The sequence below is a fragment of the Polaromonas sp. C04 genome (assembly GCF_002002705.1).
In the GTDB taxonomy this organism is placed as follows: Bacteria; Pseudomonadota; Gammaproteobacteria; order Burkholderiales; family Burkholderiaceae_C; genus Rhodoferax_A.
The window spans coordinates 55599-112310 of record NZ_MUNS01000029.1 but is presented as its reverse complement, the minus strand read 5'-3'; the positions used below and the strand labels follow the sequence as shown (position 1 = coordinate 112310).

Genomic DNA, 56712 nt, shown 5'->3' with positions numbered 1-56712 from the left:
ACCACGCTGCGCATTCGCGCCAGCGAGTTCGTCTCGGTGGTGGGACCCACCGGCTGCGGCAAATCCACGCTGCTCAACGTGGGCGCGGGCCTGCTGGCGCCGTCCTCGGGCACGGTGCAGGTGTTTGGGGAGCCGCTGGCGGGCATCAATACCCGCGCGGGCTACATGTTCCAGTCCGAGGCGCTGATGCCCTGGCGCAGCGCCATCGACAACGTCATGGTGGGCCTGCAATACCGCGGCGTGCCGGACGCCGAGGCCAGACGCCAGGCACAGGCGTGGCTGCAGCGCGTGGGGCTGGGCGAGTTCGGCGAGCGCTACCCGCACCAGCTCTCGGGCGGCATGCGCAAGCGCACGGCGCTGGCCCAGGTGCTGGCGCTCGACCCCGACATCATCCTGATGGACGAGCCGTTCAGCGCGCTCGACATCCAGACGCGCCAGCTCATGGAAAACGAAGTGCTCGAGCTCTGGGCGGCGAAGAAGAAGGCGGTGCTCTTCATCACGCACGATCTGGACGAGGCCATCGCCATGAGCGACCGCGTGGTGGTCCTGTCGGCGGGGCCGGCCACGCATCCGATGGGCGAGTTCGAGATCGATCTGCCTCGCCCGCGCGATGTGGCCGAGGTGCGCACGCAGCCGCGCTTCATCGAACTGCACAGCCAGATCTGGGGCGTGCTGCGCGACGAAGTGCTCAAGGGCTACGCGCAGCAGCTCAGGAAGGCGGCCTGAAGCATGAAAAGTCTGGTGCAGATGCTCAAACCCGGCGAGCACAATCTGCGTGCCTGGCAGGTCGGCGCGCTGCTCGTCATGCTGGCCGCGTGGCAGCTGGCCTCGCGCAACCCGCAGCTGGCCTTTTTCCTGGGCGACCCGGTGCAGGTGGCTGGAAAGATATGGTCGTGGTTCATGCCGTTCGGCTTTGGCGCCAGCGCGCTGTTCCCCGACGGCGTGCCCGGCAATGCCGACATCTACCGCCACTTGTACACCACGCTGATCGAGACCGTTCTGGCCTTTGGCATCGGCACCGGCATGGGCCTGGCCTGCGGCCTGTGGCTGGCGTTGGCGCCCACCGCGAGCGCCATCCTGGACCCCTACATCAAGGCCGCCAATTCGATGCCGCGCGTGATTCTGGCGCCGATCTTTGCGATGTGGTTTGGTCTGGGGATCTGGAGCAAGGTGGCGCTGGCCGTGACCTTGGTGTTTTTCATCGTGTTCTTCAACGTGTTCCAGGGCGTCAAGGAGGTCAGCCCGGTGGTGCTGGCCAACGCCCGCATGCTGGGCGCCAACCAGCGCCAGCTGCTGCGCACGGTGTACCTGCCCAGCGCCACGAGCTGGGTGTTCTCCAGCCTGCACACGTCCGTGGGACTGGCCTTCGTCGGCGCCGTGGTGGGGGAGTACCTGGGCTCGGCGCGCGGCGTCGGCTACCTGATCCTGCAGGCCGAGGGCACGTTCGACGTCAACACCGTGTTTGCCGGCATCGTGGTGCTCACGGTGTTTGCGCTGGTGCTCGACGGCATTGTGGGCCGGGTCGAGCGCAAACTCATGAAGTGGCAGCCCAGCCCGGGCGAGACCGAGAAGTTATAGCGCCACTATCAAAAAAATAGCGGAGCGTGCCCGTCCCTCAAGGGCTGGCCCCCGTTTCTTTTAACGGGTCCGGCTCGCCACCACGGTATCGCGCGACGCCCGCTGAGGGGCCGATTTGGCAACCCGCTGGGCCGATTTGGCGGGTGCGCGCGCCGCCATTTTGACACCCGAAGGCCGGCTGTGTGCGCTTGCCACCACCTTGGCCTCGGGGCGCGCGCGCGTGCTGGCCACGGCCACGGACGTCCTGCCGCCGGAGCGCGTGCGCGCATGGGCCGTCAGGGTGCCCGCGGGCCGCGCCTTCATCGGCAAATACACCACCAGGTGTTGCCCGGCCTTGAGCGGCGCAAAGGCGCTCATCCGGTTCCAGCCGGCAACGCTCGCCGCGCTCTGGCCATAACGCCCCGCGAGCGATGCCAGGGTGTCGCCCCGGCGTGCCTTGACCAGGGTGCGGTGCAGCGTGATGGGCGGCGGCTCCGGCGCCAGGGCCAGCTGGCCATTGTCGGCAACGTGTTCCGTCACGTCGTTCTCGACGCGCTCCGAGCGCGGCACCAGCAGCGTGGAGCCGACCTTGATCATCATCTTGGGCGGGATGTGGTTGATGCTGCGGAACTCACTCTCGTCCATGCCGGCGCGCCTGGCCGCCTCCGACGCCTTCATGGTGGTGGAGGTGGTCCAGGCGGTCCAGCTCGCCAGCTGACCGGAGCTGTAGGCCTGCAGGTTGCGTTTGAAGATGGCGGCGTTGTCCCAGGGCAGCAAAATCTGCGGCGTGCCCGCGGCCAGAATGACGGGCCGGTTGGCAGAAGGATTCAGCGCCTTGAAGTCTTCGACCCGGACCTCGGCCAGCCTGGCGGCGAGCGTCACGTCGATATCGCGCGCGATGTCGACCTTCTGGAAGTACGGGTGGTTGCCGATATCGGGCAGCGATGTATTGAACTTTTGCGGATCGGCCACGATGTCCTTGAGTGCCTGCAGTTTGGGCACGTACAGGCGCGTCTCCATCGGCATGCTGAGGTCCGAGTAGCTGGTGCCCAGGCCGGCATTCTGGTTTTTGGCGATGGCGCGCGCCACGTTGCCTTCGCCCCAGTTATAGGCCGCCAGCGCGAGTTGCCAGTCACCGAACATGTCGTGCAGCTTTTGCAGGTAGTCCAGCGCTGCCCGGGTCGACGCCAGCACGTCGCGGCGATCGTCGCGGAACACGTTTTGCTTGAGCTCGAAGTGCTTGCCCGTGGCGGGCATGAATTGCCACATGCCGGCAGCCTTGGCACTGGAGACCGCCTGCGGGTTGAAGGCGCTCTCGACGAAGGGCAGCAGCGCCAGTTCGGACGGCATGTTGCGCCGCTCGAGTTCTTCGACGATGTGGAACATGTACTTGCGCGAGCGCTCGGTCATGCGCAGGATGTAGTCGGGCCGCGCGGCGTAGTACTGCTCGCGCTCATGCACCATGTCATTGTCGAGGTTGGGCATCGCAAAACCGCGCCGGATGCGCTCCCACAAGTCAGCCGGCGGCTGCAGTTGCGCGACCGCCCGGGAGGCGGCCTGTGCCGCCGTGATGGGCTGCAAAGCGCCAGCATCGCGAGATGCTGCACTGGAAGTGGATAAGCCGGTGGCGGGGTTGATGGAGGATGAGGAGGATGTGGTGGTGGTGCTGGCACAACCGGTGAGCCAGAGCAGGCCGGTGATGCACAGGATTTGAATGAGTTTCATCGGAGCGGGGTTTCCCATGGTCGAGGAGCGGCAAACACGGGCACCGGGTAGCCCGTGATGGCGCGAGGCACGCCCGGTCGCGGCCGGGGTGATGATGGGTGACTAGAATCGCAACCAGCCGCAAGCGGTCTCGCTGCACGATGCCGGACACAAGCCGCATAGTCGGTGCGCCGCCGCGGGCCGACAACCGTTGCCCGATCCCGATCAGGCATCATTGGCAGGGCAGTATCGATGGCGGCAGGCAGCGGCGTTAACTTCATGAGTGGGCACATTATAAGTTTGCACGAGTGGTTTGAAACCCCCCCCGGCCGTTATTTGCTGGCGTGGGAGCGCGCGCAATTCGACCGCACGGTGGCCGACATCTTTGGCTATCACGCGCTGCAGCTGGGGCTGCCCGAGCTCGATGCGCTGCAGGCCAACCGCATGCCGCACCGCTGGCTGGCCACCGGCGAGCCTGTGGCGGCGGCCGGCGGCGCTGCCCCGGCGCCGCATCGGGCGGCCCTGATCACCGACTTTGCGGCCCTGCCGTTTGCGGAAAACAGCCTGGACCTGGTGGTGCTGCCGCATGCGCTGGAGCTGGGCGCCGACCCGCACGCCACGCTGCGCGAAGTCGGGCGCGTGCTGGTACCCGAAGGCCGGGTCGTGATCAGTGGCCTGAACCCGGCCAGCCTGTGGGGCCTGCGCCAGCGCCGTGCGCAGGTGTATCAGCGGCTGGGTTGGGGGGCGCCGTTTTTGCCCACGGCCGGCGAGTTCATCGGCTACTGGCGTCTGCGCGACTGGCTGCGCCTGCTGAACTTCGAGGTCGAGGCCGGCGACTTCGGCTGCTATCGGCCGGCCGTGCGCAGCGAGAAATGGCTGGGCCGGTTCGAGTGGATGGACTGGGCCGGCGACCACTGGTGGCCTATATTCGGGGCGGTTTATTTTCTGGTGGCGGTCAAGCGGGTGCATGGGATGAGGCTGCTGAGTCCCGCCTGGAAGGCCCCCCGAAGCGTTGCCGCTGCTCCTGTTTCAATAGCTAACCGCGCAGGTAAGACAAGGGCCGAGAGCCACAATAACCAATAATCGAGCGTCGTATTGAATCACGTTGAAATTTATACCGATGGCGCCTGCAAAGGCAATCCGGGCCCCGGCGGCTGGGGCGTGTGGCTGAAATCGGGCAGCACCGAGAAAGAGCTGTTCGACGGCGAGCTGGACACCACCAACAACCGCATGGAACTGACAGCGGTGATCGAGGCGCTGGCCGCGCTCAAGCGGCCCTGCCGTGTCACGCTGTACCTGGACAGCGAATACGTGCGCAAGGGCATCACAGAGTGGATTGCGGGCTGGAAGGCGCGCGGCTGGCGCACCGCCGCCAGGCAGCCCGTAAAAAACGTCGATCTGTGGCAGCGGCTGGACGCGCTGGTGTCGGGCGCGGGCCATGCGATCGAGTGGCGCTGGGTGAAGGGCCATGCGGGCGATCCCGGCAACGAGCGCGCCGATGCGCTGGCGAACCGCGGCGTGGAGCGCGCACTCGGTCGGCGTTAAGCCGGTGTTAGTGTCGGTGCCAGGTCGCGGTCCGGTGCATCGGCTGCATCATGCGGGCTTGTCCGCCCGCCAGCGCGCGTAGCCGTTTTTCCGTAGTTCGCAGGCGGGGCAGGTGCCGCAGCCATAGCCCCAGGCGTGGAGCGTGTCGCGCACCCCCTGGTAGCAGGTGTGCGACTCGTTCAGCACGATGTCGACCAGCGCCTGGCCGCCGAGTTCATGGGCCAGCGCCCAGGTCCGGGCCTTGTCGAGCCACATGAGGGGCGTCTCGAACGTGAAGCGCCGCCCCATGCCCAGCGATACCGCGATCTGCTGCGCCTTGATGGTGTCGTCGCGGCAGTCGGGGTAGCCGGAAAAGTCGGTTTCGCACATCCCGCCGACGACCACATCGAGGTTGCGCCGGTACCCGAGCGCCGCGGCCAGCGTGAGAAAGAGCAGGTTGCGGCCGGGCACGAAGGTGTTGGGCAGGCCGGACTCGGTCAGCTCGAATTCGATGTCCTTGGTCAGCGAGGTGTCGCTGATCTGGCCCAGGATGTCGAGGCTCAGAACATGGTCCTCGCCAAGCCGGCCTGACCACTGGGGATACTGGGTTCTCAGCGCTGCCAGAACATGCAGCCGCGCATCGAGTTCGATGCGATGGCGCTGCCCGTAGTCGAAGCCGACCGTTTCCACATGCGCATAGCGGTCCAGTGCCCAGGCCAGGCAGGTCGTCGAATCCTGTCCGCCCGAAAAGAGGACCAAAGCCCTGCCGGGTAATTTCATGGCGTTGAATCTACATGGCGCCGTCGAACATCATCACGTCGACGGCATCGCCCGCGGCCACGTTGCCCTGCGCGTGGTGCAGCACGATCAGGCCGTTGGCCTGCACCATGGAGCTCAGCACGCCCGAGCCCTGGTTGCCGGTGGTGCGGACCTGCAGCGAGCCGTCGGGCGCGGTGCTCACGATGCCGCGCTGGTATTCGGTGCGCCCGGGTTTCTTGCGGATCGCCTCCGCGCTGCGCGCCTTGAGCAGCGGCGGTGCATTCGCCGTGCAGCCCATCATGCGCAGCAGGGCGGGGCGCACGAAAGCGAGAAAAGTCACCATCACGGCCACCGGGTTGCCTGGTAAGCCAAACAGCACCGATGCACCGATGCGCCCGACCGCCATGGGCCGACCCGGCCGCATGGCGATGCGCCAGAAAGCCACGTCGCCGAGCTTTTTCATCATCGCGCGGGTGTAGTCGGCCTCGCCCACGCTGACGCCTCCGCTGGTGATGATGGCGTCGGCCTGCCGCGCCGCCTGCGTGAACGCGGCCTCCAGCAAGGCCGGATCGTCGCGCACCACGCCCAGGTCGATTACCTCGCAGCCCAGGCGCGAGAGCAGGCCGAACACCGTGTAGCGGTTGCTGTCGTACACCGCGCCTTCGCGCGGCGCCTCGCCCAGGCTCAAAATCTCGTCGCCGGTGGAGAAATAGGCCACGCGCAGCCGCCGGTAGACCGGCACGGTTTTGATGCCCAAACTGGCCACCAGACCAAGCGCAGCGGGCGCAAGCAGCTCGCCTTTTTGTAGCGCCGGCTGGCCCTGCAGCAGGTCTTCGCCCTTGAAGCGGCGGTTGTCACCGGGCGCCAGCAGCCTGGGCGGGATGGTGATGCGGTCTCCTTCGATCTGCGCAAATTCCTGCGGCACCACCGTATCGAGCCCGGTCGGCAAGATGGCGCCGGTCATGATCTTCAGACACTCGCCGGCCTTCACGCTGCCCTGCCAGGCCTTGCCGGCCAGTGCCGTGCCTACAACGGTCAACACCAGTGGCGTGTCGGCCGACAACTGGGCACCGTCGAAGGCATAGCCGTCCATCGCCGAGTTGTCGTGCGGCGGCACGCTGACGGGCGAGATCACGTCGCGCGCGAGCACCCGGCCCAGTGCATCAAAAATGCCGACTTCCTCAAGCTCCGCGACGGGCAGGGCCAGGCGCGCGAGAAACTGGTTGACGTCGGCAGAGGTCAAGGCCTGCGGGTCATAGCCCTGCAGCTCGGCGGCGATCTGCGCCAGCGTTTTCATGATTTTTCTAATGAATGCAGCTCGGCCAATGTGTTGGCGTTGAAGAAGGCCCGCGCATCGTCATCGGGCCTATCGAACGGCACGACCACGGTCTTGTGCTGCGCGGTCCAGGCGTCGATCTTTCGTCCGCCGCCATGGGTGAACCGCACCAGGCTCTCCAGCAGCGTCACGCGCAGCAGGCAAAAGACGGGCTGGGTGCGAACCGCGGCAGGTGGGGCGCCGTCGCGGCCGGCCGCCATCGCAATCTCGGCATCCTCGCGCTCCAGGCTTTCAGCCAGCCGCGCGACAAGGTCCAGCGGAAACAGGGGCGTGTCGCAGGGCACCGTGACCAGGTAGGGTGTTTCGCAGCGCTCCAGGCCGGTCAAAAACCCGGCCAGCGGCCCGGGGTAGTCCGCCAGCCCGTCGGGCCACACGGGCGCGCCGAATGATTCGTAGGCGGCGAGGTTGCGGTTGGCGTTGATCATCATGTGGCCGGTCTGCATTTGCAGCCGCATCAGGGTGTGCAGCGCCAGCGGCATGCCGTTGAAGTTTTGCAGGCCCTTGTCCACGCCGCCCATGCGCGAGCCGCGGCCGCCCGCCAGAACCAGACCGGTGATGTCCGAGGGGGCGATCATTCCCTTAGCCACCGATATAGCTCATCTCGACGTGCCGCGCGCCGCCCGCGGCATCCGGCGTCATGGTGCTGCGCAGCTCGGAGTAGCGGTCGCTGCGGCCCTGCCAGATGTGCCCGATGGTGGCGGCGATCGCTTCGTCCGTCGCGTCGCCGCGCAGCAGGCTGCGCAGATCGTAGCCCCGGGAGGCGAACAGGCACAGGAACAGCTTGCCCTCGGTGGACAGGCGCGCGCGGTTGCAACTGCCGCAAAAGGCGTGCGTGACGCTGCTGATGACGCCGACCTCGCCCAGCTGCGGGTCGTGCCGGCCGCTGGCGTCGGCGTAGCCCCAGCGCTCGGCGGTCTCACCCGGCGCGGTCGGATCGAGCGGGACCAGCGGCAGTTCGGTGCGAAGGAGCTCGACCACCGCGCTGGAGGGCAGTACCTCGTCCATGCGCCAGCCGTTGGTGGCGCCCACGTCCATGTATTCGATGAAGCGCAGCACGATGCCGGTGCCCCTGAAGTGGCGCGCCATCGGCAGGATTTCCTGCTCGTTGGTGCCGCGCTTGACCACCATGTTGACCTTGATCGGGCCCAGGCCGGCCGCGCGCGCCGCCTCGATGCCGGCGAGTACATCGGCCACCGGAAAGTCCACGTCGTTCATGCTGCGAAATACTGCGTCGTCCATGCCGTCCAGGCTGACCGTGACACGCTGCAGGCCGGCGGCCTTCAGGGCCTTGGCCTTGCGCGCCAGGATCGAGCCATTGGTGGTAAGCGTCAGGTCCAGCGGTTTGCCGTCCAGGGTGCGCAGCGCCGCGAGTTGCTCGATCAGGACCTCGATGTTCTTGCGCAGCAGCGGCTCGCCGCCCGTGAGGCGGATTTTTTGCACTCCGTGCATGATGAACAGCCGGGCGATGCGGGTGATTTCCTCGAACGTCAAGAGCGAGGCATGCGGCAGGAAGGGGTGGTCCTTGCCGAAGATCTCCTTGGGCATGCAATAGGTGCAGCGGAAGTTGCAGCGATCGGTCACGCTGATGCGCAGGTCGCGCAGCGGGCGCCCCAGCCGGTCCGACACCCGGCCGTGGACGGCCGCGGGCGTGCGCGGGTCGATTGCGCCAGAGGGCGGCGCCAGCGCGGCGGTGCGATGGTCCAGCAGGGGGATGACTCGTTCAGACATGCTCGGATTCTGCCCCAGTGCGCCGCGCCGCCCGCACGCCAGCGCCTGAGGCCCTGATCGACACGGTGTTAAACGCAGCGCGCGCCATCGACCTCGATGCACACGCCGCTGATGAAGGCGGCCTCGTCGCTGGCCAGGTACAGCGCGGCGTTGGCCACGTCCAGCGCCGTGGAAAAGCGCCCGAGCGGAATGGTGGCGCGGAACTTGGCCTTGCGCTCTTCGGTGAGCGGCCCGCCCGCGAATTCTGCGGCCAGCCCGGTGTCGGGGTTGAACACCGGGTTGATGCAGTTCACGCGGATGTTCTCGGGGCCGAACTCGGCGGCCAGCGATTTGCTGGTTGTGATGACCGCACCCTTGGAGCCGTTGTACCAGGTCAGGCCCGGGCGCGGACGCACGCCGGCGGTCGACGCGATGTTGATGAAGCTGCCGCCCTTGTTGGCGCGAAACGCCGGCACGGCATGCACGGTGGCGAGGTAGATGCTCTTCACGTTGACGGCGTAACACTTGTCGAACTCGTCTTCGCTGACTTCGAGCGCCGGGCGGTTGCGGTGCGTCCAGCCCGCGTTGTTGACCATCACGTCGAGCCGGCCGTGGCGCTGCACGGCCGCATCGACCAGCGCCTTCACATCGGCGGACTTCGTGACGTCCGCCGCGAAGAACGAGGCCTTGCCGCCGGCGCGCAGGATGGCGTCCACCACCTGTTCGCCGAGCGCGGTGTTGATGTCGTTGACGATGACGCGCGCGCCTTCCCCGGCCAGCCGCTTCGCGATGCCCTCGCCAATGCCGCCGCCGGCGCCCGTGACGATGATGGATTTATCTTTGACGCGCATGCTGTGAATCTCCTATTACTATTGATTTGATAGCTGCTGGCGCTTGTATTGCAAGGGTTACAGCGTGTTTTGACTAAAATATACGGTCAACCGTGGCGGATCGCCACGGTCTTCAGCGTGGTAAACCCATACAACGCCTCGAAACCTTTCTCGCGCCCGTAGCCGGAGGACTTCACGCCGCCGAACGGCAGTTCGACACCGCCGCCGGCGCCGTAGTTGTTGATGAACACCTGGCCGCTCCTGACGCGTTTGGCCATGCGGAACTGGCGCGCACCGTCGCGCGTCCAGATGCCCGCGACCAGCCCGAAGCGGGTCGCGTTGGCCAGTTCCACGGCGTGGTCCTCGTCCTTGAAGCTCATGGCAGCGAGCACCGGGCCGAACACTTCCTCTTGCGCCAGACGGTGCATCACCGGCACGTCGCGCAACAGCGTGGGCGCCTGGTAGTAGCCGGTCTCGGGCGCTTCCTCGACGATCTGGCCCTGCGCCACCATAGCGATGCTGGCCACCTGGGCGTCACTGAGGAAATCCCAGACGCGCTGCAGCTGGCTCTGGCGGATCAGTGGGCCGACGTCCAGGTCCATGCTGGCCGGGCCGACGCGCAGGTTGGCAAACGCCCGGCCCAGGCGCTCCAGCAGCGGCTCGTAGATGGCCTGGTCTACCAGCAGGCGCGAGCCGGCGGAGCAGGTCTGCCCCGCGTTCTGCACGATGGCGTTGATGACTACGGGCAGGGCCACATCGAGGTCGGCGTCGGCAAAGACGATCTGCGGGCTTTTGCCGCCGAGCTCCAGCGTGACCGGGCAGTGCCGCTCCGCCGCCACCTGCTGGATCAGCGTGCCGACCGTGGGGCTGCCGGTGAAGCTGATGTGGTCGATACCGTCGTGGCGCGCCAGCGCGTCGCCCACTTCGTGGCCGTAGCCGGTGACGATGTTGATGGCGCCGGCCGGAAAGCCGACCTCGGCCGCGAGCTGCGCCACGCGGATCAGCGACAGGCAGGCGTCCTCGGACGGCTTGACCACGCAGACGTTACCCGCCGCCAGCGCGCCGCCCACGCTGCGGCCAAAAATCTGCATCGGGTAGTTCCACGGGATGATGTGGCCGGTCACGCCGTGCGGCTCGCGCCAGGTGAGGACGCTGTAGCCTTCCTGGTAGGGCAGGGTCTCGCCGTGCAGCTTGTCGCAGGCGCCTGCGTAAAACTCGAAGTAGCGCACCAGCGCCAGCGCGTCGGCCCGGGCCTGTCTGGTGGGCTTGCCGCAGTCGCGCTGCTCGATCAGTGTCAGCTCGTCGGCGTGTTCGGCCACCTTGGCGGAAAGTTTCATCAGCAGACGGCCGCGCTCGGCCGCGCTGAGCTTGCTCCAGACCGCGTCCAGACACTGGCGCGCCGCCTGCACGGCGCCGTCGATGTCCTGCGCGTTGCTGCGCTGGAGTTCGTCGAAGGGCTGCCCGTCGGACGGGTCGATCACGGAAATCAGGCGGCCGGACGAGGAGGGGACGCCGGCGTTGGCGATGTAGTTGAGTTGCATGACCGCAATTCTGCCCCAATGAGGCGGGCTTGCCGTCAGGGCGGATCAGTTGGCACGTGCGCCGGCAACGGTGTATTGGGCGCTGTTGGCCTGGAGCCAGCGCTGCGACAAGTCGCTTTGCTGCTGGTCGGGATGGAAGTCGGGCTTGAAGTAGGCGCGCCAGGGCTTGAAGGTCTGGCGTACCAGCCCGGCCGGGCCGAACAGGAAGCTGGCCGCATCCTTCCACGTGCGCCAGCGCCACAGCGTGCCGTCGCGGCGCAGGTTGTTGAGCGTCTGGCGCAGGGTGTCGGTCAGGAAGAAGAAGGTGACGCGGCGCATCCATTTGACACGCCATTCCTGGGTGCCGCCGAGCGCCTGGTACAGCTCGAAGGCCGTGCTTTTGTGCTCGGATTCTTCGGCGCTGTGCCACAGCCACAGGGTTTTCAGGCGCGGCTCGGCGTCGCCGAACAAGGCGGGGTGGCGCAGCAGCCATTCGGCCAGGATGGCGGTGAAATGCTCGTTGGCCGCGGTGATCCCCAGCGGGTGGCGCGGGTCGAGGCCTTCCAGCAATTTCATGCGCGACTCGGCGCGCGACGCCCAGGCATTGACCAGACCCTGCTTTTCAAGGTGCGCATTGAACAGCGCGTGAATGCGCCGGTGCGTTGCCTCCTGGCCGATGAAGCCCTGTACCTCGCCCTGGCGCCGGGCCTGTTCGTGCGCCGGCAGGGCCTTGTGGCCGTTGCGCACCGAGTCGATGAAAAACTGCTCCCCCACCGGGAAACTCATCGACAGTGCATTGAAGAACGCCGTGCGAAAGGTGCCGCCCCCGCACCAGTGGCGCGGGGGCGGGGTTTGCAGGTCGATGAGCAGCCGGCGGACAACAAGGTCGGTCATGCGGAAATCCTATCCAATGGAAGAAGTTTGGGTACGGGTGCGTACCGGGTCTTTTCAATCATGCGCGTGCGGTAGTGCAGGGGGAGAGTGCGCGGCGCGCCCGCGCCAAAGCCTGAGTACCGGGTCGGTCAAGGCTTGCTGGCAGTTGGCAACTCGCGCACCGCGGCCAGCATTTTTTCCACATGCTTGTCGGGGTTCAGGCTCAGGTAGAACGACGCGATCTTGTCATTGGGCGCGATGACGTAGGAGATCCGGTTGGCGTAGTCCGGCCGGGTCTGCATGACCGCATCGAATGACTTCATGATGGATTGCGAGGGGTCGGAGGCGACCGGAAAGCGGCTCTGGCAGGCCTGCTGCGAGAATTTGGACAAGGTGGTGATGTCGTCGCCCGAGACGCCGATGACCGTGGCGCCCAGCGCCGCAAATTTTTCCATGGATTCGGCAAAGGCATGGGCCTCGATCGAGCAGTCCACAGAAAACGCCGCCGGGAAGAAGTACAGCACCACGGGGCCCTTGGCCAGGGCGTCCGCCAGCGAGTAGTTGAAAACCTTGCCGTCGAACGCGGCCTGCGTGGTGAACTTGGGCGCTGCGTCGCCGATGTCGAGCGCGGCGACGGCGGAGCTGCACAGGCCAAGCGTCATGAGCGCCGCGGGCACCCATTGGCATTTCAGACGCTGCATGCTCACTCCTTTCAGATGTGCGTTTCATTCTAGTCGGCATCCCCGACTCCTGCTATGACGCTCCTGTCTTTGCCGTCTTTGGCCTCGCTGCGCTACCATTCCAGCAATTCACTGCAGGCGCGACAAAATGAACACCGGCATGCGAACTCCCAGGCCATTTTTCCCCGGCCGCGCGGCCTGTTTCCCTTCCTTTGGCGGCGTAGGCAAGCTGTGTCTGCTGGTGCTGCTGGCCCTGCTGGGGGGGTGCGGCACGCTGCCTCCTTTGGCGCCGCGCACGCCCACCACGGCCCTGGCGCCGGACCCTGACGGTGTCTTGTCCAAAACCGTCGCCGCATCGACGCCGCCCGGAGAAGACTCGGGCTTTCGGCTCTTGCCGATGGGGGTGTATTCGCTCGACGCGCGTATCCAGCTCGTGCAGCGCGCCCAGCGCTCGCTCGATCTGCAGTATTACGTGTTCGACAATGACGCGACCGGCCGGCTGCTGCTGCGCGATCTTAAAAAGGCGGCCCTGCGCGGCGTGCGTGTGCGCCTGCTGGTCGATGACCTGTACACGGCCGGCAGCCAGCAGCTGTTGCTCGCGCTGGCGGCTACGCCGAACATCGAGGTGCGGCTGTTCAACCCGTTTTGCTGCGCCAGAGAGCAACTCCTGGGCCGCTTCACGGCTTCGCTGTTCGACATCTCCCGGCTCGACCACCGCATGCACAACAAGCTGTTCATTGCCGATGGCGTGATGGCCATTGCCGGGGGGCGCAACATTGCGGACAACTACTTCACGCTCGACCCGCTGCAGAATTTCGTGGACATGGACGCCCTGATGGTGGGACGGGTGGTGCCGCAGCTGGCGTCGATCTTCGACACCTACTGGAATAGCGAGCAGGTGCGGTCGATCGAATCCATCGTGCAAGCCCCGGGCGATCGCAAGCTGATGCAGCAGGACTTCGATGAATGGGTCGACATGGCCGCGCCGCCCCCCGTGCTGACGCTGCCGCCGACCGACGTGCTGGGCTATGGCCCGATCGGCGAGGAACTGGATGCGGGCCGCATGGGCCTGCTGTGGGGCACTGCCCGTGCCTTTGCCGACCCGCCCGACAAGCTGCTCAAACGCACGGATGCCGACGCCCTCGCCACCAGCGTGACGCTGGACGTGCTCAAGGCCATGCGCCAGGCCACCAGCGAAATCTATGTGGTCTCGCCCTACCTGATCCCCGGCCCGCGCGGCATGAAAGCCATTAAAGACCTGACCGGGCGCGGCGTGAAGCTGACGATCCTGACCAACTCGCTGGCGGCCAACGACGTGCCGGCGGTCTACACGGGCTATGCGCATTACCGCCCGGGCATGCTCAAGGCGGGGGTGGACCTGTACGAGCTCAGCCCGCAGCGCACCACCCGCAATGTGCGGCTGGGCATGTTCGGCTCCTCCTTCGGGCGGCTGCACGCCAAGATCGCGGTGATCGACCGCAAGACCGTTTTTATCGGTTCCATGAATCTGGACCCGCGCTCCGCCACCAAAAACACGGAGCTGGGCGTCCTGGTTGACAGTCCGCAGCTGGCGCGCGAGATGCTGCGCGTGATCAACATCAGCAAGCTGCAGAGCGCCTACCGGGTGCGGCTGGCGCCGTCGGGCTCGGGCAGCGTCCAGTGGCTGTCCACGGATGGCGAGAAGGAGATCATCCTCGATTCCGAACCCGAGTCTTCGGCGTGGCTGCGGTTGTACAACTTCCTGGTCGGGCCTTTCGTGCCCGATTCGCTGCTCTGAGGCGCCGCGGTGACCCGTAAAAAAGCCCGCTACTGCGGGCTTTTCAACGCGGGTGTGCGTGCCAGTTACTGCCGCGTCACTTGAGCGCGGCCGAATTGGCCGGCGCTGGCGTGGCCGCGTCCGACTTGGCCGCGGCGGCATCCGCGACGGTGCCCGTGGCCGCCGGCGCCGTGATCGCGACGGGTGCCGGCAGGGCGGCTTGCGGCACCTCGCCGCCATGCAGCCGCATCATCAGCGGCACGATCAGGAGTGCCACGATGTTGATGATCTTGATGAGCGGGTTCACCGCCGGGCCGGCCGTGTCCTTGTAGGGGTCGCCCACGGTGTCGCCGGTCACGGCGGCCTTGTGCGCCTCGGAGCCTTTGCCGCCGAAGTTGCCGTCCTCGATGTATTTCTTCGCGTTATCCCAGGCACCGCCGCCGGTGCACATGGAAATGGCCACGAACAGGCCGGTCACGATGGTGCCCATCAGCAGGCCGCCGAGCGCCTTCGGGCCGAGCAGCAGGCCGACCAGGATCGGCACCACCACGGGCAGCAGGCTCGGGATCATCATTTCCTTGATGGCGGCCGAAGTCAGCATGTCCACCGCGCGGCCGTATTCAGGCTTGCCCGAACCGTCCATGATGCCCTTGATGTCGCGGAACTGGCGCCGCACCTCGACCACCACGGCGCCCGCCGCGCGCCCCACGGCCTCCATCGCCATGGCACCGAACAGGTAGGGAATCAGGCCGCCGATGAACAGGCCGATGATCACCATCGGATCGGACAAATCGAAGCTGATGGCGTGGCCATAGCTCTCCAGTTTGTGCGTGTAGTCGGCAAACAGCACCAGCGCCGCCAGGCCGGCCGAGCCGATCGCGTAGCCCTTGGTCACGGCCTTGGTGGTGTTGCCCACCGCGTCCAGCGGGTCGGTGATGTCGCGCACGCTCTTGGGCATTTCCGACATTTCGGCAATGCCGCCGGCGTTGTCGGTGATCGGGCCGTAGGCGTCCAGCGCCACCACGATGCCGGCCATGCTCAGCATCGACGTCGCGGCGACGGCGATCCCGTACAGGCCGGCCAGCTGGTAGGCCACGCCGATGGCGATGCAGACACACAGCACCGGCCAGGCGGTCGAGCGCATCGAAACCCCCAGGCCGGCGATGATGTTGGTGCCGTGGCCGGTGGTGGAGGCTTGCGCGATGTGGCGCACCGGCGCGTACTGGGTACCCGTGTAGTACTCGGTGATCCACACCAGTGCGGCAGTCAGCACCAGGCCGACGGCACAGGCGCCAAACAGCTTCATCTGGCTGCCGGTGGCGCTGATGGCGTTGTCGGGCATCAGCCACGTCGTGACAAAGTAGAAAGCGATCAGCGACAGCACACCGGCCACGGCCAGACCCTTGTACAGGGCGGGCATCACGTTCTTCATGCCGGGCGAGGCCTTGACGAAGAAGCAGCCGATGATGGAGGCGATGATGGACACGGCGCCCAGCGCCAGCGGATACACCGCGGCATGGGTGCCGGCGCCGGCCACCAGCAGGGAGCCGAGCACCATGGTGGCGATCAGCGTCACCGCGTAGGTTTCGAACAGGTCGGCCGCCATGCCGGCGCAGTCGCCCACGTTGTCGCCCACGTTGTCGGCAATCACCGCCGGGTTGCGCGGGTCATCTTCGGGGATGCCGGCCTCGACCTTGCCCACCAGGTCGGCGCCGACGTCGGCGCCCTTGGTGAAGATGCCGCCGCCGAGCCGCGCAAAGATGGAGATCAGCGAGGCGCCGAACGCGAAACCGATCAGCGGGTTCAGCAGCGTGGACAACTGGCGGTCCGGTGTCAGGTTGCCGTTGCCGGCCAGGAACCAGTAGAACGCCGTGACGCCCAACAGACCCAGGCCCACCACCAGCATGCCGGTGATTGCGCCGCCGCGAAACGCGACGTCGAGCGCCGGGCCGATGCCGCGCGTGGCCGCCTGCGCGGTGCGCACATTGGCGCGCACCGACACGTTCATGCCGATGAAGCCGCAAGCCCCGGACAGCAGCGCGCCGGCCACGAAGCCGATGGCCGTCTTGCCGTCCAGAAAGAAGCCGATCAGGATCGCCAGCACCACGCCGACGATGGCGATGGTGCGGTACTGCCGCGCCAGATAGGCGGCGGCACCGGTCTGGATGGCGGCTGCAATTTCCTGCATCCGCGCATTGCCTGCGTCCTGGGAAAGAATCCAGCTGCGCGCCCAAAAGCCGTAAGCCACGGCAATGAGTCCGCAGACGAGCGCCAAAATCAGCGCTGAGTTGCCTGTCATAGTTTCTCCTACTCGTTGTTTTCGCTGGGAGGGGGCAGCACGCGAGCGGTGCCCCCGCTGCGTTGCTTCCTCGGTGCCCCAGCCCGGCAAACGCGCGGTGGAGACGATTGGCCAACAGCGGAAATATAAGCCCAAAAGTGTGTCGGAGCCGTGACACGGGGGATTCAGCAAGGGGTGTGTCAGTAAAATCAGGGTTAATCCCGAGCAGATTCCGATTAATTTTCAACCTGAAAGACAGCCATGGCCCTAGACCGAGTAACCCCCGGCAAGAACGTCCCTGAAGCCTTCAACGTGATCATCGAGATCCCGATGAACGCCGATCCGGTCAAGTATGAAGTGGACAAGGAGACGGACGCGATCTTTGTCGACCGCTTCATGAGCACCTCCATGCATTACCCCACCAACTATGGTTACGTGCCGCGCACCATCAGCGGCGATGGCGACCCGGTGGATGTGCTGGTGATCACGCCGGTGCCGCTGATCCCCGGCGTGGTGGTGACGTGCCGCCCGATCGGCATCCTGAAAATGCAGGACGAAGCGGGCGAAGACGGCAAGGTGCTGGCGGTGCCGATCGACAAGATCCTGTCGATCTACACGCAGTGGCAAAAGCCCGAGGACCTGAATCCGGCACGCCTGAACACCATCGCCCACTTCTTCGAGCACTACAAGGATCTGGAGCCCGGCAAGTGGGTCAAGATCGTCGGCTGGGAAGGCGTCGATTCCGCCAAGAAGGAAATCATGGACGGCATCGCCAACTACCAGAAGGAGAAGGCCAAGGCCTGAGTTTTTAAAGAAAACTGGCTTTAGTCCATACCGGACAAGCACAACCAGCTATCAAAACAAGAGCGCCTGCGGTGTTGCCACCGGCAGGCGCTGTTGTTTCTGGCGCAACGGCGCTCAGCGCTGCGGATCGGGAAAGATCAGCCCGTGCAGGCCGCGCTTGCGCTCAAACGGCCTCCATTGGCCCTCAAGCTGCGCCAGCCGGTCGGCCACCGCCCACCAGGCGCTGGGGTTCAGGCCCAGGCCGACGTGGCTGGCGATCACCTCGACGTTTTCGGTGTGCGGGTTCGCGGGGCTGGGCGCCTGGATGCTGCCCTGCCAGGCCACGATGCCGTCGCTGCGCGAATACACCGAGGTGGTGGGCACCGGCGGCGCCACGGGCAGGTCGTAGTTGCGCGACTGAAGTTCAATGTTGTGGCCGCTGGCCAACTCGTAGATGCGCCAGGCGTTGGTGCTTTTGGGCGGACCGGCGAACGGCGTGCCCAGCGTGATCACGCCGCGCACCATGTCGGGCATCAGCTTGGCGATCTCGCGCGCGTACACGCCGCCCAGGCTCCAGCCGATCAGGCTGACTTTTTTACCCGTGGCATGACAGGTTTCTTCGACCTGCCGTTTGGCGCCGTCCAGCACGCCGGCGCGCGGACCGAAGTTGAAGCCCTGGTTCCAGCCGTCGGCGGCATAGCCCAGGCTGCCCAGGTAGCGGCGCAGCGGCACGGTCGTGCCGTCGCCGGCGCTCAGGCCCGGAAACACGATCACCGCATGGCCATCGCCCGCCGGGGCGCGCTGCAGCACGGGCCAGGCCGGCAGCACGGCCCCGAACTCCCAGAACGCGCGAAATTCCATGGCCAAAAGCCAGGCGCTGGGCGGGGCGAGGTCTTCAAGGTCTTGCTGGGGGACTTGTCGCGAGTCTCTTGCCATGAGTGTTGCGGTCATCTGGTGTGGGTTCAGGCACGCTATGCCGTCTCCCTGGCTATTCGTGTACAGGTTACGTTAGCAGTTTTAACGCGCGGGGTGCACGGTTTGAGGGCCGTTTTAGAGGAGGCTGCCTTCGTTTTCGTCTCCTTGGCGACGCGCGGCTTAGTGGTTTCTACCAAGACAAGACGCTGGCCGTTATCAAGATGGCGCGTCAGCGTGTTTGAACGGGTTGCGGCGTTCCAGTTCGTCCATGTAGTGCTCAATGCCTTCACCCTCGCGCGCCAGAAAGCGCTCCACCGCATCGGCAAAGGCCGGATGCGCCAGCCAGTGGGCGCTGGTGGTCTTGACCGGCAAGAGCGCGCGCGCCATCTTGTGTTCGCCCTGGGCGCCACCCTCGAAGCGCTGAAAGCCATGCTCTATGCACCACTGCAGCGGCTGGTAATAGCAGGCCTCGAAGTGCAGGCAGTCGACGCGCTCCAGCGCCCCCCAGTAGCGGCCGTAGGCGGTGCGCTCGACGACTGGCCCGGCAGCTTCCTGGGTATTGTTTAAGCTAAATTGGCCTGTAGCCCATACGGGGCCATCACTGACAGCTATCAAACTGGTAGCGATGGGTTTGCCGCCACGCTCTGCCACGAACAGCAGCCAGTTTTCCGGCATGGTGCCCGCCATGCGCCGGAAGAAGTCGCGGCTGAGATACGGCGCGTTGCCGTGCTCGTAGTAGGTGCGCTCGTAGCAGCGGTAGAAAAAGTCCCAGTCGCGCGGCGCGATGTCCCGGCCCAGTGACCAGCGAAAACTGACGCCGGCATCCGCCACCTTGCGGCGCTCCTGGCGGATTTTCTTGCGTTTGTCGTGGCTCAGGCTGGCCAGAAAATCCTCAAAGCTACCGAACGGGCCCGCGGCTCCAAGCCCGCCTGCGCGGGCTTGGACGGGCCGAAGGGTCGTCGCGTCTGGCGGCGACTCGTCCAGCGCAGTACGCAAAGCGACAAGCGTGGGGGCCACATTTTTCCAATGAAACTGCACGGTATGGCGCAGCATCAGCCCGGCCTGCGCGCAGGCGGCGACGTCGTCCTCGCCGGCAAACAGCAGGTGCAGCGACGACAGTTTCTGCTCGCCGCACCAGTCCACCAGCGCCTTTACCAGCGCCTGGCGCGCCGGCGCATCGCGCGCCAGCAGCCGCACGCCGGGCACAGGGGTGAAGGGCGACGCCACCACGGCCTTCGGGTAATAAGCCAGGCCATGCTGCTCGTAGGCGTTGGCCCAGGCCCAGTCGAACACATATTCACCGTAGGAATGGTCCTTGAGGTACAGCGCGCAGGCCGCGACCATTGCGGGCCCCCGCCAGAGCGTGACAAAGCGCGGCGTCCAGCCCGTGGCCGGCGTGGCGCTGCCGCTCTGGTGCAGGGCAGCCAGGTATTCGTGCCGCATGAAGGGGTTGGCTTCACCCTGCCCCGCCAGCAGGGCGTTCCAGTCATTCGCAGGGATTTCCAGCGGCGAGGAAAACACCCGGATGACATAATCGTTTGAATCGCTTTTCACTGTTCCTATGACTCTCAAAATCTGTGTGGCCCAGCTCAATTTTGTCGTGGGCGACCTGTCCGGCAACGCGCAAAAAATCATCGACGCCGCGCACCTGGCCTACGCCGGCGGTGCGCGGCTGCTGTTGACCCCGGAGCTGTCGATTTGCGGCTACGCGGCCGAAGACCTGTTCCTGCGTCCCGCCTTCATCGCTGCCTGCGATGATGCCGTGAAAACGGTGGCCCGCGAACTCTCCGGGTTAAAAGGCCTGGTGGTGGTGGTCGGCCACCCCACGGGCGGCGACGTGCGCAGCAAGTCGGTGGCGGTGCAGCGCCGCCACAACGCGGCCAGCGTGCTCAGCGAGGGCCGCGTGCTGGAGACCTACGCCAAGCGCGAGCTGCCCAACTACCAGGTGTTCGACGAGCGCCGCTACTTCACGCCGGGTCGGGGCGTGTGCGTGTTCCAGGTGGGCGAGGGGGCTGATCGGCTCAGCGTCGGCCTGCTGATCTGCGAGGACGCCTGGTTCGAGGAGCCGGCGCGTCTTGCCCAGGAGGCCGGCGCCGAGCTGCTGGCGGTCATCAACGCCTCGCCATTCCACATCGGCAAGGGCGACGAGCGCGAGCAGATGATGCGCCAGCGCGCCCAGGCCTGCGGGCTGCCGCTGGTCTATGCGCACCTGGTGGGCGGGCAGGACGAGGTGGTGTTCGAGGGCCATTCGTTTGCCCTGAATGCCGACGGCTCGGTGGCCGGCCGCGCTCCGAGTTTTGAGGAAAAACTGTTTGAAGTCCAGGTGGAGCGGGCGCAGTCAGCTATCAAACTGGTAGCAGAGGTGGCGCCGGAGCGCACGCCGGACGCTGACCTGTGGGACGCGCTGGTGCTGGGCGTGCGCGACTACATCGGCAAAAATGGCTTTCCGGGCGCGATCCTCGGGCTGTCGGGCGGCATCGACTCGGCGCTGGTGCTGGCGATAGCGGTCGACGCCATCGGACCCGACAAGGTGCGCACCGTGATGATGCCCTCGCCCTACACGGCCGACATCAGCTGGATCGATGCGCGCGAAATGGCCGCCCGCGTGGGTGTGCGCTACGACGAGATTTCCATCCTGCCGATGTTCGAAGCCTTCAAAACCAGCCTGGCGGGTGAATTCCGGGGATTGAGGGAAGACACGACCGAGGAGAACATCCAGGCTCGCATCCGTGGCACGCTGTTGATGGCGCTTTCAAATAAGTTCGGCGCCATCGTGCTGACCACCGGCAACAAGAGCGAGCTGGCCACCGGCTATTGCACGCTGTACGGCGACATGGCGGGCGGTTTCGCCGCTATCAAGGACCTGGCCAAGACGACGGTGTTCCGGCTGGCGCGCTGGCGCAACGCGCACGACCCCTACGGCACCGGCGCCAATCCGATCCCCGAGCGCATCATCACGCGAGCGCCCAGCGCCGAGCTGCGCCCCGACCAGACCGACCAGGATTCGCTGCCGCCCTACGAGGTGCTGGACGCGATTCTGGAGCGCTACATGGAGAACGACCAGGGCCTCGAGGAGATCGTTGCCGCCGGCTTTGCGCGCGCCGATGTGGAGCGCGTCACGCGGCTGATCAAGATCAACGAATACAAGCGGCGCCAGGCGCCGGTCGGCATTCGCGTGACGCACCGCAGCTTTGGCAAGGATTGGCGTTATCCTATTACCAGCAAATTTCGCGCGTAGAATTTTCCCCTCAAGCCTCCCGCGCCCACCCAACTTTACCTGACCACCATGAAACAAATCACCGCCGTCGTCAAACCTTTCAAGCTGGAAGAGGTCCGGGAAGCGCTGGCCGAATGCGGCGTGACCGGCCTGACCGTCACCGAAGTCAAGGGCTTTGGTCGCCAGAAAGGCCACACCGAACTGTACCGCGGTGCTGAATATGTGGTGGACTTTTTGCCCAAGGTGAAGATCGAGGTGGTCGTCAAGACCGACGACGTGGAGCGCTGCATGGAGGCCATCGTCAAGGCGGCGCGCACCGGCAAGATTGGCGACGGCAAGATTTTTGTCACCAATGTCGAGCAGGTGGTGCGCATCCGCACCGGGGAACAGGACGAAGCGGCGGTCTAGATTGCGTCCAGCCGGGGCTGCGGGCTCAGGCCGGCGCTCTCGACCAGTTCGCGCAGCAGGGCGGCGGGCTCGGCGCCTTCGCGCATCAGCGTCATTTGCCAGTCGCCCATGAACTGTTGCTCGACGCTGGCGCGCAGAAATTCAAGCAGTTTGTCGTAGTAGCCGGCAATATTGAGCAGGCCGACCGGCTTGTCGTGGTAGCCGAGCTGGCGCCAGGTCCAGGCCTCGAAAAACTCTTCGAACGTGCCAATGCCCCCGGGCAGGGCCAGAAAGGCGTCGGCGCGCTCGGCCATCATGCGTTTGCGCTCGTGCATGGTGTCCACGATGTGCAGTTCGGTGCAGTCGTGATCGGCCAACTCCTTTTCCACCAGCGCCTTCGGGATGATGCCAACGACCTGGCCGCCGGCCTGCAGGGTGGCATGTGCCACGATGCCCATCAAGCCGCTTCGGCCGCCGCCATACACCAGTTGGCCGCCATGGCTGCCAATCCAGCTGCCCACGGCCGTGGCGGCGGCGGAGAATTCTGTCCGGCTGCCTGCGCGCGAGCCGCAGTACACGCAGATGGAAAAGGCGGGGCTTACTGGAGTACCTTCGTGCTGCGCACTGCGGTGCGAGCTTGCTTGGGGGTAGCTTGGTGCGGCGCTCATGCGAAAAACCTCTGGCAGAGCGCTGCGGCCCAGATGCCGGCGCACAGCAGCAAGCTCAGAAGCACCGCAGCGCTGCCCATGTCCTTGGCCCGTTTGGACAGGTCGTGCCACTCCGGGCCGATGCGGTCAATGGCCGTTTCCAGCCCGGTATTGAGCAGTTCCACGATGAGCACGATCAGCATTGCGCCCGCAAGCAGGGCCGCCTCCACCCAGCTGCGGCCCAGCCAGAAAGCGGCGGGAATCAGGACCACGGCCACGACGGCTTCCTGCCGGAACGCGGTCTCCTGCCAGCCGGCGCGCAAGCCTTCCAGGGAGTAGCGGGTGGCGTGCCAGATGCGGCTCAGGCCGGTACGCGATTTTTGGGGGTTGACGCTCGGGTGGGTTCCAGCGCCGGGTTCTTGTGGTTGCGACATGCCGGAATTGTCGCCGAGGAATGTGACCCGGCCCGGCGCCAAAGGCGCAGGCTGGTGGATTAGCGACTCAGCGGCATGGACGGCACCAGCCGCGTGCCCGCCCATGCGTCATGCCAGAACTGCCGCTGCGGCTGAAAGCGGCTCAAAAGGGCCCAGATCACCACCCAGCCCATGGTGATCACGGCGGATTCGCCGCCCGACAGCGTGAACGGTGCCTGCGCCGCCAGCGCCGGCAGAAACCACAGCCAGCTCAGGACATAGCGCAAAAGCGCGCGCGCCTGCGTCAGGGGCCGCCCGAACCGGTCCACCACGCGAATGTTCCAGGTCTTCATGGCCAGTGTTTGCCCCTTGGCCCAAAACCAGGTGAAGTAAATCCCAAACACCACAAACAGGAAGGCCTGCAGGGCGTGGCGGTTGTCCATGGCGTTGCGCGTCTGGCTCAGCGTGCTGAACAGGTAGCCGGCGATGAACACCACGCCGAACATCAGCATGCCTTCGTACAGCCAGCACGCCATGCGCCTGGGCAGCGGCGGTGCCCGCAAGTCAATGACTATCATATTGATAGCTGAGTGCGCATGATGGGTAAGGGCTGAAGCGCCATTTGACTCATATTCCGTGGTGACCAGAGAGGGCGAGCTCAACGAGCAGGAGCGATGGCGGGAGCCGGCTCAGGCGAGAGCGCCTCCTGCGGTGCGCTGGGCAGCAGGGTGTTGCGGTCGATCTGATGCAGCTCCGGCGTGGTTTTTGCCGGATTGGACGGGCCCGGGTTCCGGCTTGGCGCCGGGTTCGGCCTGGCGGGTCGCAGGCTGGCCATCTTTTGATGCGGCGCCGGCTTCACGACTGTTGCCGCACCCCTGATCTTGGGCGGTGCCTTGGCTTCCAGCGCCTGTCTTTCTTCAGGGCTCAGGGCCTGATACGCCTGCCATTTGGCGCGTTTTTCTTCTGCGGAAAGCTGTTTGGTCTCGGCAAAGTTCAGCCGGGCCTGCGTGCGCTGCTGCGCGCTCAGGGAGACCCATTCGGTCATGCGGCTGTACAGCTTGGCCTGTTCTTCGAGGGGCATAGACGGGAAATTCCTCGAAAGAGCCAGCCATTTCCGTCTTTGGCCGGGACTCATCGTGCTCCAGTTGGCGGCCAGCGGCTGCAGCGCCTCTTGCTGGGCCGGGGTGAGTTCGCTCCAGGCACTTCTTGGCGCGCTGCGAGGCCCGTTTTTGCCCGCCGCCCTGCTCACGCGTGCCGCGGGTTTGGCTGCGGCGATCGCATGGGATGCGGCCGGGATCGGCGCGCTGGCCGTGGCGTGGGCGGGAACGGCAACAGGGGCAGGGGCCGCAGGCGCGGTATTTCTCCAATCCCCCGGGACAAAGCGCAGGATTCCGAGCAAAAGGAGAAAAGCGGCGACAAAAATAGCCGCGCCCGTCGCGAGCGGGTTAAGCTTCCGTACGGGCGCTTGCTGCATGGTTCCCATCCGGATTTACTGGGCCGTATCCTTGCTGGAGTTGAGAAACTGCAAAAAGCCCGGGTCCGTGTAAGCCGCAGGCGGCAAGTCGTCGGTCAGCAGGGCGGCATCGACTTCGGCCACTTCGACCGCACGGCTGTTGTTCTGCACGACGTTGATGGCAATCAGGCCGACGACCAGGGCAACGAGCGGCAGGGCCGAGGCAATGCGGCTCCACCAGCTCAGGCCCTCATCGCCAAATGTCAGCGCGGCGCTAGCGCCCGAGGCCACCACGGTGGCGGCACTGTGCGTGCGGACAATTTTGCGATGCGCCAGCGCCCGCACGCGGGACGCGCGCAGACGCTCGGAAATATCGTGCGGCAGATCGGTCACGCCTTCCGACAGGCGTGCGGCGACCTTCAGGCCGAAACGGTCCTGGAGAATCTCGGCTTGATGCTGGAGTGAATTGGTCATAGTTGTATCCCCTTTGCCTTGAGCGCTTTGCTCAAAGCCTGGACTGCGCGTGAACAATGTGTTTTGACACTGCCTTCCGAACAACCCATGGCCGCTGCGGTTTCGGCAACGTCCATCTCCTCCCAGTAACGCAACAGGAAGGCTTCCCGTTGACGCGGCGGCAGTTCTTGTATCTCGGCTTCGATCTCGCCGAACACCTGGACCCGTCCCATGGCGTCTTCGGCGCTCTCTGTGCGCTGTGAGTCCTCGGCCAGCTGCAAAGTTTCCAGCAGATCGAAATTTCCGTCGTCTCCCGCGACTTCGAAGTCGCTCATGTTCGAAAACAGGGCATTGCGCGTCTTTTGACGGCGGAACCAGTCCAGCGTGCAGTTGGACAGGATGCGCTGGAACAGCATCGGCAGTTCGTCCGCAGGCTTGTCGCCGTAATGCTCGGCCAGCTTCATCATGCTGTCCTGCACGATGTCGAGCGCCGATTCTTCGTTGCGAACGTGATACACCGAGCGTTTGAAGGCCCGCTTTTCGACGCTTTTCAGGAAGTCAGAAAGTTCTTGTTCAGTGGCCAAGAGGGGTCAAGCCGGTGCGGCTGTGCGATGAATATTGCCTCACGCGGAGTGCGTTTTGTACTTTTTTGGTGCGCTTGCGGGGCGGATTATGGCATTGCGCGACAGATTTTTTGCTCTGGCCGGCAGATTTTCCATTGCTGCGGTGCAATAATGCACGCTGCAAATCAAAAAAGGCAAACGGGTCACGGTCCGGCGACGCAAGCAGCTCGCCCATGGCTTTGGCCTCAAGTCCCGACTCGGCTTCACAAGAGCTCGCGCTAGGGGCACCCAAGGTTTTTCGTTAGAGAAAATCACAAAGGTTGATCATGGAAATCTCCAAAGCTGAAATTGCTTCCGCCGCCGCAGCGACGGCTGCTGCCCACAACGCGTCCGCCGCGGCACATGGCGGTAAGTCAGAGTTGATGGGCGCCGAAATCCTCGTGAAGGCGCTGCAGGCCGAAAACGTCAAGTACGTCTGGGGCTATCCGGGCGGCGCGGTTCTGTACATCTACGACGCTTTCTACAAGCAAGACACGATCCAACACGTGCTGGTGCGCCACGAGCAGGCCGCCGTTCATGCGGCCGACGGCTATGCGCGGGCCACCGGCGATGTGGGCGTGGCACTGGTCACCTCCGGCCCCGGTGTGACCAATGCGGTCACCGGCATCGCCACGGCCTACATGGACAGCATCCCGATGGTGATCATCACCGGGCAGGTGCCGACGCACGCCATCGGTCTCGATGCTTTCCAGGAATGCGACACCGTGGGCATCACCCGCCCCATCGTCAAGCACAACTTCCTGGTCAAGGACGTGCGCGATCTGGCCAGGACCCTGAAGCAGGCGTTCCACATCGCGCGCACCGGCCGCCCCGGCCCGGTGGTGGTGGACATTCCGAAGGACGTGTCCTTCAAGAAGACAGCGTACGCGGGCTACCCCGAGACCGTGGAGATGCGTTCCTACAACCCGGTGCGCAAGGGCCATGGCGGCCAGATCCGCAAGGCGCTGCAGTTGCTGCTGGCGGCCAAGCGGCCCTACATCTACACCGGCGGCGGCGTGGTGATCGGCAACGCCTCGCAGGAGCTGCGCACCCTGGTGGACATGCTGGGCTACCCGGTGACCAACACCCTGATGGGCCTGGGCGCCTATCCGGCCAGCGACCGCAAGTTCCTGGGCATGCTGGGCATGCACGGCACCATCGAGGCCAACAACGCGATGCAGAACTGCGACGTGCTGCTGGCGGTGGGCGCGCGTTTCGATGACCGCGTGATTGGCAATACCAAGCATTTTGCGCAGAACGAACGCAAGATCATCCACATCGACATCGATCCATCGAGCATTTCCAAGCGCGTGAAGGTCGACATCCCCATCGTCGGCGACGTGAAAGACGTGCTCACCGAGTTGATCGGCATGATCAAGGAGTCTGCCGTCAAGCCCGACGCCAAGGCCCTGGCCGGCTGGTGGAACACGATTGAAGGCTGGCGTGAACGTCACTGCCTCACGTACAGCAGCGGCACGGGGGATGTGATCAAACCCCAGTACGTGGTCGAGACGCTGTGGAACATGACCAAGGACGCCGACACCTACATCACCTCCGACGTGGGACAGCACCAGATGTGGGCCGCGCAGTATTACCGTTTCGACGAGCCGCGCCGCTGGATCAATTCGGGCGGCCTGGGCACCATGGGCGTGGGCATTCCCTACGCCATGGGCGTCAAGATGGGCAAGCCGGACAGCGAGGTGTTTTGCATCACCGGTGAGGGCTCGGTGCAGATGTGCATTCAGGAGCTTTCCACCTGCCTGCAGTACAACACGCCGATCAAGATCGTCTCGCTGAACAACCGTTACCTGGGCATGGTGCGCCAGTGGCAGGAAGTGGAATATGCGGGCCGCTACAGCAGCAGCTACATGGACGCGCTGCCGAACTTTGTGAAGCTGGCAGAGGCGTACGGGCACGTCGGCCTGTTGATCGAAAGCCCCCAGGATGTGGAGCCCGCGCTGCGCGAGGCGCGCAAGCTCAAGGACCGCACCGTGTTCATGGACTTCCGCACCGACCCGACCGAGAACGTATTTCCCATGGTGCAGTCGGGCAAGGGCATTACCGAAATGCTGCTCGGGTCGGAAGATTTATGAGGCTTGGCGGGACAGGCCGCAGCAGTCCTGGCGACAAGTTTCGCCCTCAACCCATTTAGCTTTCCCATCGACGAATCTATTGTCTGCCGAGCCTGCACATTACCGTGCGCAGGGGAGGGCAGCGAAAAGAGGAATCTTCATATGAAACACATCATTGCAGTTTTGCTCGAAAACGAGCCTGGCGCCCTGTCCCGCGTGGTGGGCCTGTTCTCGGCCCGGGGTTACAACATTGAGTCGCTGACCGTGGCGCCCACCGAGGATGCGACGCTGTCGCGCATGACGATCCAGACCTCGGGGTCCGACGACGTGATCGAGCAGATCACCAAGCACCTGAACCGCCTGATCGAGGTGGTCAAGGTAGTGGACCTGACCGAGGGATCCTACACCGAGCGCGAGCTCATGATGGTGAAGGTGCGTGCGGTCGGCAAGGAGCGCGAGGAGATGAAGCGCATGGCCGACATTTTTCGCGGCCGCATCATCGACGTGACCGAGAAGAGCTACACCATCGAACTCACCGGGGATCAGTCAAAGAACGATGCCTTCCTGGAAGCGCTTGAGCACAGCGCGATTCTGGAGACGGTACGCACAGGTTCCAGTGGCATCGGCCGGGGTGAGAGAATCCTGCGGGTTTGACGGCGTGCCCATTCATTGATTAACTGATTTAACTGAAGGAAGAGAAAATGAAAGTTTTTTACGACAAGGACTGTGACCTGAGCCTGATCAAGGGCAAGACGGTGGCCATCATCGGCTATGGCAGCCAGGGCCATGCCCATGCCCAGAACCTGAATGACAGCGGCGTGAAGGTCGTGGTCGGCCTGCGCAAGGGCGGCGCGTCCTGGTCGAAAGTCGAGAAGGCCGGCCTCAAGGTGACCGAAGTGGCGGACGCGGTCAAGGCCGCCGACGTGGTCATGATTTTGCTGCCTGACGAGCAGATCGGCACGGTCTACAAAAACGACATCGAACCCAACATCAAGCAGGGCGCGTCGCTGGTGTTCGCGCACGGCTTCAACGTGCACTACGGTGCCGTGGTTCCGCGCGCCGACCTCGATGTCTGGATGGTCGCGCCCAAGGCGCCGGGCCACACGGTGCGCAGCACCTACACGCAAGGCGGCGGCGTGCCGCAACTGATCGCGGTGCACCAGGACAAGAGCGGCAAGGCGCGCGACCTGGCGCTGTCCTATGCCATGGCCAATGGCGGCGGCAAGGCCGGCATCATCGAGACCAACTTCCGTGAAGAAACCGAAACCGACCTGTTCGGCGAGCAGGCAGTTCTGTGCGGCGGCACGGTGGAGCTCATCAAGGCAGGTTTCGAGACGCTGGTCGAAGCCGGCTACGCGCCCGAGATGGCCTACTTCGAATGCCTGCACGAACTCAAGCTGATCGTGGACCTGATCTATGAGGGCGGCATCGCCAACATGAACTACTCGATCTCGAACAACGCCGAGTACGGCGAGTACGTGACCGGCCCGAAAATCGTCACGGCCGCAACCAAAGACGCCATGCGCCAGTGCCTGAAAGACATCCAGACCGGCGAGTACGCCAAGAGCTTCATCGTGGAAAACAAGGCCGGCGCGCCGACGCTGCTGAGCCGCCGCCGCCTGATGGCCGAGCATCAGATCGAGACCGTGGGCGAATCGCTGCGCGCGATGATGCCCTGGATCAAGAAAAACAAGCTGGTGGACCAAACCCGCAACTGATCTTTCCGCTGCGCGCTCTCTCAAGGCCACCTTCGGGTGGCCTTTGTTCTGGCGCTCACGGCGCACGGTGACTGTCTTACACTTCCCCCTAGCGCTGTTGCACGCCATGCCGGATCAAGCGGCTCGCGGCAAACACCGAAATACTATTAATTTGATAGCTACCACCCTACTGCCCACAAGGGTTACAGGCTTTATTTATGCATGATGGTTCAGACTCCCACACATCGCCCATCGAGGCCGTGATGGTGCGCAAGCGCCGCAAGGGCATCTACATCCTGCCCAACCTGTTCACGCTGGCGGCGCTGTTCGGTGGTTTCTATGCCGTGGTGATGGCCATGAATGGCCGCTTTAACATGGCCGCCATCGGCGTGTTCTTCGCCATGGTGCTCGACAGCCTGGATGGCCGCGTGGCGCGCATGACGAATACGCAAAGCGCATTTGGCGAGCAGATGGATTCGCTCTCCGACATGGTGTCGTTTGGTGCTGCGCCGGCGCTGATCGCCTACGAATGGGGCCTGAAAGGGCTGGGCCGCTGGGGCTGGATCGCCGCCTTTGTCTATTGCGCCTGCGCGGCCCTTCGGCTGGCGCGCTTCAACGTCAACACCAGTGTGGTCGACAAGCGTTACTTCCAGGGACTGCCATCGCCGGCCGCCGCGGCGCTGATCACCGGGTTCATCTGGATCATGACCGACCTGGGCATCCCGGGCCCCTCGGTGGCGTGGCCCATGTTTGCGCTGGCGCTCTACGCAGGGCTGACGATGGTGACGAATGTCCCGTTCTACAGCTTCAAGGACGTGCACATGAAAAAAAGCGTGCCGTTCGGGGTCATCGTGCTGATCGCGCTGGGGATTGCCGTGATCAACATCCATCCGCCGACGGTCCTGTTCAGCCTGTTCGTGATCTATGGCTTGAGCGGCTACGTGGTTTACGGCTGGCGCCGAGCCAAAGGCATCCAGACCAGTGTGATCAGCACCTCGACGGACGAGCCGGACGAGCGGGGCTTGCACAAGTGACGGGCCCGATATCGGCGATGCACCCGAACGCCGCTAATGCCTGTGCTATAGTTCGCGGCATGAAACAAATTTCGCTGGCACTACTGCTATCTCCCCACGGGCGGAGACGGTAGCGCACGCGCAAACCTTCACAACGGCCCGTATGCACCAGCAACGGGCCGTTTTGTTTTGGGTTGCTGGTTTTTGATCAAAGAGAGACCACACCATGTTGAAACAGCCCGCCAGCAAATACCCGTCCTTCAAGCCTGTTCGCCTGAGCGACCGCACCTGGCCCGATGCCGTGCTGACCCAGGCACCCATCTGGCTCAGCACCGATCTGCGCGATGGCAACCAGGCGCTGATCAAACCCATGGACGTCGAACGCAAACTGCGCATGTTCCACACGCTGGTGAAGATCGGCTTCAAGGAAATCGAGGTTGGTTTCCCTTCGGCCTCGCAGGTCGAATTCGATTTCGTGCGGCAGCTGATCGACGGCAACCTGATTCCCGACGACGTGACGATCCAGGTGCTGACGCAGGCGCGCGAGCCGCTGATTCGCCGCACCTTCGAGTCGCTGCAAGGTGCGAAGCGGGCCATCGTGCACCTGTACAACGCCACGGCGCCGGTGATGCGCCGTGTGGTGCTGGGCATGGACGAGGACGGGATCGTCGAGCTGGCGGTGGCCAACGCGAGATTATTCAGGGAGCTTGCCGCGCAGCAGCCCGAGACGCGATGGACGTTCCAGTATTCGCCCGAGATGTTTTCGGGCACCGAGCTCGAATTCTCCAGGCGCGTGGTGGACGCGGTGACCGAGGTCTGGCAGCCCACGCCGCAGCACAAGTGCATCGTCAATCTGCCCTCGACCGTCGAGCACTCCACACCCAATATCTTTGCCGACATGATGGAGTGGATGCACCGCCATCTGGCGCGGCGCGATTCGATCGTGCTGTCGGTGCACCCTCACAACGACCGTGGCACCGGCACCGCCGCCGGCGAATTTGCCCTGATGGCCGGTGCGGACCGCATTGAAGGCTGCCTGTTCGGCAACGGCGAGCGCACCGGCAACCTCGATCTGGTCAATGTGGCGCTGAACCTTTACACGCAGGGCGTGTCGCCAGGGCTCGATTTTTCTGAAATCGATGAAATCCGCCGCACCGTGGAGTACTGCAACCAGTTGCCCGTGCATCCGCGCCATCCGTATGTCGGCGATCTGGTCTATACCTCGTTTTCGGGCTCGCACCAGGACGCCATCAAAAAGGCTTTTGCGGCACGCCGGGACGGGGACGTCTGGGACATGCCCTATCTGCCCATTGACCCCAAGGATCTCGGGCGCAGCTACGAGGCGGTGATTCGTGTCAACAGCCAGTCGGGCAAGGGCGGCATTGCGTATTTGCTCGAGAGCGAGTTCGGTCTCGATTTGCCGCGGCGCCTGCAGGTGGAGTTCAGCCACGCGGTGCAGGCGGTGATGGATGCGTCGGGCAAGGAACTCACCGCATACGACCTTGGGCAGATGTTCGAGCGCGAGTATGGCGTCAAGACCATCGCCGCACCGCGCTACCAGGTTGTGGAGCCGGCCCATGGCGCCACTTTGCAAGGGATCGCGTTGACAGCGGACCTTGACCTGGCCGGGCGTTCACTGAAAATTCAGGGGCACGGTACCGGGCCGATCGACGCCTTCATTCAGGGCCTGAACAGGGCCACGGGGCAGGGCGTGCGCGTTCTCGATTACCGCCAGCATTCGGTGGGCGCCGGGGCCGACGCACGAGCGGTGGCCTACATGGAGTTGCGCATCAATGAAGAGCAAACCCTGTTTGGCGTTGGCATGGATGCGAATATCGTGACCGCCTCGCTCAAGGCCATCGTCTCCGGCATGCAGCGCGCCGGTGTATTGGCGGTGCCGGAAGATCGCGAAGATGCAATGCCGTCCGATTCCGGTATGGCGGTCAACGCCGCCATGTGACTGGCCGCGTCACGACTAAAATACCGCAACCAGGAGCCCCTCATGGCCGACAAACTCATCATTTTTGACACCACCTTGCGTGACGGCGAGCAGTCGCCGGGCGCATCGATGACGCGTGACGAGAAACTGCGCATTGCCCGCCAGCTCGATCGCCTGAAGGTCGACGTCATCGAGGCCGGCTTCGCGGCCAGCTCCAACGGTGATTTCGAGGCCGTGCAGGCGATTGCCCGGGCCGTCAGGGACTCGACCATTTGTTCGCTGTCACGCGCCAATGACCGTGATATTTCGCGTGCTGCCGAAGCGCTCAGGGACGCTGCCAGCGCACGCATTCACACCTTCATCGCCACCTCCGCGCTGCACATGGAAAAGAAGCTGCGCATGACGCCCGACGAGGTGTTCGAGCAGGCCAGGCTCTCGGTGCGTTTTGCGCGCAATCTGGTGGGCGACGTCGAGTTCAGCCCGGAAGACGGCTACCGCAGCGACGTGGACTTTTTGTGCCGGGTGATCGAGGCCGTGATTACCGAGGGTGCAACCACGATCAACGTGCCGGACACCGTGGGGTATGCGGTGCCGGAGCTCTACGGCAACTTCATCAAGACCCTGCGTGAACGCATCCCCAACAGCGACAAGGCGGTCTGGTCGGTGCACTGCCATAACGACCTGGGCATGGCGGTGGCCAATTCGCTGGCCGGGGTCAAGATCGGTGGTGCCCGCCAGGTGGAGTGCACCATCAACGGTCTTGGCGAGCGCGCCGGCAACTGTTCGCTTGAAGAGATTGTGATGGCCGTGAAGACGCGCAAGGACTACTTCGGCCTGGAGCTTGGCATCGACACGCGGCATATTCTGGCAACCAGCCGCATGGTCAGCCAGACCACCGGCTTTGTGGTGCAACCCAACAAGGCGGTGGTCGGTGCCAACGCATTCGCGCACGCGTCGGGCATTCACCAGGACGGCGTGCTCAAGGCGCGCGACACGTACGAAATCATGCGGGCCGAAGATGTCGGCTGGACCACCAACAAGATCGTGCTGGGCAAGCTCAGCGGGCGCAATGCCTTCAAGCAGCGCCTGCAGGAGTTGGGCGTCGCCATGGACAGCGAAGCCGACATCAACACCGCCTTTGCGCGCTTCAAGGAACTGGCCGATCGCAAGAGCGAGATTTTCGACGAGGACATTCTCGCGCTGGTCAGCGATGAAAGCATCACGCGCGGCAGCGAGCAGTACGTATTCGTATCACTGGCGCAGCACAGTGAAACCGGCGAACGTCCGCAGGCCACAATCGTCTTTACGGCGGATGGCAAGGAAGTCAAAGGCGAGTCCGATGGCAACGGCCCGGTCGATGCCTCGCTGAAGGCCATCGAGACGCACGTCAAAAGCGGTGCAGAGATGGTGCTCTATTCGGTGAATGCCATCAGTGGCTCCACAGAGAGCCAGGGTGAGGTGACGGTGCGCCTGCAAAACAGTGGCCGCGTGGTCAATGGCGTGGGAGCAGACCCCGATATCATCGTGGCTTCTGCCAAGGCTTATTTGAATGCCCTCAACAAGTTACAGAGCAAATCTGACCAGGTGGCAGCCCAAGGATAGGGTAAACACTTACAACCTGAGTACCTATTTAGGAAAGTCTTGCAAGTATTTGATCTTGCATGTTTTTTTCATTTCGATACACTCGGGGAATGTTCAAGGCGTATCGGAGATAAAACCATGTCCCGCTGTGCAAATTTCGAAGTGAGTCAAGTTTTGAATCGCCTACTACAAATTGTTTCTGCTCTGGCTCTTGCGAGCACCTTGGCTTTGCCCGCAGCACAGGCGGCCGGCCCCAAGAAGGTTGTTGTCAAAAAGCAGGCCCATTCCATTCATGTTTCCAGGCGTGTGGTTGCCACGATATCTCCGCGTGTCCGCACCAAGGGCGCCAAGGTGGTTGCCAGTTCCAGGCGCAAGTCCGTCGTTCGTGTGGCTTATGTCCCCGCCCAACCGTCTTTCGGAGAATTGGCGGGCCTGCACTCGACCCAGGATCCGCTTGACCTCAAGTCGGGCGTGGCGCTGGTGATGGATCAGGACACGCATGAGGTGCTGTTCAGCAAGAATGACCAGGCTGTGCTGCCCATTGCGTCCCTGAGCAAGTTGATGACCGGTTTGCTTATCAGCGAGGCGGGCTTGCCGATGAATGAGATGATCACCATCACGCAGGACGATGTCGACACTGAAAAACACAGCAGTTCACGCCTGAGGGTGGGTACCGTGCTCAGCCGCGGTGAGTTGCTGCACCTTGCCCTGATGTCCAGCGAAAACCGGGCCGCCCATGCGCTGGGGCGTACCTATCCTGGTGGATTGCCGGCGTTTGTTTCACTGATGAATGCCAAGGCAAAAATGATCGGCATGAAGGATACCCGCTATGTGGAGCCTACTGGTTTGTCGAGCGAGAACCAGTCCAGCGCACGCGACTTGGCGACCCTGGTGAATGTGGCCTACAAGGATCCGACCCTGCGTGAACTGACGACGTCCCACAATTTTGACGTCGATGTGGGTAACCGGACTTTGCAATACAACAACACCAATCGTCTTGTCAAAAACCCCGGTTGGGATATCGGTTTGCAAAAGACGGGCTATATCACCGAAGCCGGACACTGCCTGTTGTTGCAGGCCAAGATTGCCGGGCGCAAGCTCATCATGGTGTTCCTCGACTCTGCCGGCTCGCTTAGCCGCTTTGCCGACGCTGAACGCGTGCGCCGCTGGGTCGAGTCCCATCCGCCTGCGGCCGTCAGTGTCTCTTCAGTCAAACACATCAACGGCTGAGCGACTCAGGTCGCCCGGCCTGGCGGGGGCTTGTAGCCTAGAGCCGCTGATATCTGGTTGACGGTCGCTTGAAGTTTGGGCAACCAGCCCTCGTCAAGGCGGTCCGCCGGCGCCGAAATCGATAAACCGGCAATCAGTTTGCTCTGGTCGTCATAAATGCCGGCGCCCATGCAGCGCACTCCCAATTCCAATTCTTCATTGTCGCGCGCAGTGCCGTACTGTCTGGCTTTGGCAAGTTCACGCTCCAGCGCGGGCAATTGGGTAATGCTGTTCTTGGTGTGTCCACTTAGTCCCGTGCGCGTCGCATAGGTACGAACGCGCTGAGGATCGTCGTTCGCCAGAAACAGCTTGCCCACCGAGGTCAGGTGCAGCGGCGCGCGCCCACCGATTGCGCGCACTACCTGCATGCCCGAGCGCTCGCCAAAAGAGCGTTCGATGTACACAATTTCATCGCCCTGGCGCATGCTCAGGTTCACAGGCTGCTGAATCAGGTGATGCAGCTCACGCATGGGAGCCAGGGCCGCATCGCGCACACTCAAACGCCCCTTGACCAGGTTGCCGAGTTCCAGCAAGCGCATCCCCAGCCGGTAACTGCCCGCCTCGGGACGATCCACAAAGCGGCCGGTGGCCAGATCGTTCAGGATGCGGTGCGTGGTAGATGGATGCAAACCGGTCAGCGCGCTGATTTCTTTCAGGGAGACGGGTTCGTCACGCGAGGCCAAGATATCGATGAGCGCAAACATGCGCTCGATGACCTGCACGGTGGGTTTTGCCGGGACATTCGGGTCCGATCTTTTCATGGTGTGTCCGCGAAATGTTGAAACCAGATTTTATCTGGTGAAAAGAAGATACGCCACCCGGTGGCCAGGCACACAGGTGTGGCTACGTGGCAGCGCGGGAATTACCCGCAATCCAGCGGCCATCCATCAATATTTCATGCGGCCCAAACCGCGCCTTGTAATTCATCTTCGGGCTCTGGCCGATCCAGTAGCCAAGGTACACATGTGGCAGTTCCAGTTGGCGCGCCTGCTCTATTTGCCACAGCACGCTGTAAGTGCCGTAGCTGGCATTGGCGTCAGGCTCGTAGAAGGTGTAGACGGCCGACAGGCCATCGTTGAGCACATCGAGGATGGAGACCATCTTGAGCGCGCCGGGCGTACCGTCGGCCAGCGTTTCGCGGAACTCCACCAGGCGCGAATTAACCCGGCTTTGCAGCAAAAACTGGGTGTATTGGTCGATGCTGTCGTGGTCCATGCCGCCCCCCGCATGGCGGCCGTTCTGGTAGCGAAGGTATAGGTGGTAGTGCTCCGGCACGAAGCACAGCTTGAGCACACGGGCCTGCAGATTTTGATGCCGGCTCCAGGCCCTGCGCTGGCTGCGGTCCGGGCTGAAACTACGGACCAGAACCCGCAGCGGCAGGCAGGCGCGGCAACCATCGCAATAAGGCCGATAGGTGAACATGCCGCTGCGCCGAAAACCCTTGGTGACCAGGTCGGAGTACGTATCGTTATGAATCAGGTGGCTGGGGGTGGCCACCTGCGAACGGGCCTGGTTGCCCGGCAGATAGCTGCAGGGGTAGGGCGCCGTTGCATAGAACTGCAAGGTTTGAAGAGGGAGATCCTTGAGGTGCGTCACGTTGGCACAGTCTTCGCGGGCAGGAGTTTGTGCCAGTATACGTGTTCGAACTGCCAGCGTGGTGCTGGCAGCACCGAGTTGTGCGCTACCTGATTTACAAAACTGGCGCGGCTGATTTCTCGCGCTCCCAGCGAGGCCAGATGGCCGGTGTTCTGCTGGCAGTCGATCAGATCGATGCCGTTATGCCGGCAAAAGCACACGAGCGCCGCCAGTGCAATCTTGGACGCATCAGGTACCCGGGTGAACATTGATTCACCAAAGAGGGCCTTGCCGAGTGCCACGCAATACAGGCCGCCCATTAGTTGCCCGTCGACCCAGGTTTCCACGCTGTGAGCCAGTCCGGCGCCGTGCAGCGCCTCGTAGGCCAGCACCATGTCAGGCACGATCCAGGTGCCCGACTGGCCCGTGCGCGCACTGGCTGAGCAAGCACGAATGACTTGCGCGAATGCACTGTCAATGCGGATCTCACAGCGTGCATCGCGCTGAAAACGGTCAAGCGCCTTGCGCAGCGAACGATGCAGCTTGAAGTCGTTTACCCGCAGTACCATGCGCGGATCGGGGCTCCACCACAAGATGGGCTGGTCATCGCTGAACCACGGAAAGATGCCTTGGGAATAGGCCCGAACCAGGCTCTCGACGTCCAGCGCGCCGCCCCCCGCCAGCAACCCGGGCGCCGGGTCCGACGCACCCCAAGCCTGCTCGGGTTCCGGGAACGGAGCGCCGGGAGCCAGCCAGGGGAGCCTGGATTGGGAAGGTAGCATGGTGTGTGCGAAAAAAGGGGGCGGCAATGAGTCAATTACATACGCATCGGCTGCCACTCGCACTGCCACGGCCTTCAGCGCCCGCGCAAATTCCTCAGCATGCGCACACCGAACCGCAGGCGGGTTTTGTCCCAGGGCGTGAAGCGCCTGATCTGCAGTGGGTCATCGCCCTGCCGTGATGCGCCCCACTGCGTACTGAAAGCAGCGTCAAAGCCCAGGCTGCGCACCACCTCTACCGCTTGCAATGAATAATCTTCACCCGGCTTGCCGTTGGGATAAGCAAATAGCCCCACGCGCTCGCCCAGCAGTCGCTCGAGAAAAATTTGACTGTCGCTTATCTCCTGGCGAGCCTGATCCTTGTCGAGCCTGGCCAGGATGGGATGAGAAACCGTGTGCGCACCAATCTGCATACCTGCCTGGTGCATGGCCTTGACTTGCAGCGAGGTCATCATCAGGTCTTGTGGCAGCTGTACCGGAGCCAGCCGGGCGATTTGTTCAGTGACGCTGATGCGCTGCGCAAGCGGCTGGTACTTGATTTGATCGATGAGCGCCGTAATCGCCGCCCGCTTGCCGGCGAGGGTGGTGACGGGGTGTCGCCCCAAATTTAGCGAAGAAAAATCAAGCAGCGGGCTTGTGCCGCCGCGAACCGTCTCGATGATGGTGTCGTTCCACATGCGGCCGCCATTGAGAAAGCCGGTGGCGATAAAGAAGGTGGCCGTGAGCCCATGCCGCTGCAGTATGGGCATCGCCACCTCAAAGTTATCGGCATAGCCGTCGTCAAAGGTGATGCAGGCGGCGCGCGCAGGCAGCGTACCGGCTTTGAGTCTCGTCACTGCCTGGTCTAGCGGCAGCACGTTAAACCACGACTTGAGCCAGCCGCAAACCTCGGCAAACCGGCGAGCGTCCATTTCGTCAGGGAAAAGTGGATCTGGTGCGGGCAAGACGCGATGAAAAATCAGCGTTGACAGACGCGCACCGGCACCAGCGGGCGACATCCATTGCAAAAGTGTCTTCACCATGAATCAAGCAAGTTTGGCAGGTGCAGCCAAACCCGGAACGGTCTTCCAGCCCGGGGCATAGACCGGCTCGGTAAGCCAGTATTCCTTTTCAACCCATACCCGTGTGAGCACCACCATAACCATGACGTCGTAGGGCAAATCGAAATAGGACAAGCTCAAAAAAGCGCCACCAACGGCATAGCCGGCCAGCGATACCTGGCAAAGCATGCCGAGCTCGCTGCACCAGCGAGTCTCTGGTGCCGAAAATTTTTGCCGCTTGAGCCAGCCCGCCGCACGCCAGGTGGCCGCGAGTAAGCCTAAAAACAGAAAAAGTCCCACGAAGCCGTGATTGCCGAGCACCTCGAAATAAATGCTGTGCGCGGCGAGAACGCCCGCGCCCGTCTGATAAGGCGAATAAAGGGCAAATAGCTCCGGCCGAGCGCCATTGAAGCCGACCCCAAAGGGGTAGTGAAATGCGCTGTTCCATGCACTCCACCACGCACTGATCCGCCCCATTGCGGAAGCATCCTGTTGGTAATTTTCAATGGTGGCCATGCGATTCACCCAGGAATCAGGCATAAACATGATGAGCGGCACTGACACAACCAGAAGTGCCAAGCCGACGCGAAACTTGCTCTTGCTGTTCCACCACAAATAGAACGCCATGGCTGAAATCGCCAAAAGAGCACCACGCGATTGCGACCCTAAAGCCGATGCGGCGCACAGAACCATCGCAGCCGTCATGCCGTGGCGTGCCCATGCCTTGTGAAGCTGAAGTTGCAGGAATCTGAGCAAGGGAATGGTCATCACCAAGGCGGCAGCAAACTCGTTGTTATCTTCAATAAAGGAGCCGGGCGGGCCCCACACGTGGAAGTTACCACCCGACATGAGTGTAAAAATCCCGCCTTTCATACCCAACAGTGCCATCGAGCCGGCGCAAACCCACATCAGCGCGAAGATGTGTTGCTTTCGGTGCAGCAGCATCAACGAAATGATGACCATAAAGTCAATTTTCATGACCTTCTTCCACTGCGCGTAATCACCGGCTGGATCAAGTCCCATCAGCCACGAGATGGTCATCCAGACCATGAACACAACCAGCCATGTCACGGGGCTGGCCTTGAACGGTGACTCGCGGTCTTTGGTCATCAGCAAGCCCAGCAACACGCTGGCCGCAGCGATTGCCGCCAAAGGTGCGTTATAAGCAAAACCCCACGTGTAACGATGCGGATTCATGATGCTGAGCCAAGTCCACAGCATGATGCCGATCCAGGGGCGCCGCAGTGCTGCCAATGCGGCCACCATAACGATAGCGACGACGAGGATGTCACGCATGGCTGATCACGTACCGAAATTTGCCAGATTTTTCGGCGGGGATGTTGTCAACACGATCCACCACCACTGCCACATCAGCGCCCAAACGTTGCTTGAACCCACTGACAATCTGGTCCAAGGCGCCAGACGCAAAGTTGTCGTCCGTCACCAGTAGCACATGGGTGAGCGCCCGAGATTCCTGTATCACCTTGAAAGACTTGACGCCAGCCAGATCACGCAAGATGTAAATGAGCGACAGGCCATGCATTACCGTGCCATCTGCGGCGATCACGAAGTCGGTGCTGCGGCCCTGGATGTCTTGCAACAGCGGCAGACCGCGACCGCAGCTGCAAGGCGTAGTGCCCAATACGCCAATATCACCAGTGCGATAGCGAATGAAGGGGAATTCATTGGTTGACAGGTGGGTAACGACGATCTCACCGGCTACGCCCGGAGGTTGAACCTGCCCGGCCCCGTTGACGATTTCCACCACGATGTCGTCTGCTGTCAGATGCATGCCTCCGGCGGGGCACTCATGAGCGATGAAACCGGCGTCGCGGCCACCATAACCGTTGGCAACCCGACAGCCAAACACCTGGCTGATGGTCGCGCGTTGTTCGTCATACAGGAGCTCTGAGGTGACGAAGGCTACCTTGATGCCAAGGTCACTCATAAGTACGCCGCGCTTTTGGGCATGCCTGGCAATGTGGGTCAAGGCCGAAGGATAGCCAAACAGCATGCGGGGCCTGACGCTGCGAATGGTGGCAATGAACTGGTCGAGCTTGGATTCGGACATCTCAAACGCGGGCAATAACCGGGTGCGCAGAAGTTTGTCGCGCCAGTGCTTGAGGTGGTCCTGTTTGCTTAGTTCAATGGGCGAGCCCCAGACCACGATTTCAGGGTCACCAATATCAACATCCCACCAGCGGGTGGCGCGCCACTTGGCGGCGACGTCATGGCTGATGCGTTTTTTGCCAATGAAAAAAACCAGCGGTTCACCGGATGAGCCGCCCGTGTTGAAGCGGGTCAAGCCTTGGGCATGGGCGTGCCTGAGCGCATTGGTGTTGGCGCGAATGATGGTTTTGGTGAGCAACGGCAGGCGTTGCAAATCGGCCGTGCTTTGAATGCTGGCTGGATCAAAACCTAATTGTGCAAAAAGATCGTGGTAGTAAGGCACATTGGCCGCCGCATCCCGCAAGAGATCACGCAAGCGCCGCAACTGAAAAGCCACAAGCCGGTCCGTTGGCCACCATTGGGCCTCTTCCATAAGGCGTCTTAACGCTACCGTGTCGTGGCGCTTCAAGCGCTCATGCAGGGGAAACAAGAGCGCTGAGACAAAAGACGTATACAAATTCATGTACTCCCCGTTGACCAGTGCGACGGCTGCGCAATGGCTCGCCGATAAACATCGCTTAGCACTGGCCGCACATAGAACCAAGTGTAGCGTTGCGCCTCTTGCAAACCAGCCTGCGCACGTTGCTGCCAAAGAGTTTTATTTGACAATAGCGCCAAGCAGGCCTGCGCCATGGCAGCTGGGTTCGCAGGCGGCACCAGTGAGGCGGTGACACCATCCTGTGCGAGATAAGGAATACCTCCAACATTTGTACTGACTACCGGCACACCGCTGGCCCATGCTTCCAGCACAGAATTTGGCATGTTGTCGGCCAAGCTTGGGTTGAGCATGATGTCGGCACTGCGGTAAAGCGCGGCCATGGCGTCATGCTCAAGGCGGCCGGTGAACTGCACCACACTGGTTAGCCCCATATCTTGAACCGACTGGCGCAGGCGCTGCTCGTCGGGGCCGCTACCGGCAATGGTCAGGCGGACTTGGGGAAAGCTGGCTCTAATCGTCTGGAGAGCCCGAATGGCGGTCAGGTTGTCGTACAACGGCTCCAAGTTTCGTGCGACCACCAGGTGGGGCGAACCCGCGCGAACCGGCGCGCGAGGATGAAAACGGCTGAGGTCAACAATGTTGGGAAGAATACCAGCCGCCATGCCGAATTGGGCAAAAACGCCTTGCAAAAACCCCGAAGGTACAACCAATGCACGAGTCTGGCGCATCGTGAAGCGAACCAGTAACCCGGTGCGCTGAAGAAACCCAGCAGCCTCGCCACCCCGGTAATTGACTATTACGGGAACGCCACGCATGCGCGCCACCCAAACGGCCGGGGCGGCAAACAAATGCCATGACCAGCCGGAGTTGGCCATGACGTGAAAAATATCAACCTGCCCCGCGGCCCGCCAAAGACCCACCAGATAAGGGAGAAGTCTGAATCCAGCGCGCAGCACCGGCACCCGACCGGCCCATCTGGGGCGATAAGGCGCGTTGACCTGGACGGTGGTGACGGTTGCTCCCGCTGCCGCCAATAGGTCGGCTAGTTGTCGCGTCTGATTGGCCATGCCGCCCGAAGGGGGCGGCAGCGGGCCGATGAGACCTATATGAAGCCCGGAGAGTCCAGACAAGGCGGTCGTCATGACGCGCCTGTCGACGAGGTGTAGACGTTGGCGTAGTTGGCTACGCTGCGAGTCCAGTTGCGTTCTCCTTCCACAAAACACCTGCCTGCCGCGCGCATGGCGGGCCAACTAATCTGGTTGGCCAACAGATTAACTATCGTTTGCGTCAATGCATCAACGCTGCCCGCCTTGAACAGCATGCCGGTTTCCCCATGGCGAATCAGTTCCTTGTGGCCACCCACGTCCGACGCAACCAGCAACCGGCCCTGAGCCATGGCTTCAAGGGGCTTGAGGGGGGTAACCAGTTCGGTCAGACGCATGGAATGGCGCGGATAGGCCAGCACGTCCACCAAGTCGTAGTAGCTGTGCACCTCGGCGTGCGGCACGCGACCGGTAAAGACCACCTTGTCAGCCACGCCCAGACGCTGGGCCTGGGCCTTGAGTGCAGCCGCTTGCGGGCCACCGCCCACCAGCAGCACACGCACCTCAGGGCGCTGCAGCAGAATGTCCGGCAAAGCATCCAGCAACAGATCGAGCCCTTCATAAGCGTAGAACGAACCGATGAAACCGATGACGCTGGCGCCGTCCAGCCCAAGCCGGGCCTTGAGCGCGGTATCGGGCCGCCCGCCGGGTTCAAACGATTGAATGTCCACCGCGTTGGGGATGACGGTAACTTTGGCGGCGGGGATGCCGCGGCCAATGATGTCGCTGCGCAGGCCTTCGCAAATGGTGAACACATGGTGAGCGCGTTTGAGGGCGCGGGTCTCCAGCCAGCGGGTCAGGTGGTAGCGCAGGCTGCCATTCGACGTGGTGCCGTGGTCCACGGCAGCGTCTTCCCAAAAGGCACGCACTTCATACATCACCGGTATGCCAAGGCGCTTGCCCACGCGTAGCGCAGGCAGGGCATTGAGCACCGGGGAATGGGCGTGGATGATGTTCGGCCGCACCTGTGCGACTACTTGCTGCAGGCGGCGCTCCAGTGTGCGCATGAGGGCGATTTGACCCCAACCGGGTAATCGGCTGGCGGGCACGGCCGGGCAGCGGTAGAAGTGCCAGCCGTCTACGTCTTCTTGAAGCGCGTCGCAGTTGATTTGCTTGGGGCTGGTGAGGTGAAACGTTTCCCAGCCCAGCTTGCGCTGCTCGCGCAGGATGGAGAGCGTGCGAAAGGTATACCCGCTATGCAGCGGGATGGAGTGATCGAGCACGTGGAGGATGCGCAGGCTCATGACGACGCGAGCAATGGAGCGCCAAGGCCTGTGGCCCCCGAAAGAGAAGGAGAAGGAACATCAACCACTTGGCGCAAAAAGGCTTCGAACATCAGCAGCGTCCACAGTGGCGCGCTGTAGTCCCGGGCGCCAGACTGGTGAGCCTCCACCAGATGTTCCAGGTAAACCGGGTTGAACCAGCCGGTGGCAGCCAGCCGTTCGCCGAGCACCGCATCGCGCACGCGCTGTTTCAGGGGGCCGCGGAACCAGCGTGCCAGCGGCACGGCAAAACCCATCTTGGGCCGGTACAGCACGTCTTGCGGCAAGTACGGCTCCATCGATTTTTTGAAAAGATACTTGCCCTCCTGCCCGTTGATTTTGTGACTCGATGGCAACGTGGCGAGCCACTGCACCAGCTCATGATCCATCAAGGGCTCGCGCACTTCCAGTGAGTGCGCCATGCTGGCGCGGTCGACCTTGGTGTTGATGTCGCCAACCAGATAGGTTTTGAGGTCCAGGTATTGAATCAGGGCCAGCGGGTCATCGGTGCCGGCCTGGGTCGCGTGGCGATTGAACACCTCTTGCGCGTCATAGCCAGCCAACGCCGACTTGAAACTTTGACTGAATAGCGCCTCTCGCATGGGACTACGCAGAATGGAGACGGTGTGAAAGTAAGCCTCCACCGAGGTGCGTGCCAGCCCCTCAAAAGTGGTTTTGGCGCGAAACATGCGCGGCGCCCAGTCGGCCTTGGGATAGAGCCCCCCCAGCAGGCCAAATACCGGGCCGCGCACACGCTGCGGTATGGCGACACGCATGCGCTCTTCCATCAGGTGCAGGCGATAACGCCGGTAGCCGCCGAAGGACTCATCGCCGCCGTCCCCAGACAGGGCCACGGTGACATGCTTGCGCGCGAGCTGGCAGACCCGGTAGGTGGGAATGGCCGAACTGTCGGCGTAGGGCTCATCGTACAGGCGAGCCAGCGTGTCGATGAGGTCAAAATCGTCGCTCTTGACGATCTCAAGACGATGGTTCGTGTGGTAACGGTCGGCCACGGTTTGCGCAAACGCGGACTCGTTGAAGGCCGGGTCGTCAAAGCCGATGGAGCAGGTGTTAACGGGCTCTGGCGACAAGCCTGCCATGATGGCGACCACGGCGCTGCTGTCCACGCCGCCCGAGAGGAAGGCGCCGAGCGGCACCTCGGCAATCATGCGCAGGCGCACGGACTCTTGCAGACGCTGCACCAGTTCGGCTTGGGCATCGGCCGCAGAGATGGGGTTGTCCAGGCTGAAACTGACGTCCCAGTAAGCTACGGGCTCGCCCACCGGCTGGCCACGCACAATGGTCAAGGTGTGGGCCGGTGAGAGTTTTTTGGCTTGCTTGAAAATGGTGCGTGGCTCGGCGACGTAGCCCAGCGCGAAATATTCTTCGACGGCCAGCGGATCAATGTCGCGCCGCAAGCCACCCTGAGCCAGGAGAGACTTGAGTTCGGAACCGAACAACAAGGTACCGTCATCGAGCAGCGCGTAGTACAAGGGTTTGACGCCCAGCCGGTCACGCGCCATGAAGAAAGTTTGCCGGTTGCGGTCCCACAGCGCAAAGGCAAACATGCCGCGGAAACGCTTGACACAGTCGGCCCCCCAGGATTCCCAGGCGTGAACAATGACTTCGGTGTCGCTCTTGGTGTGAAACACATGGCCCAGGGCCTGCAGTTCGGGGATGAGCTGCTGGTAGTTGTAGATCTCGCCGTTGAAGACCACCACCACAGAACCATCTTCGTTGAATAGCGGCTGCTGCCCGGTAGCAATGTCGATGATGGACAGGCGCCGATGGCCCAGACCCACGCCGGGCTCAATATGCAAGCGACCATCGTCCGGGCCGCGGTGCAATTGTGAGTCGTTCATGCGCTGGAGAACGGTACTGCTGATAGCGCTGCTGCCGCGGGTGTCAAAGATGCCGGTAATGCCGCACATTGGGTTTATTGGTGTTGCTGGACGGATCGTAAAGGGCACAGGCGGCGCAATTGCTGGTCATATACCCGCTGGTAGGTCGACACCATCACCTGCAGGCCGAAGGTAGATTGCGCCCGCTGACGACCTGCCTGACCCATGTTGCGGGCCTGCTGAGGATTGGAGGCCAGCGCCACAAGGTGCAGGGCCATGGCCTGGGGATCAGAAGGAGAAGTAAGGTATCCCGTCTGCCCCTGCAGCACCAGGTCGGTGTTGCCGCCCACGGTCGTGGCGACTACGGGCAAGCCACTGGCCATGGCCTCCAGGATGGTGTTGGAAATACCCTCGGCCAGAGAAGGCAGCGCAAAGGCATGCAAGCCACGCATGATGTCGGCTACATCAGTGCGCTCGCCCGGCACCCAGGCCAGTGCGCCCAGTCCCGCTGTGTCCAGCACGTTCTGCACCTGTGCGCGCAACGGGCCATCCCCTACCATGACCAGGCGTACGCGTTGCGTGAGCTCAGGGGCGAGTGCCATGGCGTGCACAAAAGCATGCGCCAGCATGAGCTGATCCTTGACGGCTTGCATGCGGCCCACGGTACCCACCAGCCAGTGCTGCGCCGGGTCAAACGGGCAACCAGCGATGGGTTGCGGGCCATCTTGCGCCGGCCGAAAGCGATCGGTATCCACACCGTTGCAGGCCTGTGTGATGGCGTCTGGCGAAACATGTACCTTATCCACCAGGTAGTCCGCCAGATCGCGCGACAAGGCCGTGTAGTGGTGAACAAAGGGCCTGTAGAGCCGTCGCATGCGCTGGTGGGTAACGCTACTGCCGTCCAGATCCCCCACATCACGGCCATGTTCACCGTGTATGCGAACCGGCACGCCAGCCGCCCACGCCGGTACTTGCGCTTCCAGTGCGGCGAGGTTACGGCTGTGCACGATGGTGGGACGCAATTGGCGGAATAAGTTGAACAGCTTTGGGTACTGCCAGAAGCCGTGACCCGGTTGCTTGTGCAACGAGATGAAATCGACGTCGGTGCGCTCAATACGCTGACGGAAATTGGTGACCTCAGTCAGCGCCAGTACCGCATGCCGGTAGGCGTGCGCCGGCATGTGATTGACGAGGTTGACGATGCCGTTCTCAAGCCCGCCCGTGTCAAAACGATACATCACGTGAAGCACCAAAGGGCGTTGGTCTGGCATTTACAGGCGCCAGAGTTTATAGCCGGCACCTTCAATGGCGTTGCGGTCGAAAGCGGCTTTGACATCGATAAATGCGCCACCCTTGACGAGTTTTCGGCCGAAGTCTTCAACAGTCAGCGTGGTAAACTCGCGGTGCGCCACGGCGGCCACAATCGCGTCGGCCCGGGGCAAATCGTTCCATGGCAGCAGCGGGACACCATACTCACGCACGGCTTCATCCGATTCGGCGCGCGGGTCGGTTACACACACTTCTACGCCATAGGTTTTGAGCTCATTAATGATGTCAATCACCTTGGAGTTGCGCAGATCGCCACAGTTTTCCTTGAAGGTGAGTCCGAGTACGTTCACTTTGGCGCCTTTGACATAGCTGCCGGTCGCGATCATGTGCTTGATGGTCTGCTCGGCAATGAACTTGCCCATGCCGTCGTTGATGCGGCGGCCCGCCAAAATGACTTGCGGGGTGTAGCCCAGCATTTCGGCCTTGTGGGTCAGGTAGTAGGGGTCGACGCCAATGCAATGGCCACCCACCAGGCCAGGTTTGAAATTAAGAAAATTCCATTTGGTGCCGGCGGCCGCGAGCACCCCCGTCGTGTCGATACCGAGCTTGTCGAAGATGATGGAGAGCTCGTTCATCAGAGAGATATTCAAATCACGCTGTGTGTTCTCGATCACCTTGGCGGCCTCCGCGGTTTTGATGTTCGATGCACGATGGACGCCGGGCAAGATGATGGTCTCATACAGCGCCGCAACTTTGTTCAGCGTCTCAGGCGTGTCGCCCGCCACGATTTTGAGGATTTTGGTGAGGGTGTGCTCTTTATCGCCCGGGTTGATGCGCTCAGGCGAATAGCCTACGAAAAAATCCTGCTTCCACTTCAGGCCGGACTCGCGCTCCAGCACCGGAATGCAAACCTCTTCAGTAGCGCCAGGGTAAACCGTGGATTCATAGACCACGATGGCCCCCTTTTTCATGTGACGCCCGACGCTGGTGCTGGCGCCAATGAGCGGGCGAAAATCAGGGATGTGCGCGTTGTCCACCGGCGTAGGAACAGCCACGACGATGATGTCGGCCTCGGCCAGCAAAGTGGGGTCTGCGGTGTAAACGGCATGGGGAGAAGCCCGCATTTCATCGTCCGTCAATTCACGGGAGGGGTCAATACCTCTCAGGCATGACTCAACTTTGAACTCGGCAATATCAAACCCGATGGTGCGAAAGTGTTTGCCAAACTCCACCACCAGGGGTAAACCTACATAACCCAAACCGATTACGGCGACCACAGACATCACAAAACCTCCAGGAAATTATTAGAAATCATTGCTGCCGGGTTTTCAGCAGCAGTTCGTTGATGACCGCGTAGTTCGTCGCCAAAAAAGACGCCAGTACAGCTTCAGCGTCTCCGGCCTGATGTTTAGGGGCGTAAACAATGATGACTGCAGAATCATCGCCTCGCCCCGTCAAGCGAAACAACGCACTATAGGCTTTGGCAAGGTAATCGCTGGCGGTCAGCGTGCCGTTGACCCAGTATATTTGCCATGCTACCAAGCGTGGTGGGCTTACTTGCGAATACAGGTCCGCTCCACGCAGTTCGGCCGTTCGCACATCCACCGTCTGCCCGCCCATCGTGACGGGACGACTGCCGCTGGCAACCTGAGCCCATTGCGAATCCTTGCTGACGACCAGGGCGTTGCTGGAACTGACCAGCTTGCGGTCGTAGTCCTGGTGCCGGTAGTAGCCCAGGTACAACCCCACGGTGTGGCCCTGGCCAGCGTAACTGCTGTTGATCTCGGCGGACGGGTTGTGGAACGCAGGTTTGAAGCCTGCTGCGGCTGGAAGCACTTCGTGCCAGTCGCCGGCCAGTGCCCGGGGTGCGGTAAGTGACACCTGCGCGTCGCCTTCAGCCCGGTCTATGGCCCACAAGGCGATATGCGGCAGTGCCGCCACTGCAGCAAAGCAGGCAGTGATGGTCCAGAGCTTTGCCGGACTGAAAGGCCGTGCCGTGGATTGCGCTGCCGTTTCTGCTTCAATCGTCTTGTCGGATTTGTCGGGCTCGGCCCATCGTATGCCTATGGTGAACATTGTCATGATCACGAAACCAAAAAACAGCCAGCCATAAATCAGATGGTCCACGCCGACGGCAAGTTTGTTGCCAGAGAGGTGCGCCAGCATGACGATCATGTAGGCACGCATCCAGTTGGCAATGACGGGCACCAGAATGGAAACCATCACAAACAGGACCCGGCGCTTGGTGGAGTGGTAGTTCAGATACGCAAAAAGAGTGCCGACCGTCAGAGATGCGATCAGGTAACGCACGCCGCTGCACGCCTCGATCACGGACCAGGAGCCCGAAGGTATGACAAACTGCAGGCCTTCACGGTAAACCGGAACGCCGCTCAAGCGTAACGCAGAAACGGTGAAATCAGCGGTCCATACCATGAGCTGGGGCATGACAAACTCACCGATGGGTACCGCGAAAAACAGAAAACCCAGCGGAAAAAGGATGAGCCGCGTGACGGACCAACCCAGCACGGCCGGTACCGCCAGAACCAGCAGTGACACAAGCGCCAATTGCGTGACGGCATTGACGGCTACCAGGTCACCCAGAAGCCAGCCAAATACAACGCAGGCTGCCAGCAGCACAACGCCTGGAGCCTGTTGTGGTGTTTGTCCTGCCATGCGCTGGCGTTGACGCCAGATCAGCCACAGTGTTATCGGTGGCACCAAAAAAGCATGGGTAAAGGTTTCAGACCGGGCCCAGATGGTCACCATGGCGATGCCGGTATCGCGGTAGAGATACAAAACCCAGACCAGCAGCAACAGCAGCGCCGGCAAGGCATGGCGCCAGGGTGGTGCCAGACGGGCATTGCCCTTGGGCGGGTGCAGACTGGCGGTTAAATTCATGCGTTGCCTTGTGCAAGAGACTGGTCGCTCAGATATTCGTCCAAACGCCCCAAATGGGCATCCCAACTGTAGCTTTGGATCACGCGCCGCCGGCCAGACTGACCCACCGCGGTTGCCCGGACAGGTGCTTTCAGCAACGCATCAATTTCGCGGACAAAGTCGGTGGCCTCGGCGGCAGAGATTAGTTCTTCGCCGGGTCGGGCATCTATCGCTTCGACGCAGGACTGCGACGCAACCACGGGTCGAGCCATGGCCATCGCTTCAAGAATCTTGTTTTGTATGCCCCGCGCCACGCGTAACGGTGCAACAACAACGGCGGCGTGTTGCAGGAATGGCCGGACGTCTGGCACGGTTCCGGTGACCACGACAACGCTGGATGCCAGTGCCAAAACGGCAGGCGATGGGCTGCGTCCGACGATGTAGAAGCACAACTGGGGCCAGGCCTGACGCAGGAGGGGAAGGATCTGTTGCACAAACCAGGTCACGGCGTCGATGTTGGGCCAGTAGTCCATGGCGCCGGTGAACACCAGCGGTATTTGCTCCGGATGCACGTCCGTGTCAGTAAAGGGCGAGGCACAGGCCGGGTCGGGCGAAAAATAGTCGGCATCAACACCGTTGCTGATGATGCCAAGCCGATGGGCGCTTTCGGGGGCCATATTACGAAACAGGGCGGTTTCGTTCTCGGTGACAAAAAACGAGCGCTGCGCGCGGGCCGCGACTGCGCGTTCGTAGGCCAGCAAGCGCGCGCCCTCACGCCGGTACAGCCAGGACAGCGGCCATTTGTGGCTAGCCGCATATTGCGTCCATTTGGCGGAATCCACGTCCACAAAATCAACCAGCATCGGCAGGATGGTGTTGCCGGATGCGCAAGGCACGTACTGCGCCATGACGGAAGAAAAAACGATGGCCGCATCCATTTTATGGGCTACCAACGTCTGATTGACCCACACTTGCAGGTCGGCATCCCTGTAGTAACGCAGACCGAGCGCCTGATGAGTTAACAAACCGGTCAAGCTGCGCAGCCTGGCTGTGCGAGGGTTGAGCCGCGCCACATACAGGTCGGGGCAGATTGCACGCACGGTGTCCAGATAGGCTTCGTCCGCAGGATCGTCCACAAACGTACCCAGAAAAACACGGTGTCGTTGGCTCAGGTGTTTGAGCAGATGGTAAGAGCGAACCTTGTCGCCCTTGTTGGGAGGGTAGGGCAGCCGGTGCACCAGGTAAAGCAGGTTACTCATGGTGGCGATCAGCCGAGATTCCTGACGACAAAGGGGCCCAACCAGTTGGCCAGGCCGATCGGCATACGCCGCCACGTGGCAATCAGCAACTTGTACCTGGCGTTGGATGGATTGTTTTGCGGGATGGCATCACGCTTGTAAAGACAGTACTCGTAGTGCAGTGGCCGCGGGTCAAAGCCCCAGTTCTTCTTGAAAGCGTAAGAGCCTGTGTCCCGCTTGCTGCGGCCATAGTCGAATACCTTGAGCCCGCGCTCGCAAGAGCGGCGCATCAATTCCCAGTACTTGAAATCGTTGGCCGCCAGGTTGCGGGCAGATTCATCGTCGCCCGCGTAATAGGGCAATACTTCATCACGAAAGTAGAAGCTCAATACGCTGCTCAACGGCCTGCCATCTGGCGCGACAATGGTCAACACTTCGCAATCAGCGCGAAACTCCTCCATCAGAGCCTTGAAGTAGCGCTTGGGCATGGCAGGTGTGCCATGCCGCAGAACGTTATCGGCATAGAGAGCAAAAAATCGATCTGCACCGCTGTCAATTTCGCTGACCAAACCGTTCTTGATTCCTTTTCGCACCATGGCCCGCTGCTTGCGCGGGATAGCCAGCAGGTTGGCCTCCTCAGAAGTCAGGATTTCCTTGCGGAAGGTGACGTACAGGTCTTGTGTGGGCCAGTCGGTGTGCCGCGGGTTGACGTTGCGCAGTTCAAGGTGCGCCACGCCGAGACGTTTGGCGATTTTTTGGGCCTCAAACTCCAGGGCCTCTGCTGCCTGTGGGCTGAGCGCCGCGACGCCGCCATATACCGCGAATGGCAAACTGGTCAATGAGTTGCCAAACAACCAGCTATTGACATGGCCGAGAGGCAGAACACCCTGGATTTGGCCGTCAGCCTCGGCATACAAAAAATAAGTGTCATGGTCAAAAACATCACGAACAATCTTCTGCCAACCCGCGCGATGGAAAAAAGTGGCCTCGGGACACGCGATCACGAAGTTATCCCACCGCGCTGCCGTGGCGAGATCTTGGGGCTCCAGGCGCTTGATGGTCAGCAGGGAAGGCTCAGACAACAGGGCCATGTTTAATGAACTTGTCCAGAAAGATGTGGTCCATGCGACCCCATTTGAAGTCGCCCAGCAATCGATTCAAACGACCTTGCATGCGGCTGATGTTGACGTAATGCCGAAAACGCGTCTTGCGGCTGATCCCCGGTATGCGGGGCTGCCCGGTGTCAATCTCCCATGGATGGAAATAGAAAATGCCCGCCTCGCGGTCACGTTCATTGACCCGGCCGAGCATCCAGCGCGACAGGGCGTAAGGTAACAATCTGAAGTAGCCCCCTCCGCTCGACGGCAGGTTGCGGTTCAACACCCGCATGGTGGTGATGGGAATTTCTATCAGGCTTGGCCGCACCTCATGGGCAAACCGTGGCGAATCCGGCATGCCATAGTGATCGTGCTGAATGGGGTAGACGCTGGAACTGTAGCGATAACCAGCTCGCACCAGACTGTCAAAAGCCCAGAGGTTGCCAGTGCTGATTGAAAAACTGGGTGCGCGATAGCCTTTGATCTCGCTGTCGGCCAAATCCTCCAGAACAATTTTGGCCAGGTGAATATCGGCGAAAAAAGCCGCTTCAGTTTGGTCGGTTGCACGCTCGTGACCATAGCCATGGCTGGCCAATTCATGCCCTTCTTTGACAATCTGGCGTACCAATTGGGGATAACGCTCGGCAATCCAGCCCAGTGTAAAAAAGGTGGCCTTGATATCGCGACTGGACAGCATTTCAAGAATGGCGTTGACGTTGCGCTCTACGCGGCATTCACGCGTGCTCCATTCGGAACGTGCAATATGCGGCGCAAATGCCGAGACTTGAAAATAGTCTTCGACATCGATGGTCAACGCGTTGGTGATGGGGGTGGCCGGCATACCGAATTTCTATGTAGCAAGCGATTTCAAGGCTATTCCAGATTGAGTGGACATCAACCATTGGTACAGATCTGCTGCAATACGTTCGGCGGCGCGGCCATCCCAGAATTCAGGCAGGCGGCCACGCTTGCCCCGTCCAGCCAAAATTTCCTGTACCGCGCCAAGAATGGCAGCCCGGTTGCGGCCGACGAGGAGGTTGGTGCCTTGCTCCACGGTGATAGGGCGCTCGGTGTTTTCTCGCAGGGTCAGACAAGGTACGCCTAGCGCCGTGGTTTCTTCCTGCAGGCCACCGGAGTCGGTGAGTACCATGGCGGCGCCTGCCATTAACCCCAGCATCTCAAGGTATCCTTGGGGTGGCAACAACACCATGCGCGCAGGATTTACCAGACCCTCCAGACCAAAACGGTCAATGTTGCTGCGGGTGCGGGGATGCAGGGCAAACACCAATGGCAAGCTGGCGGCAACCTCGGCCAGAACCCCCAGCAGGGCGCGCAGGGTTTCAGGTTTGTCGACATTGGAAGGGCGGTGCAGGGTGACGACGCCATAGCCCATTGGATGGCTCAATACCAGGGGGTCGACGCCGCAAGCGCGCAGAGTTTGCGCAGCGCTGCGGGCGTTTGCCCGGCCAAAAACCACCGAGTCAATCATGACGTTCCCCGCAAAGCAAACCCGCTCGGACGATATGCCCTCCCGTACCAGGTTATCTTCAGCGGTGCGTTCTGTGGTGTAGAGCCGGGCAGAAATCTGGTCTGTCAGGATGCGGTTGATTTCTTCCGGCATGGCTCGGTCGTAACTGCGCAAGCCAGCTTCGATGTGCACCACGGGCACACCTTTTTTGACCGCAACCAGGGCGCAGGCCAGCGTCGAGTTGACATCGCCGACCACCGCGACGCAGGAGGGCTTGTGCGCATCGACAACTGGCTCGAACCGGCGCATGACCTCCGCTGTCTGGATGGCGTGCGTGCCGGACCCCACTTCAAGATTGACATCCGGTCGAGGCAGGCGCAGGTCCTCAAACAGGCGGTCGTTCATGTCTTTGTCGTAATGCTGTCCAGTGTGTACCAGTAATACCGGCACAGGCGGAATGTGTGCCGCCATCGCCCTGAGAATGGGCGCCATTTTCATGAAGTTGGGCCGTGCACCCACTACGCAAATGACCGGACCCAAATCCGCGGCTGCTGCTTCCATGATCGCCTGATTGCTCATGAATGCCCCTCCTGGCTGGGTTTTCTGACCGCTGCGACGAGCTTTTGCAGCATGGAGAGGATTTCGAGATTGATCCGCTCCAGGCGAACCACGCTTAGCTCGAGGCGCCGTAAGCGGCCGTCGTATTGTTCAACACCCAAGGCGTCAATTTGACTGGAGATGGCACCTGCCAAGCCGGGAGTGATCTGCAATTTGGCGAGATCAACATCAATTGGTCCGGTCGCTGTCAGGCCTTGACTACCTGAATCTTCCCGGGCCGGCCTTTCCCCCGATGCCTTATGGGAGTGCGTCGCCGATTCGTCGTGAATTTCGCTCGCGACGTTATTTACATCCTGGAGTTCGAAGCTGGTTTTATTATTCAGAAAACCAAATAACAATAAGCGATCACAAATCAGATTGATACGCCGGGGGATACCCCCGGAGGCTTTGAAAATTGCCTCGAAAGCGGCTGAGTCGAAGGTTGGGCGCCCCGTCGCGCCCGCACATTTCAACCGATGCTCAATATAACCCTGTGTCTCATCCGAAAGCAGCGGCCCGATATGGCAGGTCGCGGTAACGCGCTGCCTGAGTTGCTGCATGGTGGGGCTTTGCAAAATGGTACGGAATTCGGGCTGCCCCACCAGGAACGTTTGCAGCAGCGCTTGCTGGCCAAACTGGAAGTTCGACAGCATGCGCAACTCTTCCACCGCCCGGGCGGTGAGGTTTTGCGCTTCGTCAACGATCAGCAGGCAGCGTTTGCCCTGGCTTGTCTGGTGGAGCAGATAAGCCTCCAGCGCCATCAACACTTCGGCCTTCGAGACATCTTTAACCCGCACACCAAATGCAGCAGCCACCATGCGCAAGGTGTCTTCGGCGTCCAGCTGCGTGGTAACAAGGTTGGCGGCTACGACTTTGTTGGGGTCCAGGCTGGCGAACAGGCCACGCACAATGGTAGTCTTGCCGGCCCCGACCTCACCAGTAATGACGATGAAACCTTCATTTCGTTGCACACCGTACTCGAGGTAGGCCTTGGCCCGCCGGTGTTGTTTGCTGCCGAAATAGAAACTCGGATCAGGGTTGAGCTGAAAAGGCTTGCTGCTTAATCCGTAAAAGGCTTCATACATGGGTCAAAACTGCATGATCAAGGTGCCGAAGGCAGCGGTTTCAGTGTAAGGCGAACCGCCGCTGGAAACGACGCGGCGCACTCCGACGGAGGCTGTGGTTTGCTTGCCCACTCTGCCAGTGACATTGAGATTGAGCAGTCGCAGTTTTGTGTCTTGAACGCCTGACAGCCCGGTGGTGTTTTGCTGCGACGCAAGAACACCCAGCGAGTAATCGGGCGTTAAACGATGCGTGTAATTCACGCTGAAGCCGCGCTGGTTAAAGAAGAGGGAATTCGTCAGGCTGTTGGAGGCCGTCGATGATGCATCGAGCGGACTATTTTCGATTCGCGTGGCCATAAACGTGATGGTGTCTCGCACACCCAGCAGCGCAAATGACAGGTTTTGGCTGCGTTGCAGGGAAACGGCCGACGTCAAAACGCTACTGACCGCAGTGGCATTCGGGCTTAGCCCATTGGCTTGCAAAAATGCATTCACCAACTGTGCGCGCGCTGCCGGGTTGGGCTCGATGGATGCAAACTGACTATACAGGAGGTCGTAAATGGATCCAAGGCTTACAACGCCAAGCTGGTTGGGCGTTTGTAGAATGTCTTTTGAATCGGTGAACTTCCATGCGGTGCGTCCTGTCCGGTGCTCAAAACTCAGGTTGTGCGAGCTTCCGAATGAACGATGTTCCAGGGATGCTGACAATGTGGTCAACTCGGACGGTGTCCAGTTCACCGCGAAACCGCTGTTGCCGTAGCTTTGCATGTCGGCAGTGGTGTAGTTATTGCGTTCCCGTCCGGCGTTGGCAGACACACGTAATTGAGGCGTGACCGCGTAGGAGGGGCCAACAGTAAAACGATCAGCTTCAACGGGAAGGCTGGCACTGTAATCAAATTTTTGCTGGCTGGCATCTGCCATCCAGCCCAGACCGCGGATCGCGCTATCGCCGCTGATTTTGGCGGAACCGTCGGTCGAACTCACATTTCCAAATCCACCGGCATCGCTGTTGGTGATTGACCGACTGTAGCGAGCCTCGTAGCTGGCCAGATCGCCCAGCCGGCCGCGTACATAGGGTGATATCCGGTAGCTGGAAACCTCGGTTTGATTGGTATTGATGGATGTGTTGCTGATTGACGGGGTGCCAAAAGCCGAGATGGCCTGTCGCGAAATGGAGCCGCTGAAATCAATATAGGCCCAGTTATCAATCGCCTCCAGCGTGCCAGCCGTATTGAGCGCGCGTTGATACTGGTTGGACGATGAGTTCTGGGCATATGTAATCTTGTCCAGGGAATAGTCCAGATAACCCTTGAGCCGACGGCCTTGACTGTCGATGCGGATTCCAGGGCTGATCTCGGTGACCAGATCAGACTGTGGATTGACGCTGCTCAGGCCCACGTTGTTTGTTAGAGTTTCGGTAATCGAGACACGCGGCACAATAGACAGCGTCCGGATCGGGCCTGAGTCAGAGCCGGACTCCTGAGCATATGCTGCAGTGGACGCCATTACCAACCCAACGGCCAGCGGCACCGATTGGGCCGTCATTCGTAGAGTCCATAGACCACGCGAACTGCGCATCATGGCTTGGGCTGATGTCGAGAATAGTCGGGTCTGCTGCTGCTCATGTCCGAGCCGTACCCGTATCCGTACCCATATTCGTACCCCTCTCGGGAAACGGCTCTTGCCTGATTCAGCAGCATTAACTTGACGGGGCACGCCTCAATGGTGGCCAGTGCATGCCGAACCTCTGACTGCAAGGTTCTTCCGGCCTGCACCACCACCACCACCTGACCCATATGAGAAGCCAGCGCGCGCGCCTCAGTTGTGAGAAGAAGCGGTGGTGAATCAAAAATGATGATGCGGTCAGGGTAGCGATTCGCCATTTCATCGAGTAGCCGGATCATTGCATCGCTGGCCAGCAGTTCAGTG

General features: G+C 62.1%; 53 protein-coding genes (2 of these 53 running past the window's edge). 15 read left to right on the top strand and 38 right to left on the bottom strand.

Going from position 1 to position 56712, the window contains the following annotated elements:
• Together B0E49_RS09855 and B0E49_RS09850 are read left to right on the top strand one after the other, a co-directional pair.
• Positions 1–726, top strand: the 3' portion of a protein-coding gene (locus B0E49_RS09855; RefSeq protein ID WP_077562018.1) for an ABC transporter ATP-binding protein. 102 nt of this gene lie to the left of the window's left edge; only the last 726 of its 828 coding nucleotides appear in the window; its start codon lies off the left edge, out of view; the stop codon is at positions 724–726.
• Between the two features lie 3 nt (positions 727–729).
• Entirely contained in the window at positions 730–1578 is an 849-nt protein-coding gene (locus B0E49_RS09850) for an ABC transporter permease (RefSeq protein ID WP_502688702.1), read from the top strand.
• A 60-nt stretch (positions 1579–1638) separates the two neighbouring features.
• On the opposite strand, the gene B0E49_RS09845 is transcribed toward B0E49_RS09850, so the two are convergent.
• The gene (locus B0E49_RS09845; protein WP_077562017.1) at positions 1639–3282 is read right to left on the bottom strand and encodes a transglycosylase SLT domain-containing protein; all 1644 of its coding nucleotides are present in this window, start codon (positions 3280–3282) and stop codon (positions 1639–1641) included.
• Between the two features lie 258 nt (positions 3283–3540).
• Here B0E49_RS09845 and B0E49_RS09840 point away from each other — a divergent pair, with 258 nt between their 5' ends.
• The gene (locus B0E49_RS09840; RefSeq protein ID WP_174571086.1) at positions 3541–4344 is read left to right on the top strand and encodes a class I SAM-dependent methyltransferase; all 804 of its coding nucleotides are present in this window, start codon (positions 3541–3543) and stop codon (positions 4342–4344) included.
• A 12-nt stretch (positions 4345–4356) separates the two neighbouring features.
• Positions 4357–4806, top strand: a complete 450-nt coding sequence (gene rnhA, locus B0E49_RS09835; RefSeq protein ID WP_077562015.1) for a ribonuclease HI — start codon at positions 4357–4359, stop codon at positions 4804–4806.
• Between the two features lie 48 nt (positions 4807–4854).
• Here the strand turns inward: rnhA and queC are convergent, their stop codons facing one another.
• From queC to B0E49_RS09795, 8 genes are all read right to left on the bottom strand, one after another.
• Entirely contained in the window at positions 4855–5565 is a 711-nt protein-coding gene (queC, locus tag B0E49_RS09830) for a 7-cyano-7-deazaguanine synthase QueC (protein ID WP_077562014.1), read from the bottom strand.
• Positions 5566–5575: 10 nt separating this feature from the next.
• Positions 5576–6841 carry a molybdopterin molybdotransferase MoeA gene (moeA, locus tag B0E49_RS09825; protein WP_077562013.1) on the bottom strand — a complete coding sequence of 422 codons (1266 nt, stop codon included), beginning with the start codon at positions 6839–6841 and terminating at the stop codon, positions 5576–5578.
• Positions 6838–7455, bottom strand: a complete 618-nt coding sequence (gene mobA, locus B0E49_RS09820; protein WP_077562012.1) for a molybdenum cofactor guanylyltransferase MobA — start codon at positions 7453–7455, stop codon at positions 6838–6840. The genes moeA and mobA overlap by 4 nt, the downstream gene beginning before the upstream one ends.
• Positions 7456–7459: 4 nt before the next feature.
• Positions 7460–8608 (bottom strand): GTP 3',8-cyclase MoaA, encoded by a 1149-nt coding sequence (moaA, locus tag B0E49_RS09815; protein ID WP_077562011.1) that lies wholly within the window; start codon positions 8606–8608, stop codon positions 7460–7462.
• A gap of 68 nt (positions 8609–8676) precedes the next feature.
• Positions 8677–9438, bottom strand: coding sequence for an SDR family oxidoreductase (locus tag B0E49_RS09810; RefSeq protein WP_077562010.1), 762 nt, complete (start codon positions 9436–9438; stop codon positions 8677–8679).
• A gap of 86 nt (positions 9439–9524) precedes the next feature.
• Positions 9525–10958 (bottom strand): aldehyde dehydrogenase family protein, encoded by a 1434-nt coding sequence (locus B0E49_RS09805; protein ID WP_077562009.1) that lies wholly within the window; start codon positions 10956–10958, stop codon positions 9525–9527.
• A 45-nt stretch (positions 10959–11003) separates the two neighbouring features.
• Positions 11004–11831 carry a metal-dependent hydrolase gene (locus tag B0E49_RS09800; protein ID WP_077562008.1) on the bottom strand — a complete coding sequence of 276 codons (828 nt, stop codon included), beginning with the start codon at positions 11829–11831 and terminating at the stop codon, positions 11004–11006.
• A 128-nt stretch (positions 11832–11959) separates the two neighbouring features.
• Positions 11960–12511 (bottom strand): peroxiredoxin, encoded by a 552-nt coding sequence (locus B0E49_RS09795; RefSeq protein WP_077562007.1) that lies wholly within the window; start codon positions 12509–12511, stop codon positions 11960–11962.
• Positions 12512–12638: 127 nt separating this feature from the next.
• Between B0E49_RS09795 and B0E49_RS09790 the strand changes: the two genes are divergently transcribed.
• The gene (locus B0E49_RS09790) at positions 12639–14267 is read left to right on the top strand and encodes a phospholipase D family protein (protein WP_286137910.1); all 1629 of its coding nucleotides are present in this window, start codon (positions 12639–12641) and stop codon (positions 14265–14267) included.
• A 76-nt stretch (positions 14268–14343) separates the two neighbouring features.
• Here B0E49_RS09790 and B0E49_RS09785 read toward each other — a convergent pair whose 3' ends face one another.
• Positions 14344–16545, bottom strand: coding sequence for a sodium-translocating pyrophosphatase (locus tag B0E49_RS09785; protein ID WP_077562006.1), 2202 nt, complete (start codon positions 16543–16545; stop codon positions 14344–14346).
• Positions 16546–16785: 240 nt separating this feature from the next.
• Here B0E49_RS09785 and ppa point away from each other — a divergent pair, with 240 nt between their 5' ends.
• Positions 16786–17328, top strand: a complete 543-nt coding sequence (gene ppa / locus B0E49_RS09780; RefSeq protein WP_077562005.1) for an inorganic diphosphatase — start codon at positions 16786–16788, stop codon at positions 17326–17328.
• A 114-nt stretch (positions 17329–17442) separates the two neighbouring features.
• Here ppa and B0E49_RS09775 read toward each other — a convergent pair whose 3' ends face one another.
• The gene (locus B0E49_RS09775; RefSeq protein WP_077562046.1) at positions 17443–18243 is read right to left on the bottom strand and encodes a lipase family alpha/beta hydrolase; all 801 of its coding nucleotides are present in this window, start codon (positions 18241–18243) and stop codon (positions 17443–17445) included.
• A 195-nt stretch (positions 18244–18438) separates the two neighbouring features.
• Positions 18439–19776, bottom strand: coding sequence for a GNAT family N-acetyltransferase (locus tag B0E49_RS09770; protein ID WP_286137906.1), 1338 nt, complete (start codon positions 19774–19776; stop codon positions 18439–18441).
• Between the two features lie 7 nt (positions 19777–19783).
• Here B0E49_RS09770 and B0E49_RS09765 point away from each other — a divergent pair, with 7 nt between their 5' ends.
• Entirely contained in the window at positions 19784–21460 is a 1677-nt protein-coding gene (locus tag B0E49_RS09765; protein ID WP_077562004.1) for an NAD+ synthase, read from the top strand.
• 48 nt (positions 21461–21508) lie between these two features.
• Positions 21509–21847 (top strand): P-II family nitrogen regulator, encoded by a 339-nt coding sequence (locus B0E49_RS09760; protein ID WP_077562003.1) that lies wholly within the window; start codon positions 21509–21511, stop codon positions 21845–21847.
• Here the strand turns inward: B0E49_RS09760 and B0E49_RS09755 are convergent.
• The 7 genes from B0E49_RS09755 to B0E49_RS20140 all read right to left on the bottom strand — a co-directional run bounded on the left by B0E49_RS09755 (position 21844) and on the right by B0E49_RS20140 (position 25590).
• The gene (locus B0E49_RS09755; protein ID WP_077562002.1) at positions 21844–22494 is read right to left on the bottom strand and encodes an LOG family protein; all 651 of its coding nucleotides are present in this window, start codon (positions 22492–22494) and stop codon (positions 21844–21846) included. The two genes, B0E49_RS09760 and B0E49_RS09755, sit on opposite strands and share 4 nt — an antisense overlap.
• Positions 22491–22907 carry a diacylglycerol kinase gene (locus B0E49_RS09750; RefSeq protein WP_077562044.1) on the bottom strand — a complete coding sequence of 139 codons (417 nt, stop codon included), beginning with the start codon at positions 22905–22907 and terminating at the stop codon, positions 22491–22493. Before B0E49_RS09750 ends, B0E49_RS09755 begins: the two co-directional genes overlap by 4 nt.
• A gap of 59 nt (positions 22908–22966) precedes the next feature.
• Positions 22967–23464: an RDD family protein gene (locus B0E49_RS09745; protein ID WP_077562001.1), complete on the bottom strand. Its 498-nt coding sequence runs from the start codon at positions 23462–23464 to the stop codon at positions 22967–22969.
• Between the two features lie 80 nt (positions 23465–23544).
• Positions 23545–24360 (bottom strand): DUF3106 domain-containing protein, encoded by an 816-nt coding sequence (locus tag B0E49_RS09740; protein ID WP_077562043.1) that lies wholly within the window; start codon positions 24358–24360, stop codon positions 23545–23547.
• 15 nt (positions 24361–24375) lie between these two features.
• Complete coding sequence (locus tag B0E49_RS09735; RefSeq protein WP_077562000.1) at positions 24376–24813, bottom strand: DUF3619 family protein; 438 nt, start codon at positions 24811–24813, stop codon at positions 24376–24378.
• A complete protein-coding gene (locus tag B0E49_RS09730; RefSeq protein WP_077561999.1) occupies positions 24810–25376 on the bottom strand; it encodes an RNA polymerase sigma factor in 567 nt (188 codons plus the stop codon). Before B0E49_RS09730 ends, B0E49_RS09735 begins: the two co-directional genes overlap by 4 nt.
• Positions 25366–25590: a hypothetical protein gene (locus B0E49_RS20140; RefSeq protein WP_144264513.1), complete on the bottom strand. Its 225-nt coding sequence runs from the start codon at positions 25588–25590 to the stop codon at positions 25366–25368. The genes B0E49_RS09730 and B0E49_RS20140 overlap by 11 nt, the downstream gene beginning before the upstream one ends.
• Before the next feature lie 91 nt (positions 25591–25681).
• Between B0E49_RS20140 and B0E49_RS09725 the strand changes: the two genes are divergently transcribed.
• The 7 genes from B0E49_RS09725 to B0E49_RS09695 all read left to right on the top strand — a co-directional run bounded on the left by B0E49_RS09725 (position 25682) and on the right by B0E49_RS09695 (position 34926).
• Positions 25682–27487 carry an acetolactate synthase 3 catalytic subunit gene (locus B0E49_RS09725; RefSeq protein ID WP_077562042.1) on the top strand — a complete coding sequence of 602 codons (1806 nt, stop codon included), beginning with the start codon at positions 25682–25684 and terminating at the stop codon, positions 27485–27487.
• A gap of 141 nt (positions 27488–27628) precedes the next feature.
• On the top strand, positions 27629–28120 hold the full coding sequence (gene ilvN / locus B0E49_RS09720; RefSeq protein WP_077561998.1) for an acetolactate synthase small subunit: 492 nt from the start codon (positions 27629–27631) through the stop codon (positions 28118–28120).
• Positions 28121–28167: 47 nt separating this feature from the next.
• The gene (ilvC, locus tag B0E49_RS09715) at positions 28168–29184 is read left to right on the top strand and encodes a ketol-acid reductoisomerase (RefSeq protein WP_077561997.1); all 1017 of its coding nucleotides are present in this window, start codon (positions 28168–28170) and stop codon (positions 29182–29184) included.
• Positions 29185–29381: 197 nt separating this feature from the next.
• Positions 29382–30197: a CDP-diacylglycerol--serine O-phosphatidyltransferase gene (gene pssA, locus B0E49_RS09710; protein WP_077561996.1), complete on the top strand. Its 816-nt coding sequence runs from the start codon at positions 29382–29384 to the stop codon at positions 30195–30197.
• A gap of 205 nt (positions 30198–30402) precedes the next feature.
• Entirely contained in the window at positions 30403–32136 is a 1734-nt protein-coding gene (gene leuA / locus B0E49_RS09705) for a 2-isopropylmalate synthase (RefSeq protein ID WP_077561995.1), read from the top strand.
• Between the two features lie 42 nt (positions 32137–32178).
• Positions 32179–33717 (top strand): 2-isopropylmalate synthase, encoded by a 1539-nt coding sequence (locus B0E49_RS09700; RefSeq protein ID WP_077561994.1) that lies wholly within the window; start codon positions 32179–32181, stop codon positions 33715–33717.
• 117 nt (positions 33718–33834) lie between these two features.
• Positions 33835–34926, top strand: coding sequence for a serine hydrolase (locus B0E49_RS09695; protein ID WP_077561993.1), 1092 nt, complete (start codon positions 33835–33837; stop codon positions 34924–34926).
• Positions 34927–34931: 5 nt separating this feature from the next.
• On the opposite strand, the gene B0E49_RS09690 is transcribed toward B0E49_RS09695, so the two are convergent.
• From B0E49_RS09690 to B0E49_RS09600, 19 genes are all read right to left on the bottom strand, one after another.
• Positions 34932–35726: an IclR family transcriptional regulator gene (locus B0E49_RS09690; protein ID WP_077561992.1), complete on the bottom strand. Its 795-nt coding sequence runs from the start codon at positions 35724–35726 to the stop codon at positions 34932–34934.
• A gap of 82 nt (positions 35727–35808) precedes the next feature.
• Entirely contained in the window at positions 35809–36561 is a 753-nt protein-coding gene (locus tag B0E49_RS09685) for an arginyltransferase (RefSeq protein WP_077561991.1), read from the bottom strand.
• Positions 36558–37322 (bottom strand): leucyl/phenylalanyl-tRNA--protein transferase, encoded by a 765-nt coding sequence (aat, locus tag B0E49_RS09680; RefSeq protein ID WP_077561990.1) that lies wholly within the window; start codon positions 37320–37322, stop codon positions 36558–36560. Before aat ends, B0E49_RS09685 begins: the two co-directional genes overlap by 4 nt.
• A gap of 74 nt (positions 37323–37396) precedes the next feature.
• Entirely contained in the window at positions 37397–38341 is a 945-nt protein-coding gene (locus tag B0E49_RS09675; RefSeq protein WP_077561989.1) for a polysaccharide deacetylase family protein, read from the bottom strand.
• 3 nt (positions 38342–38344) lie between these two features.
• Complete coding sequence (locus tag B0E49_RS09670) at positions 38345–39655, bottom strand: putative O-glycosylation ligase, exosortase A system-associated (RefSeq protein ID WP_077561988.1); 1311 nt, start codon at positions 39653–39655, stop codon at positions 38345–38347.
• Positions 39648–40901, bottom strand: coding sequence for a phenylacetate--CoA ligase family protein (locus B0E49_RS20890; protein ID WP_286137905.1), 1254 nt, complete (start codon positions 40899–40901; stop codon positions 39648–39650). Before B0E49_RS20890 ends, B0E49_RS09670 begins: the two co-directional genes overlap by 8 nt.
• Before the next feature lie 86 nt (positions 40902–40987).
• A complete protein-coding gene (locus B0E49_RS20885; RefSeq protein ID WP_077561986.1) occupies positions 40988–42109 on the bottom strand; it encodes a glycosyltransferase family 4 protein in 1122 nt (373 codons plus the stop codon).
• Positions 42106–43308, bottom strand: coding sequence for a TIGR04063 family PEP-CTERM/XrtA system glycosyltransferase (locus B0E49_RS09655; RefSeq protein ID WP_077562041.1), 1203 nt, complete (start codon positions 43306–43308; stop codon positions 42106–42108). The genes B0E49_RS20885 and B0E49_RS09655 overlap by 4 nt, the downstream gene beginning before the upstream one ends.
• Positions 43309–43310: 2 nt before the next feature.
• Positions 43311–45263 (bottom strand): XrtA/PEP-CTERM system amidotransferase, encoded by a 1953-nt coding sequence (locus tag B0E49_RS09650; RefSeq protein ID WP_077561985.1) that lies wholly within the window; start codon positions 45261–45263, stop codon positions 43311–43313.
• A gap of 5 nt (positions 45264–45268) precedes the next feature.
• The gene (locus B0E49_RS09645; protein ID WP_077561984.1) at positions 45269–46444 is read right to left on the bottom strand and encodes a TIGR03088 family PEP-CTERM/XrtA system glycosyltransferase; all 1176 of its coding nucleotides are present in this window, start codon (positions 46442–46444) and stop codon (positions 45269–45271) included.
• Positions 46445–47725 carry a nucleotide sugar dehydrogenase gene (locus B0E49_RS09640; RefSeq protein WP_077561983.1) on the bottom strand — a complete coding sequence of 427 codons (1281 nt, stop codon included), beginning with the start codon at positions 47723–47725 and terminating at the stop codon, positions 46445–46447.
• 28 nt (positions 47726–47753) lie between these two features.
• Positions 47754–49340, bottom strand: a complete 1587-nt coding sequence (gene xrtA / locus B0E49_RS09635; protein WP_077561982.1) for an exosortase A — start codon at positions 49338–49340, stop codon at positions 47754–47756.
• Entirely contained in the window at positions 49337–50578 is a 1242-nt protein-coding gene (locus B0E49_RS09630) for a TIGR03087 family PEP-CTERM/XrtA system glycosyltransferase (protein WP_174571084.1), read from the bottom strand. Before B0E49_RS09630 ends, xrtA begins: the two co-directional genes overlap by 4 nt.
• An 8-nt stretch (positions 50579–50586) precedes the next feature.
• Entirely contained in the window at positions 50587–51648 is a 1062-nt protein-coding gene (locus B0E49_RS09625) for a FemAB family XrtA/PEP-CTERM system-associated protein (protein WP_077561981.1), read from the bottom strand.
• The gene (locus B0E49_RS09620) at positions 51632–52495 is read right to left on the bottom strand and encodes an XrtA system polysaccharide deacetylase (RefSeq protein ID WP_077561980.1); all 864 of its coding nucleotides are present in this window, start codon (positions 52493–52495) and stop codon (positions 51632–51634) included. The genes B0E49_RS09625 and B0E49_RS09620 overlap by 17 nt, the downstream gene beginning before the upstream one ends.
• A gap of 9 nt (positions 52496–52504) precedes the next feature.
• Positions 52505–53701, bottom strand: a complete 1197-nt coding sequence (gene wecB, locus B0E49_RS09615; RefSeq protein ID WP_077561979.1) for a non-hydrolyzing UDP-N-acetylglucosamine 2-epimerase — start codon at positions 53699–53701, stop codon at positions 52505–52507.
• Positions 53698–54804, bottom strand: a complete 1107-nt coding sequence (locus B0E49_RS09610; protein WP_077561978.1) for an XrtA/PEP-CTERM system-associated ATPase — start codon at positions 54802–54804, stop codon at positions 53698–53700. Before B0E49_RS09610 ends, wecB begins: the two co-directional genes overlap by 4 nt.
• 3 nt (positions 54805–54807) lie before the next feature.
• Positions 54808–56328 carry a TIGR03016 family PEP-CTERM system-associated outer membrane protein gene (locus B0E49_RS09605; protein WP_168175030.1) on the bottom strand — a complete coding sequence of 507 codons (1521 nt, stop codon included), beginning with the start codon at positions 56326–56328 and terminating at the stop codon, positions 54808–54810.
• Between the two features lie 32 nt (positions 56329–56360).
• On the bottom strand, positions 56361–56712 hold the end of the coding sequence (locus tag B0E49_RS09600) for an XrtA-associated tyrosine autokinase (protein WP_077561976.1). It continues 572 nt past the right edge of the window; only the last 352 of its 924 coding nucleotides appear in the window; the start codon falls outside the window, past its right edge; its stop codon occupies positions 56361–56363.

Bases quoted from the DNA above. Each gene is read 5' to 3' on its own strand.
- B0E49_RS09650 (WP_077561985.1), bottom strand. From the start codon at position 45,263: ATGTGCGGCATTACCGGCATCTTTGACACCCGCGGCAGCAGCGCTATC.
- B0E49_RS09845 (WP_077562017.1), bottom strand. From the start codon at position 3,282: ATGAAACTCATTCAAATCCTGTGCATCACCGGCCTGCTCTGGCTCACC.
- B0E49_RS09810 (WP_077562010.1), bottom strand. From the start codon at position 9,438: ATGCGCGTCAAAGATAAATCCATCATCGTCACGGGCGCCGGCGGCGGC.
- B0E49_RS09790 (WP_286137910.1), top strand. From the start codon at position 12,639: ATGAACACCGGCATGCGAACTCCCAGGCCATTTTTCCCCGGCCGCGCG.
- B0E49_RS09620 (WP_077561980.1), bottom strand. From the start codon at position 52,495: ATGCCGGCCACCCCCATCACCAACGCGTTGACCATCGATGTCGAAGAC.
- ilvN (WP_077561998.1), top strand. From the start codon at position 27,629: ATGAAACACATCATTGCAGTTTTGCTCGAAAACGAGCCTGGCGCCCTG.
- B0E49_RS09745 (WP_077562001.1), bottom strand. From the start codon at position 23,464: ATGATAGTCATTGACTTGCGGGCACCGCCGCTGCCCAGGCGCATGGCG.
- B0E49_RS09630 (WP_174571084.1), bottom strand. From the start codon at position 50,578: ATGAGTAACCTGCTTTACCTGGTGCACCGGCTGCCCTACCCTCCCAAC.
- B0E49_RS09675 (WP_077561989.1), bottom strand. From the start codon at position 38,341: ATGGTGAAGACACTTTTGCAATGGATGTCGCCCGCTGGTGCCGGTGCG.
- B0E49_RS09765 (WP_077562004.1), top strand. From the start codon at position 19,784: ATGACTCTCAAAATCTGTGTGGCCCAGCTCAATTTTGTCGTGGGCGAC.
- queC (WP_077562014.1), bottom strand. From the start codon at position 5,565: ATGAAATTACCCGGCAGGGCTTTGGTCCTCTTTTCGGGCGGACAGGAT.
- B0E49_RS09755 (WP_077562002.1), bottom strand. From the start codon at position 22,494: ATGAGCGCCGCACCAAGCTACCCCCAAGCAAGCTCGCACCGCAGTGCG.
- moeA (WP_077562013.1), bottom strand. From the start codon at position 6,841: ATGAAAACGCTGGCGCAGATCGCCGCCGAGCTGCAGGGCTATGACCCG.
- moaA (WP_077562011.1), bottom strand. From the start codon at position 8,608: ATGTCTGAACGAGTCATCCCCCTGCTGGACCATCGCACCGCCGCGCTG.
- leuA (WP_077561995.1), top strand. From the start codon at position 30,403: ATGTTGAAACAGCCCGCCAGCAAATACCCGTCCTTCAAGCCTGTTCGC.
- B0E49_RS09645 (WP_077561984.1), bottom strand. From the start codon at position 46,444: ATGCCAGACCAACGCCCTTTGGTGCTTCACGTGATGTATCGTTTTGAC.
- B0E49_RS09640 (WP_077561983.1), bottom strand. From the start codon at position 47,725: ATGTCTGTGGTCGCCGTAATCGGTTTGGGTTATGTAGGTTTACCCCTG.
- ilvC (WP_077561997.1), top strand. From the start codon at position 28,168: ATGAAAGTTTTTTACGACAAGGACTGTGACCTGAGCCTGATCAAGGGC.
- mobA (WP_077562012.1), bottom strand. From the start codon at position 7,455: ATGATCGCCCCCTCGGACATCACCGGTCTGGTTCTGGCGGGCGGCCGC.
- B0E49_RS09840 (WP_174571086.1), top strand. From the start codon at position 3,541: ATGAGTGGGCACATTATAAGTTTGCACGAGTGGTTTGAAACCCCCCCC.
- ppa (WP_077562005.1), top strand. From the start codon at position 16,786: ATGGCCCTAGACCGAGTAACCCCCGGCAAGAACGTCCCTGAAGCCTTC.
- B0E49_RS09735 (WP_077562000.1), bottom strand. From the start codon at position 24,813: ATGACCAATTCACTCCAGCATCAAGCCGAGATTCTCCAGGACCGTTTC.
- B0E49_RS09725 (WP_077562042.1), top strand. From the start codon at position 25,682: ATGGAAATCTCCAAAGCTGAAATTGCTTCCGCCGCCGCAGCGACGGCT.
- aat (WP_077561990.1), bottom strand. From the start codon at position 37,322: ATGCTACCTTCCCAATCCAGGCTCCCCTGGCTGGCTCCCGGCGCTCCG.
- B0E49_RS09750 (WP_077562044.1), bottom strand. From the start codon at position 22,907: ATGTCGCAACCACAAGAACCCGGCGCTGGAACCCACCCGAGCGTCAAC.
- B0E49_RS09800 (WP_077562008.1), bottom strand. From the start codon at position 11,831: ATGACCGACCTTGTTGTCCGCCGGCTGCTCATCGACCTGCAAACCCCG.
- B0E49_RS20890 (WP_286137905.1), bottom strand. From the start codon at position 40,901: ATGGAAGAGGCCCAATGGTGGCCAACGGACCGGCTTGTGGCTTTTCAG.
- B0E49_RS09700 (WP_077561994.1), top strand. From the start codon at position 32,179: ATGGCCGACAAACTCATCATTTTTGACACCACCTTGCGTGACGGCGAG.
- B0E49_RS09625 (WP_077561981.1), bottom strand. From the start codon at position 51,648: ATGGCCCTGTTGTCTGAGCCTTCCCTGCTGACCATCAAGCGCCTGGAG.
- B0E49_RS09850 (WP_502688702.1), top strand. From the start codon at position 730: ATGAAAAGTCTGGTGCAGATGCTCAAACCCGGCGAGCACAATCTGCGT.
- xrtA (WP_077561982.1), bottom strand. From the start codon at position 49,340: ATGAATTTAACCGCCAGTCTGCACCCGCCCAAGGGCAATGCCCGTCTG.
- B0E49_RS09785 (WP_077562006.1), bottom strand. From the start codon at position 16,545: ATGACAGGCAACTCAGCGCTGATTTTGGCGCTCGTCTGCGGACTCATT.
- B0E49_RS09690 (WP_077561992.1), bottom strand. From the start codon at position 35,726: ATGAAAAGATCGGACCCGAATGTCCCGGCAAAACCCACCGTGCAGGTC.
- B0E49_RS20885 (WP_077561986.1), bottom strand. From the start codon at position 42,109: ATGACGACCGCCTTGTCTGGACTCTCCGGGCTTCATATAGGTCTCATC.
- B0E49_RS20140 (WP_144264513.1), bottom strand. From the start codon at position 25,590: ATGGGCGAGCTGCTTGCGTCGCCGGACCGTGACCCGTTTGCCTTTTTT.
- B0E49_RS09605 (WP_168175030.1), bottom strand. From the start codon at position 56,328: ATGACGGCCCAATCGGTGCCGCTGGCCGTTGGGTTGGTAATGGCGTCC.
- B0E49_RS09610 (WP_077561978.1), bottom strand. From the start codon at position 54,804: ATGTATGAAGCCTTTTACGGATTAAGCAGCAAGCCTTTTCAGCTCAAC.
- B0E49_RS09775 (WP_077562046.1), bottom strand. From the start codon at position 18,243: ATGGCAAGAGACTCGCGACAAGTCCCCCAGCAAGACCTTGAAGACCTC.
- pssA (WP_077561996.1), top strand. From the start codon at position 29,382: ATGCATGATGGTTCAGACTCCCACACATCGCCCATCGAGGCCGTGATG.
- wecB (WP_077561979.1), bottom strand. From the start codon at position 53,701: ATGAGCAATCAGGCGATCATGGAAGCAGCAGCCGCGGATTTGGGTCCG.
- B0E49_RS09805 (WP_077562009.1), bottom strand. From the start codon at position 10,958: ATGCAACTCAACTACATCGCCAACGCCGGCGTCCCCTCCTCGTCCGGC.
- B0E49_RS09670 (WP_077561988.1), bottom strand. From the start codon at position 39,655: ATGCGTGACATCCTCGTCGTCGCTATCGTTATGGTGGCCGCATTGGCA.
- B0E49_RS09760 (WP_077562003.1), top strand. From the start codon at position 21,509: ATGAAACAAATCACCGCCGTCGTCAAACCTTTCAAGCTGGAAGAGGTC.
- B0E49_RS09740 (WP_077562043.1), bottom strand. From the start codon at position 24,360: ATGCAGCAAGCGCCCGTACGGAAGCTTAACCCGCTCGCGACGGGCGCG.
- B0E49_RS09795 (WP_077562007.1), bottom strand. From the start codon at position 12,511: ATGCAGCGTCTGAAATGCCAATGGGTGCCCGCGGCGCTCATGACGCTT.
- B0E49_RS09695 (WP_077561993.1), top strand. From the start codon at position 33,835: ATGTCCCGCTGTGCAAATTTCGAAGTGAGTCAAGTTTTGAATCGCCTA.